Origin of the sequence: Pseudomonas pseudonitroreducens, from assembly GCF_021603645.1 — a bacterium.
Taxonomy (GTDB): domain Bacteria; phylum Pseudomonadota; class Gammaproteobacteria; order Pseudomonadales; family Pseudomonadaceae; genus Pseudomonas; species Pseudomonas pseudonitroreducens.
Window position 1 is genome coordinate 1 of sequence record NZ_BQHJ01000014.1, and the last position, 57,397, is coordinate 57,397.

46 protein-coding genes (1 of these 46 cut by a window edge) are annotated in these 57,397 nt (G+C 65.1%); 13 read left to right on the forward strand and 33 right to left on the reverse strand.

The annotated features are described in order from the left end of the window. The 9 genes from L6D89_RS27565 to L6D89_RS27605 all read right to left on the reverse strand — a co-directional run. On the reverse strand, window positions 1–7,732 hold a 7,732-nt coding region (locus tag L6D89_RS27565; protein WP_236201768.1), incomplete at its 3' end, for a two-partner secretion domain-containing protein. Between the two features lie 46 nt (window positions 7,733–7,778). After that, window positions 7,779–9,455, reverse strand: a complete 1,677-nt coding sequence (locus tag L6D89_RS27570; protein WP_373873629.1) for a ShlB/FhaC/HecB family hemolysin secretion/activation protein — start codon at window positions 9,453–9,455, stop codon at window positions 7,779–7,781. Window positions 9,456–9,646: 191 nt separating this feature from the next. Then, window positions 9,647–9,895 carry a hypothetical protein gene (locus L6D89_RS27575; RefSeq protein WP_205338297.1) on the reverse strand — a complete coding sequence of 83 codons (249 nt, stop codon included), beginning with the start codon at window positions 9,893–9,895 and terminating at the stop codon, window positions 9,647–9,649. A 384-nt stretch (window positions 9,896–10,279) separates the two neighbouring features. Continuing rightward, entirely contained in the window at window positions 10,280–11,458 is a 1,179-nt protein-coding gene (locus L6D89_RS27580) for a gamma-butyrobetaine dioxygenase (protein WP_236201769.1), read from the reverse strand. 13 nt (window positions 11,459–11,471) lie between these two features. Then, window positions 11,472–12,401, reverse strand: coding sequence for an alpha/beta hydrolase (locus L6D89_RS27585; RefSeq protein ID WP_236201770.1), 930 nt, complete (start codon window positions 12,399–12,401; stop codon window positions 11,472–11,474). Window positions 12,402–12,406: 5 nt separating this feature from the next. Beyond that, window positions 12,407–12,880 (reverse strand): thioesterase family protein, encoded by a 474-nt coding sequence (locus L6D89_RS27590; RefSeq protein ID WP_236175786.1) that lies wholly within the window; start codon window positions 12,878–12,880, stop codon window positions 12,407–12,409. Between the two features lie 82 nt (window positions 12,881–12,962). Then, on the reverse strand, window positions 12,963–13,928 hold the full coding sequence (locus tag L6D89_RS27595) for an L-carnitine dehydrogenase (protein WP_236201771.1): 966 nt from the start codon (window positions 13,926–13,928) through the stop codon (window positions 12,963–12,965). Between the two features lie 205 nt (window positions 13,929–14,133). Beyond that, window positions 14,134–15,018: a 3-dehydrocarnitine:acetyl-CoA trimethylamine transferase CdhC gene (gene cdhC / locus L6D89_RS27600; protein WP_236175784.1), complete on the reverse strand. Its 885-nt coding sequence runs from the start codon at window positions 15,016–15,018 to the stop codon at window positions 14,134–14,136. Window positions 15,019–15,091: 73 nt separating this feature from the next. Further along, complete coding sequence (locus L6D89_RS27605) at window positions 15,092–16,030, reverse strand: choline ABC transporter substrate-binding protein (RefSeq protein ID WP_236201772.1); 939 nt, start codon at window positions 16,028–16,030, stop codon at window positions 15,092–15,094. A 221-nt stretch (window positions 16,031–16,251) separates the two neighbouring features. On the opposite strand from L6D89_RS27605, the gene L6D89_RS27610 reads away from it, so the two are divergent. Beyond that, window positions 16,252–17,229: a GlxA family transcriptional regulator gene (locus tag L6D89_RS27610; RefSeq protein WP_236201773.1), complete on the forward strand. Its 978-nt coding sequence runs from the start codon at window positions 16,252–16,254 to the stop codon at window positions 17,227–17,229. A 181-nt stretch (window positions 17,230–17,410) separates the two neighbouring features. Continuing rightward, a complete protein-coding gene (locus tag L6D89_RS27615; protein WP_236175781.1) occupies window positions 17,411–17,881 on the forward strand; it encodes a nuclear transport factor 2 family protein in 471 nt (156 codons plus the stop codon). 200 nt (window positions 17,882–18,081) lie between these two features. Here the strand turns inward: L6D89_RS27615 and L6D89_RS27620 are convergent, their stop codons facing one another. The 4 genes from L6D89_RS27620 to L6D89_RS27635 all read right to left on the reverse strand — a co-directional run bounded on the left by L6D89_RS27620 (window position 18,082) and on the right by L6D89_RS27635 (window position 22,508). Continuing rightward, on the reverse strand, window positions 18,082–19,710 hold the full coding sequence (locus tag L6D89_RS27620; protein WP_236201774.1) for a GMC family oxidoreductase: 1,629 nt from the start codon (window positions 19,708–19,710) through the stop codon (window positions 18,082–18,084). A 138-nt stretch (window positions 19,711–19,848) separates the two neighbouring features. After that, entirely contained in the window at window positions 19,849–20,682 is an 834-nt protein-coding gene (locus L6D89_RS27625; RefSeq protein ID WP_236201775.1) for an ABC transporter ATP-binding protein, read from the reverse strand. Continuing rightward, window positions 20,670–21,476 carry an ABC transporter permease gene (locus L6D89_RS27630; RefSeq protein WP_024764976.1) on the reverse strand — a complete coding sequence of 269 codons (807 nt, stop codon included), beginning with the start codon at window positions 21,474–21,476 and terminating at the stop codon, window positions 20,670–20,672. The genes L6D89_RS27625 and L6D89_RS27630 overlap by 13 nt, the downstream gene beginning before the upstream one ends. A 57-nt stretch (window positions 21,477–21,533) precedes the next feature. Continuing rightward, entirely contained in the window at window positions 21,534–22,508 is a 975-nt protein-coding gene (locus L6D89_RS27635; protein ID WP_138213492.1) for an ABC transporter substrate-binding protein, read from the reverse strand. A 318-nt stretch (window positions 22,509–22,826) separates the two neighbouring features. On the opposite strand from L6D89_RS27635, the gene L6D89_RS27640 reads away from it, so the two are divergent. The 4 genes from L6D89_RS27640 (at window position 22,827) to L6D89_RS27655 (ending at window position 28,788) form a co-directional block, all read left to right on the forward strand. Next, the gene (locus tag L6D89_RS27640; protein WP_236201776.1) at window positions 22,827–25,205 is read left to right on the forward strand and encodes a carbohydrate-binding family V/XII; all 2,379 of its coding nucleotides are present in this window, start codon (window positions 22,827–22,829) and stop codon (window positions 25,203–25,205) included. A 79-nt stretch (window positions 25,206–25,284) separates the two neighbouring features. Beyond that, window positions 25,285–26,259, forward strand: coding sequence for an AEC family transporter (locus tag L6D89_RS27645; RefSeq protein ID WP_236201777.1), 975 nt, complete (start codon window positions 25,285–25,287; stop codon window positions 26,257–26,259). A 430-nt stretch (window positions 26,260–26,689) separates the two neighbouring features. Further along, window positions 26,690–27,994 (forward strand): CitMHS family transporter, encoded by a 1,305-nt coding sequence (locus L6D89_RS27650; RefSeq protein ID WP_236201778.1) that lies wholly within the window; start codon window positions 26,690–26,692, stop codon window positions 27,992–27,994. 32 nt (window positions 27,995–28,026) lie between these two features. Beyond that, entirely contained in the window at window positions 28,027–28,788 is a 762-nt protein-coding gene (locus L6D89_RS27655; RefSeq protein WP_236201779.1) for a TerC family protein, read from the forward strand. Window positions 28,789–28,888: 100 nt separating this feature from the next. Here the strand turns inward: L6D89_RS27655 and L6D89_RS27660 are convergent, their stop codons facing one another. Both L6D89_RS27660 and L6D89_RS27665 read right to left on the reverse strand, forming a co-directional pair. Next, entirely contained in the window at window positions 28,889–29,362 is a 474-nt protein-coding gene (locus tag L6D89_RS27660; RefSeq protein ID WP_236201780.1) for an LEA/WHy family protein, read from the reverse strand. Window positions 29,363–29,379: 17 nt separating this feature from the next. Further along, entirely contained in the window at window positions 29,380–30,687 is a 1,308-nt protein-coding gene (locus L6D89_RS27665; protein WP_236201781.1) for a PQQ-dependent sugar dehydrogenase, read from the reverse strand. A gap of 354 nt (window positions 30,688–31,041) precedes the next feature. Here L6D89_RS27665 and L6D89_RS27670 point away from each other — a divergent pair, with 354 nt between their 5' ends. Together L6D89_RS27670 and L6D89_RS27675 are read left to right on the forward strand one after the other, a co-directional pair. Beyond that, window positions 31,042–32,766: a Na/Pi cotransporter family protein gene (locus L6D89_RS27670; RefSeq protein WP_236175772.1), complete on the forward strand. Its 1,725-nt coding sequence runs from the start codon at window positions 31,042–31,044 to the stop codon at window positions 32,764–32,766. Window positions 32,767–32,864: 98 nt separating this feature from the next. Then, window positions 32,865–33,899: an AraC family transcriptional regulator gene (locus L6D89_RS27675; RefSeq protein WP_236201782.1), complete on the forward strand. Its 1,035-nt coding sequence runs from the start codon at window positions 32,865–32,867 to the stop codon at window positions 33,897–33,899. 84 nt (window positions 33,900–33,983) lie between these two features. On the opposite strand, the gene L6D89_RS27680 is transcribed toward L6D89_RS27675, so the two are convergent. Further along, window positions 33,984–34,940, reverse strand: a complete 957-nt coding sequence (locus tag L6D89_RS27680; RefSeq protein WP_236175796.1) for an NAD-dependent epimerase/dehydratase family protein — start codon at window positions 34,938–34,940, stop codon at window positions 33,984–33,986. A gap of 207 nt (window positions 34,941–35,147) precedes the next feature. Here L6D89_RS27680 and L6D89_RS27685 point away from each other — a divergent pair, with 207 nt between their 5' ends. After that, a complete protein-coding gene (locus L6D89_RS27685) occupies window positions 35,148–36,521 on the forward strand; it encodes a M16 family metallopeptidase (RefSeq protein WP_236201783.1) in 1,374 nt (457 codons plus the stop codon). Between the two features lie 25 nt (window positions 36,522–36,546). On the opposite strand, the gene L6D89_RS27690 is transcribed toward L6D89_RS27685, so the two are convergent. Next, window positions 36,547–37,098 (reverse strand): GNAT family N-acetyltransferase, encoded by a 552-nt coding sequence (locus L6D89_RS27690; RefSeq protein ID WP_236175769.1) that lies wholly within the window; start codon window positions 37,096–37,098, stop codon window positions 36,547–36,549. Between the two features lie 124 nt (window positions 37,099–37,222). After that, window positions 37,223–38,512 carry an MFS transporter gene (gene tcuC / locus L6D89_RS27695; RefSeq protein ID WP_236201784.1) on the reverse strand — a complete coding sequence of 430 codons (1,290 nt, stop codon included), beginning with the start codon at window positions 38,510–38,512 and terminating at the stop codon, window positions 37,223–37,225. Between the two features lie 428 nt (window positions 38,513–38,940). Here tcuC and L6D89_RS27700 point away from each other — a divergent pair, with 428 nt between their 5' ends. Continuing rightward, on the forward strand, window positions 38,941–39,612 hold the full coding sequence (locus L6D89_RS27700; protein ID WP_236172354.1) for a S1C family serine protease: 672 nt from the start codon (window positions 38,941–38,943) through the stop codon (window positions 39,610–39,612). Here L6D89_RS27700 and L6D89_RS27705 read toward each other — a convergent pair. Then, complete coding sequence (locus L6D89_RS27705; RefSeq protein ID WP_236201785.1) at window positions 39,594–40,823, reverse strand: nucleoside recognition domain-containing protein; 1,230 nt, start codon at window positions 40,821–40,823, stop codon at window positions 39,594–39,596. The two genes, L6D89_RS27700 and L6D89_RS27705, sit on opposite strands and share 19 nt — an antisense overlap. 108 nt (window positions 40,824–40,931) lie before the next feature. After that, window positions 40,932–42,281, reverse strand: a complete 1,350-nt coding sequence (gene gltP / locus L6D89_RS27710) for a glutamate/aspartate:proton symporter GltP (protein ID WP_236201786.1) — start codon at window positions 42,279–42,281, stop codon at window positions 40,932–40,934. A gap of 673 nt (window positions 42,282–42,954) precedes the next feature. Here gltP and L6D89_RS27715 point away from each other — a divergent pair. After that, window positions 42,955–43,614 (forward strand): DUF3313 domain-containing protein, encoded by a 660-nt coding sequence (locus tag L6D89_RS27715; protein ID WP_236172351.1) that lies wholly within the window; start codon window positions 42,955–42,957, stop codon window positions 43,612–43,614. Window positions 43,615–43,803: 189 nt separating this feature from the next. Here the strand turns inward: L6D89_RS27715 and L6D89_RS27720 are convergent, their stop codons facing one another. From L6D89_RS27720 to L6D89_RS27740, 5 genes are all read right to left on the reverse strand, one after another. Continuing rightward, window positions 43,804–44,274 carry an inhibitor of vertebrate lysozyme family protein gene (locus tag L6D89_RS27720; RefSeq protein WP_236172350.1) on the reverse strand — a complete coding sequence of 157 codons (471 nt, stop codon included), beginning with the start codon at window positions 44,272–44,274 and terminating at the stop codon, window positions 43,804–43,806. A gap of 39 nt (window positions 44,275–44,313) precedes the next feature. Next, window positions 44,314–44,475: a DUF1328 domain-containing protein gene (locus L6D89_RS27725; RefSeq protein WP_081519001.1), complete on the reverse strand. Its 162-nt coding sequence runs from the start codon at window positions 44,473–44,475 to the stop codon at window positions 44,314–44,316. A gap of 160 nt (window positions 44,476–44,635) precedes the next feature. Next, window positions 44,636–44,953 (reverse strand): hypothetical protein, encoded by a 318-nt coding sequence (locus tag L6D89_RS27730; RefSeq protein WP_236172349.1) that lies wholly within the window; start codon window positions 44,951–44,953, stop codon window positions 44,636–44,638. A 278-nt stretch (window positions 44,954–45,231) separates the two neighbouring features. Further along, on the reverse strand, window positions 45,232–45,666 hold the full coding sequence (locus L6D89_RS27735) for a ferritin-like domain-containing protein (protein WP_236172348.1): 435 nt from the start codon (window positions 45,664–45,666) through the stop codon (window positions 45,232–45,234). A gap of 33 nt (window positions 45,667–45,699) precedes the next feature. Next, a complete protein-coding gene (locus tag L6D89_RS27740; RefSeq protein WP_236201787.1) occupies window positions 45,700–46,554 on the reverse strand; it encodes a BON domain-containing protein in 855 nt (284 codons plus the stop codon). Between the two features lie 230 nt (window positions 46,555–46,784). Between L6D89_RS27740 and algB the strand changes: the two genes are divergently transcribed. Further along, window positions 46,785–48,131 carry a sigma-54-dependent response regulator transcription factor AlgB gene (algB, locus tag L6D89_RS27745; protein WP_236172346.1) on the forward strand — a complete coding sequence of 449 codons (1,347 nt, stop codon included), beginning with the start codon at window positions 46,785–46,787 and terminating at the stop codon, window positions 48,129–48,131. Between the two features lie 2 nt (window positions 48,132–48,133). Further along, complete coding sequence (locus L6D89_RS27750) at window positions 48,134–49,921, forward strand: KinB sensor domain-containing domain (RefSeq protein WP_236201841.1); 1,788 nt, start codon at window positions 48,134–48,136, stop codon at window positions 49,919–49,921. Here L6D89_RS27750 and L6D89_RS27755 read toward each other — a convergent pair. The 8 genes from L6D89_RS27755 to L6D89_RS27790 form a co-directional block, all read right to left on the reverse strand. Further along, window positions 49,918–50,700, reverse strand: coding sequence for an N-acetylmuramoyl-L-alanine amidase (locus L6D89_RS27755; protein WP_236201788.1), 783 nt, complete (start codon window positions 50,698–50,700; stop codon window positions 49,918–49,920). The two genes, L6D89_RS27750 and L6D89_RS27755, sit on opposite strands and share 4 nt — an antisense overlap. 22 nt (window positions 50,701–50,722) lie before the next feature. Then, on the reverse strand, window positions 50,723–51,310 hold the full coding sequence (locus tag L6D89_RS27760) for a MarC family protein (protein WP_017518835.1): 588 nt from the start codon (window positions 51,308–51,310) through the stop codon (window positions 50,723–50,725). A 119-nt stretch (window positions 51,311–51,429) separates the two neighbouring features. Beyond that, entirely contained in the window at window positions 51,430–52,797 is a 1,368-nt protein-coding gene (gene glmU, locus L6D89_RS27765) for a bifunctional UDP-N-acetylglucosamine diphosphorylase/glucosamine-1-phosphate N-acetyltransferase GlmU (RefSeq protein WP_236172342.1), read from the reverse strand. 111 nt (window positions 52,798–52,908) lie between these two features. Beyond that, window positions 52,909–53,334 carry a F0F1 ATP synthase subunit epsilon gene (locus tag L6D89_RS27770; RefSeq protein WP_017518837.1) on the reverse strand — a complete coding sequence of 142 codons (426 nt, stop codon included), beginning with the start codon at window positions 53,332–53,334 and terminating at the stop codon, window positions 52,909–52,911. Window positions 53,335–53,374: 40 nt separating this feature from the next. Beyond that, the gene (atpD, locus tag L6D89_RS27775; RefSeq protein WP_045213787.1) at window positions 53,375–54,751 is read right to left on the reverse strand and encodes a F0F1 ATP synthase subunit beta; all 1,377 of its coding nucleotides are present in this window, start codon (window positions 54,749–54,751) and stop codon (window positions 53,375–53,377) included. A gap of 30 nt (window positions 54,752–54,781) precedes the next feature. After that, the gene (atpG, locus tag L6D89_RS27780; RefSeq protein ID WP_017518839.1) at window positions 54,782–55,642 is read right to left on the reverse strand and encodes a F0F1 ATP synthase subunit gamma; all 861 of its coding nucleotides are present in this window, start codon (window positions 55,640–55,642) and stop codon (window positions 54,782–54,784) included. A gap of 52 nt (window positions 55,643–55,694) precedes the next feature. Beyond that, window positions 55,695–57,239 (reverse strand): F0F1 ATP synthase subunit alpha, encoded by a 1,545-nt coding sequence (atpA, locus tag L6D89_RS27785; protein ID WP_045213785.1) that lies wholly within the window; start codon window positions 57,237–57,239, stop codon window positions 55,695–55,697. 18 nt (window positions 57,240–57,257) lie between these two features. Next, on the reverse strand, window positions 57,258–57,397 hold the end of the coding sequence (locus tag L6D89_RS27790) for a F0F1 ATP synthase subunit delta (protein WP_024765001.1). The gene runs 397 nt beyond the window's last position; 140 of the gene's 537 nt are visible here — the last part of the coding sequence; its start codon lies off the right edge, out of view; the stop codon is at window positions 57,258–57,260.

The following is a 57,397-nucleotide window of genomic DNA, read 5'->3' on the forward strand; positions in this document are numbered from 1 at the left end:
ACTTGGCGTCGCTGTGTTCTTCGTTGGCGGCGGAGGCGAGGACGACGTCGCGCCCGGCGCTCATGGCGATGTCGCGCGCGGCGTCGATGCGGCTGGCGACGGCGCTGAGGTCGCGGCCGGCGTTCAGCTCCAGATTGCCGCCCACCTGCACATCGCTGCCGTGCTGGGTGACGCTGGTGACGTTGCCGGTGACGCGGCGGCTCTGGAAGTCGAAGCTGTCGACCTCCTGCGCGGCTTCCAGGCGCAGGTCGCGCCCGGCGGTGAGGCTGGCATTGCCGCCGGCCTGGAGGACGCTGCCGGCACTGATCAGGTCGCGCCCGGCGGTGATCTCCAGGTCGCCGCGGGCTTCGATGCGGGCGGCGTTGTTGGCGATTTCCTTGTGGATGCGGTGGGCGTCGTTGCTGGCGTCGACCGAGGTGATGCTGCGCTCGTTGATGACGTCGCCGGTCAGCGCGGTGAGGCTGACGTCGCGGCCGCTGATGATGCCGCCAGCCGCGTTGCGGATGCTGTCGACGGCGAGCAGGTCGAGGCGATTGCCGGCTTCGATCAGGCCGCTGTTGTTGATGTTGGTGGCGCTGGCGGCGAGGTCGCCGCTGGCGCGCAGGGTGCCCTGGTTGGTCAGGTTGCCGCCGCTGATCAGGGACAGGTCGTTGCCCATGATCAGGGCGCCGTTGGCCGCCAGGCGGCCGTCGGTCTGGGCGAGGTAGAGCACCGGCACCAGGACCTTTTCACCGTTGATGGTGGCTTCTTCAAGCCAGACGATGTCGTGGGTCAGCGCGGCGACCTGTTCGGCGCTCAGGCCGACGCCCAGTTGCAGTTGGAGGCTGTCCTTGTAGGCGATGGCGTTGTCCATCAGGTACTTGAACAGCGCTTCGTCGCTGGCCATGCCGTCGATGTAGCGCTGGCCGGTGCGGGCGACCACCGCTTGCTGGATCAGGCGCTGTTCGTAGAGGCCGTCGCCCAGGCGCTTCTGTGCCTTGTCCGGATCGTAGCCAAGCAGGCCGAGCAGGTAGTCGGAGCCGAGGAAGCTCTTCAGGCTGGTCAGCTCGGGGTTGGTTTCGACCAGGTACTTGTGGCTGTTGTCCGGCGTGGTGCTGCTGGGCAGGCCCTGCACACGCGGGACGTTGAGGGCGGCGCCTGACTGTGCGTCCGTGCTGGCGGCGTTATTGCCCAGGGCGACGTTGCCAGCGCCGGCGGTGCCGCCGCCCAGGCTCTGCTCGCGTTGCGCCGCGCTGATGGTCTGGCCGTTGAAGCTGAGATCGCCGGCGCCCTGTACGGTGCCGGTGCTGCCACCGCTGCCACCCTGGCCGCTGAGACGGAACAGGCCGTTCTCCCCCTGCGGCAGGCTGAAGCCCGGCAGGGTGACGGGGTTGACCTGCTTCTGGGCGAGGTCCGGCGGCAGTTGCGAGGTGATCGCCAGTTGCACGGTGGTGGCGCCGTTGGTGACCCCGACATCGCGCGGGCTGATGGTCTGCGCGCCGGCATCGCGCTTCACCACGCTGTTATCGAAACTCTGGCTGGCGTTGATCACCACGTTGCCGGTGGCCTGGATCACCGCGGAAGCGGCAGGCGTGCCGGAGACTGCCACGTCGGAGGTGGTGATGTTGAAGAAGCCACCCGGATAGCCGGCGGATTCGAAGACCTGCTGGCGGGTCAGGCGGCCGGGGTCGTAGTCCGGCGAGTTCGGGTCGTTGTAGCGGTTATACAGGTCCTTGTTGGCGCGGAAGGCCCAGTATTCGCTGTCGTTACGGGTGTAGAACTCGGCGTTGTAGTGGCGCTCGACGCCGCCGGCGGCACCCTGGTTGCGGAAGGTGGCCGTCTGGATGTCGATGTTTCCACCCGAGCCGATGCTGCTGTACAGGTTGTCGAAGGAGCCGCCACGGAAGCGGAAGTCGCCGCCAGCGGTGATCGACGCCTGGGGCGCGTCCTTGAGGATGACGTCCTCGGAGCGCTCCTGGGAAAGGAAGTGGACTTCGCAGCCCTTGCCGTCGCAGACGTCGTCGTACTTGAACTGGATGCTGCCGGAGACGATGCGCTCGCCGATCTGGAAATCGTCGGCGCGGCGGTTGTCGAAATCCTGCACCAGCAGGGTCATGGCGCCGGCGCTTTCGAAGCTGCCGGAGATGTTCTGCACGCTGCTCGCCCAACCGTCCTGGTCGTTGGCGGCGATATGCAGGGTGCCCAGGCTGTAGAGATCGGCGTTGCGGTTGGTGAAGTTCTGCGTGCGCAACTGCAGGTTGCCGCTGCTGAAGATCAGGCCGTTTTCGTTAAGCAGGTTGCTCGCGCCCAGGTACAGGTTGCCGGCACTGCCGAGGGTGCCACGGTTGTTGAGGCTGGCAGCGCTGACGCGCAGGTCCTGGGTGGCGGTCAGGCGGCCACCGTTGTCGAGGGTGCCGCCCGCACTGACGGTGGTGATGGCGCCACCGCCGGCGATGCTCCCGGCCTGGGCGACGCCGATGTAGCCGGCAGCCAGGTCGAGCCTGCCCAGGCTGCTCAGGCGGCCGTTGGCGGTGTAGTTGCCGTTCAGGTTGAGGTCCAGGGTGCCGTCGCTGGCGATCAGGCCATCGTTCGACCAGTTGCCGCCGCGGCCGATGAGGCTCTGCGCGGCCAGCAACTGGCCGTAGCTGCCCTGAGCGAGCTGCCCGATGTCGAGGTTGAGCACGCGCGCCTGGATGATGGCGTTGTTGGTCCAGCTGGCGGCCTGGTAGGTGAGGCTGCCATTGGTGGTGAAGTTGCCGCCAGCCAGGCCGGCCTTGGCCAGGTCGATGCCGAAGTTGCCACTGCCCACATGCAGCACGGTGCCGGCGCCGTTCTGCAGGGTGCCAGCTTGCAGGTTGAGGTTCTGTGCCGCGGTCTCGATGCGGCCGAGGTTGTTGTTGAGCAGACCTGAGGTGCTGACCTGGGTGGTGTCGTTCTGCCCCAGCGCACGAATGGCGCCTACCACGTTATTGATGCTGGCCGCGCCCAGGGTCAGGTTGCCGCTGCTTTCGATCAGGCCGAACTGGTTGTTCAGCGCGCCAGTGAGGTTGGCGTCGAGGTTGCCGGCGCCGATCCTGCCACCCTGGCCGAGGGCCGCGCCGTCGTTGAACAACTGGTTGCCACGCAGGTAGAGCAGGCCGCCGGCGTACAGGCCGCCGTCCTGGTTGTTCAGGTCGCTGGTGCTGATGCGGTTGTCGCCGCTGACCGCCGAGAGATGGCCGGCGCGGTTGTCGATGCCGCCAGCGGCGGTGATGTCGAGGCCCTTCGCCTGGGTAGTGCCGGCGTTGTTGCTGAAGGTGCCGGTGACCAGCTTGAGGTCGCCGCTGGCGGCGTTGAGGACACCGCCATTGGCGTTGTCGAGGCTGGCGCTGCCCAGGTCGAGCAGGCCGTTCTGGCTGATGATGTGGCCGCCCTGGTTGCCGATCGCACCAGTGGCCTTGAGGGTGGTGTCGCCCTGGCCCTGCAGGGTGCCCGCGCTGTTGTCGATGCGGCTGGCGCTGGCGCTGAGCTGGCCGGTCTTGGCGAAGATCAGGCCGTCCTGGCCGTTGAGCAGTTCGCCGGTGAGGGTCAGGGTCAGGTCGGTCTGCGCGGCCACGGTGCCGCCGGCGCTGTTGTCGAAGCTGCCGGCGAGGACCTTGAGCAGGCCCTGGCTGGCAAGCTGGCCGCCACGGTTCTGCAGGCTGCCGACATTCAGGTTGAGCGGGCCGCCGCTGGCGATTTTCGAGCCGGCGCCGTTGTTGAGCAGCGTGCCGAGCAAGCCGAGCCGCAGGGCGCCCTGGCTGATCAGGCTGCCGCCGCTGTTGTCGAGGCTGCTGGCGTCATAGTCGACGCTGGCGGCGCTGATCTGCCCGCCACGGTTAGCCACAGCCTTGGCGCTGCCGGTCAGGCTACCCTGGGTGCTGAGCAGGCCGGCGCCGCTGTTGTCGAGGTCGCCGCCGAGGGTCAGGCCGAGGTCGCCCTGGGTGGAGACGATGCCGTTGGCGTTGTTCAGGCTGCCCGCGCCGAGGCTGAGCCTGCCCTTGCTGACCAGCGCACCCTGGTCATGGTTGTCGAGGGCACCACTGAGGGTCAGGGTCAGCGCGCCATCGCGGCTGGAGAGGGTACCGCCGCCGCTGTTGTCCAGGCTGGCGGCATTCACCACCAGGCCTTGCCAACCGGAGAGCAGGCCCTGGTTGGCGTTGCGCAGGGTGTTGGCGTTCAGGTCGAGTTGGCCGGCGCTGATCAGGCGGCCCTGGTCGCGGTTGTCGAGGGTGCCGCTGACGGTCAGGGTGAAGCCCTGGCTGGCGGAGATTTCCCCGCCGCGGTTGTCGAGGTTGCCCAGGCCGTTGATCTGCAGGGCACCGGTGGCGCTGAGCAGGCCGCCCTGGTTGTCGAAGTCGCCACGCTGGGCGCCGTTACCCAGGTCGAGGGTCAGCTTGCCTTCACCGATCAGCGCTGCCTGACGCTGGATCAGTTGGGCAACGATCAGGTGCAGGTCGCCCTTGGCAGAGATTTCCCCGCCGCCAGTGGCTTCGAGCTTGCCACCGCGCAGGGTCAGTGCGCCCTGGCTGGTGATCAGGCCACCGGGTTTGCCGGCGGCGCTGGCGCCGTTGAGAACGTTGCCGGCGCCGAGGTCGAGGCCCTGGGCGCCGCTGATGACGCCGTCGCGGTTGTCCAGGTCGGCGGTGCTGCCGTCGAGGCGGCCCTGGGCAAGCAGGCGACCGTCGCGGTTGTCGGTGCTGCCGGTCGCCAGCAGCAGGTTGCCACTGGCAGAAAGCAGGCCGCCCTGGTTGTTCAGGCTGGCGCTGCCGACGTCGAGTTGGCCGCCGGCGACCAGTGCGCCGTCGCCGTGGTTATCCAGCGCACCCTGGCTGCGCACGAACAGGTCGCCGCGGCTGGCGAGGGTACCGCCCTGGCTGTTGTCGAGGCTGGCGGCGGTGACGCTGAGACCATTGTTGCCCGACAGCACGCCGGCGCTGCTGTTGTTCAGCGCGGCCGTGGTGAGGGTCAGGCGATCGCTGGAAATCAGCTTGCCGCCCTGGTTGAGCAGCGTACCGGTATTGAGGGTGAACGCGCGGTCGCTGGAGATTTCCCCGCCCCGGTTGTCGAGGCTGGCGACATTGCGCAGCACCAGCTGAGCCGGGCTGCCGAGCAGGCCGCCAGCGTTGTTCAGGGCACCGCCTTGCAGGTCGAGATCCACTCCTGCCTGGCCGATCAGTTGGCCGCCGCCGTGCTGGTCGAGGCCCGTCACACGACCGTCGATGACGCCACGGGCGGACAGGCTGCCGCCCTGGCTGTTGTCCAGCTGGGCAGCGGCGAGGTGGATGGCGGCGTCGGTGACGATACGGCCTTTCTGGCTGTTATCCAGTTTGGCGCCTTGCAGGCTGATGTCACCGGCGGCGCTGAGGATACCGCCGGCGTTGTTCAGGTCGGCACCAGCGAGGTCGATGGCCGCGTCGCTGAGCAGCTTGCCGCCCTGGTTGTTCAGCGCGCCGGTGAGGCGCGAGAACAGCAGGCCGGCGCTGGAAACGCTACCGGCGCGGTTGTCGAGGCTGCCGGCGTTGAGGGTCAGGGCCCCCTGGCTGAGCAATGCGCCGTTGCCGCTGTTGTCCAGCGCGCCAGACAGTTGCAGCCAGACATTTTTCTGGCTGCTGAGCAGGCCGCCCTGGCTGTTGTCCAGGCTCTGCCCGGTGAGCGTCAGGCCGTCGCGACCGGCCAGGGTGCCGGCGCGGTTGGCGAGGCGCTGCACCTGCAGGTTGAGGCCAGCGTCGCCAATCACCTTGCCGGCGCCGTTGTCGAGGCTCGCTGCCTGCACATCGACCTTGGCGCGGCTGGAGATTTCACCGCCCTGGTTGAGCAGGTCGCTGCCCTTGAGAGTCACGCCGTTATTGGCGGCGATCAGGCCGCCACTGCGATTGTCCAGCTGCCCGGCGTCGAGGTTCAGCGCGCCCTGGGCCAGCAGCTCACCGCCCTGCTGGCTGAAGTTGTCGGCCTTGGCGAGCAGGTCACCCTTGGCATTCATGCTGCCCTTGGCGTTGCTCACCTGGCCGGCAGTCAGGTGCAGGGCCGCGCCGCTATCCAGGCTGCCGCCCTGGCTGTTGTCCAGTTGGCCGATGTCGAGTGTCAGGTCACCCAGGCTGCTGATCACGCCCAGCGCGCTGTTGTTCAGGCTGGCGCCGGAGACGGTCACGCCGGCATCGCCGACCACCAGTCCGCCGCGGTTATCCAGATTGCCGGCGTGCACGCCGAGCGCACCCTTGGCCGAGAGCAGGCCGTCGGCCTGGTTGTCGAGCGTCTGCTGGACGCGAGCCTGCAACGTGCCGTTGCTGACCAGATTGCCCTTGGCGCTGTTGTCGAGGCTGTCGAGAGTGAAGTCCAACGCCTGCTCGGCGGAGAACAGACCGAAGCGGTTGTCCAGCGCGCCGCCGCTGACCTGCAGGCGGTTGGCGACCGCCTTGCCGTTGCGGTTGTCCAGGCGCGCCGCGCTGAGCGTCAGTTGATTGCCGGCGAGCAGGCGGCCCTGGCGGTTGTCCAGGGTGGCAGCGGTGATGCGGGTGTCCGCGCCCTTGAGCGCACCGCCCTGGTTGTCCAGGGTGCCGCTGGCGTTGGCATCGAGGTTACGGCTGGCGATCACGCTACCGCTGTTGCGCAGGTTCTGCGCGGTGATCGCCACGTCACCCTGCGCGTTGCGACTGTCATCCGGGTTGACCCCGGCTTCGACGATGCCGCTGTTGCTGACCTGCGCAGCGCTCAATGCCACACGCTGGCCGGCGGCCAGGCTCTGGCTGTTGCTCAGCTGACCACTGGCGTTCAGCTCGACTGTGTTGCCGGCATAGGTCGGCCCGCTCAGTGCGATGTCCGCGGCCTTGGCGCGGAAACTGCCGGCGGCGCTGGTCTGCGCCAGGCTCAGTCGGCCGTTGGCGTCGATCTGGATGTCGCCGGCGCTGGCGGCCATATTGCCAGCCAGCTTCACGCCCACGCCCTGCTCGGTGCCCACCAGGCGGATGGCGCCAGCGTACATGCCACCCAGCGCGGAGCTGTCGATGGCCAGTTGTGGCTTGGCGCTGCCGTCGTCGGCCTTGGCAGTGGCGGCCAGGGTCTCGGCGTCCACCTGGTTGCGCCCCGTCACCATCGCGAGCTGCTTGGCATAGAGGTCAGCGTTGAGCTTGGCGCTGCGGGTGATCAGCTCGAACTGGTCGAGGTTGCTGGCGTTCAGGCCGGCGCCTTCGACGCTGATCTCGCCACCGTCGACGTCATAGCCACGCAGGCGCTCGCCATCCATCAGCGGCTTGCCGGTGGTCAGCGTGGCACGCGGGGTGTTGATAAACCCGCAGCCGTTGCAGGTGATCCCATGGGGATTGGCGACGATGACATGGGCGGACTGGCCCGCCACTTCGGTGTAGCCACGCAGTTGCGAGGGATTGCCCCCGGTGACTTCGTTGAGAATCTTGCTGGCCGCGGCGCCCTTGAGGTTGGGGTTGCCGACGATGATCCCGCCCAGTTGGGTGGACTGGGTCTTGCCGGTGGCGTTGTTGAGGATCAGGCCGTTCTGCCCGACGTTGTAGTCGCTGAACTTGTTGTGCGAGAGCCCCGCGCCGTTGGGCGTGGCGATGTTCACCACGGGGACGCCGTTACCCGCCGCGCCCAGGTGCGTATTGCCACCGGCTGCGGCATCCACCGCCAGCTCGGCGGCCGCCGCGACGATGGGGTTGAGGATCAGGATGCCGGCCAGAACGCTGGCAATGGCCTGGTACAACGGGTGGCGTACGTCCATGTGGGAATCTCCCAGGTACTAGCTGCTAGCTGAAGAGCGAAGCGGTTCAGAAGAAGAGGTCGACGCGGAAATAAACCGGGTGCTCGCGTCGTTCGATGAGGTCGGGGCGCTCCAGCGAGCGCGCCAGGGTCACGGAGGCGGCGGCGTACTGCCCGCGCGCGCTGAACTCCAGGCCATGGCCGCTCATGCGCCCGGAGAGGCCCGGGTTGTAGCGGCCGTGCTCGATGGCGCCGACGTCGTAGGCGTAAGCCACGCCGTATTCCTGCACCCAGGGCAGCAGCGGCTCCCAGGTCACGGCGCGGCGCCAGCGCAGTTGGTTGCGCCAGTAGTAGCCGGAGTCGCCGGAGAGGGTCTGGTCCTTGAAGCCGCGGATCGAGCTCAAGCCGCCCAGGCTGATGCGCTGCGGGCTGTAGAGCACGTCTTCGCTGTGCTGGCCGGTGGCGAGGCTTTCGAAGCTGAAGGCCTCGTCCCACAGCTTGAACGGCTGCAGGTAGCTCAGGGTCAGGCTGTACTTGTTGTAGCGGGCGGTGGGGCTGCCGTGGGGCGCGGCATGATCGTCGTCCTGCGCGCCGAAGGCACCGACACCCCGCTGCCAGCCGATGTCGGCGTTGACGAAGGCGCTGCCGATGCGCCGGCCATGGTTGAAGCCGAGGCGAAATTCGCTGAGGTGGGTGCTGGAAACGTCGAGCAGGGTGTCGTCGATGTAGTTGCGCGTGCGCTGGTGACTGAGGCCGAAGTTCACTCCGGTCTTGCTCACGTCGTCACGGTGCAGCACGCGCTCGGCGCCCAGTTGGTGGGTCTCGTTGTCGCCGTCGTACTTGAAGGCGAAGCCGGCGTCTTCGTTGCGGGTGCGGTAGTAGTTGCGGCTGTAGCTGTAGTTGAAGGTCCACCAGCCGTAGGGAACGCTGTACCAGAGGCTCTGGTTGTCGGAGTGCTTCCAGTGGTCGCTGACCACGTCCTGGCCATAACGCAGGCCGAACTGGTCCGCCAGGCCCAGGGGGCTGTCCCAATCCAGGCCGACGCCGGCCTGCTGTTCGCCGGAGGTCGCGTCGCCGTTGTTGTCACGGCTGGCGGACACCCGCCAGGGTTTGCTGCGCTCGCCCTTGAGCTGCACGCGGCTGCCGCCGACTTCCTGCCCCGGCACCAACTCGATCTGCGCCTGGCGCGAAGGCAGGCGATTGACCTGATCGACCAGTTGCTCCAGCTCGCGCAGGTTCAGGACGTCACCAGTGGCACCGGGAAAGGTCATCGCCAGTTCGCGATCGCTGGCCAGCTCCGACTGGTCGAACCCCTCGAAGCGCCCCTCGACCACGATGACCTTCAGCTCACCGCTGGAGAGGTCCTGCTGCGGCAGGTAGGCACGGGTGGTGACGAAACCCCGGGAGAGGTAATGGTCGGTGATGCCCTTGAGCAGCTCGTTGAGCTGGTTGACCCCCAGGCATTGGTCGCGATAAGGCGCCAGCAGCTTCTCGCGCGAGCGTGCGTCGAGGTGCTCGGCGCCTTCGAGGGTAATGCTGCGGACGGTGAAGCAACGAGTATCCGGCGCGGTGGTCGAAGGCGCCTCGCTGGGCGCTTTGCCGGGGAGCTGCTGGAGCTCTTCCAGGCGCTTCTGCTGCTCGCGCAGGAGTTGTTCCTGGCGCTGGCGCTGGAGGTCGTTGTCGCCCGGAGTGGGCAGTGGCGCGGCAAAGCTTGCCGAGGCACAGCAGAATGCCAGGACGGGCATCCAGCCACGGTAGAGAACATGCATCCTTACGATCCCTGTCTTCTGGCCTGGCGGCCAGTCCATCCCAAAAAGCGGATTGGATCATATTTGATACATGATGCCCTTAGGCCATTATCCCGACGAAATGTAGGCTGTTTCCCATTTTCTGGGAGACGTTACGCACAAACAGAGGGTGCTTGTGCGCCCGATTGTCACACTTTCGGCACCAGCGCCGGCAGTAACTGGCGGGAGATGGCCTCGCGCACGGCGGGTAGCAGGGTGGCATTGCCGGCGAGCATTTCCTCCACCAGGCGCCGCAGCGCCAGCGAGCGCTCCGGCGTCAGGCCACGCACGGCGTATTCGCAGGCCTGCTCCGCGGTGACGTCCGGCGGGACGGCGAAGCCCAGGGCCTGCAGGCGTTCGCGGAAATCGTCCTGGTCGATCAGGTCGGCGTGCATCATCGCGGTTCTCCTTGGGAGCGGCAGGGGTCTGCATGGATTCTGGTAAGCCCGCAGAGACGCGGCAAGCACCTCGCCGACGGAATGTCCGCGGCGGGCAAGCACAGGTCGTTTTCGGCTAACCGGCAGTGCGCGGTGGCGCGCAGACTGGCTGCCATACCCCAGCCGTCGGCTCCGGCCCTGACGGGTGGGGCCTCGCACACTGAGAGCCCGAACCGGCTCGATTTGTCCCCTGCCGCGCGTCGGGCGCCGCAGGGGATTTTTTTGTCCAGGCGAAAGGGCTTTTGCAGGAGCGAGCCTGCTGGCGAACGAGCCTGCCGGCAAATCCGTAGCTGGGCGGTTCGCGAGCAAGCTCGCCCCCACAATGTGCGGCACAGCGCGGAGATATCAGCGCTCGCGCTGCAACACCAGGATGCGCGAGAGCAGTTCGTCGCGATCGACGTAGCAGCCTTGCAGGTGGCGCTCGCCGCTGGCCGGGTCGAAGGCGGTGCGGGCGTGCAGGGTGCGGCGGTTGTCGAAGCACCACATCTGCCCGGCGCGCAGCTTCTGTTGCAGGCGGAAGCGCGGATCGCGGGTGAGCGTGAGGAAGGCGCGCCAGGCGTGGTAAAGCGCCTCCATGCGCTCGGCCGGGGCGTCGAAGGGACCGCGCAGGAAGTTGGCGATGCGGATTTCGCTGACCTCGCCCAGGGCGTCCAGGGCAATCACTGGCGCCAGGCAGCGGTAGTCGCTGCGGCGGTCCTTGTTGCGGAACTCGATGGGCATTTCGCACAGCGTGCGGAAATCTTCCGGCAGCTCTTCGCGCAACGCCCGGGCGATGGCGAAACCGTCGACGAACACGCTGTCGCCGCCATCGGCGTCGTTCACCAGGCAATGCAGGAATTGCAGCCCGGGCTGCAGCTCGCGGGTCGGCAGGTCGGTGTGCAGCGGCAGGTTGAAGGCGGTATAGGCGTTGCTGTCGGCGGCCGCGGCCTTGGACTTCACGTCAAACAGCACGCCGAAGTTGGTCTCGCGGATGAAGGCAATGCGCTGCGCGATGCGGTGCAGGGAGCCCGGCGCGGTGGGCACTCCATCCACACGGCTGAGGCCGAGGTCACGCAGGGCGAGCATCCACTCCAGCAGTGCAGCGTCGTCGTCCATCAGCTGCTCGTGCTGGAACGCCGGTACCGCGAAGTCGCTGTGCCAGACGCGGCTGGTGCGGCGCGCCGCCAGGCGCTCGGCGCGGGAGTCGTCGTCATAGGCGTGCGCGCGCAGCCAGCCCGGGTCGTATTGGCTGCGGTGACCATCGCTCCAGTGCACGCACAGATGGCCCAGTTCGATGGCGGCCCGTTCAGGGGCAAGGTCGGCGGGCACGTCGATGATTTCCAGTACCTGTTCCCGGGTGACCGCGTAGACGCACTCACCGCACGGGCAGTTGTCGCGCAGCCACTGGTGATGGAAGGGGCTGACGCGGCCATCGTCCCAGACCAGCTCGAGGCGGTTGGCCTGCGGACGCAGCGCGGTCAACGCAGCGGTCTGTGGATAAGTACGCCAGTCGGCGATGGTGGGACGTTCCAGCGTCGTTTCCATGCTCGTCTCCTTGTCAGCTCAGGCTGCGGCGCAGGGCCGCGATCAGGGCGCCGCGCAGGGCCTCCACTTCCGCCACGCGACGGGCGCGCAGGCAGCCGTGGACCAGCCCGGCACCGGGGAAGTAATCCACCGCCACGCCGGCTTCACGCAGGCGGTCGCGGTACAGCGCGCCGTCATCGCGCAGCGGGTCGAACTGGGCAACGGCGATGAAGGCTGGCGGCAGGCCGCCGAAGTCTTCGGCGAGCAAGGGCAGCGCCAGCGGATCGCGCCAGTCCGCGGGGCGCGAGAGGTAGGCGGCGAGGTATTCGTCGACGGCGGCACTGGTCATCAGCGGCGCGTCGGAGCAGGTGCTGCGCGAGGGCGTATCGAGGTTGCCCAGCGCGGGGTAGACCAGCGCCTGGGCAAGCGGCAGCGGCTCGCCGCTGGCGCGCAGGGCCAGACAGAGTGCCGCAGCGAGGTTGCCGCCGCCGCTGTCACCGGCGACTGCGATGCGGGTGTTGTCCACAGGCTCGTCGAGGCCGCCCTGCTGCAGCCGACGCCAGGCATCGAGGCAGTCGTCAAGGGCGGCAGGATAGGGATGTTCCGGCGCCAGCCGGTAGCTGATGGCGACCACCAGGGCGCCGAATTCGGCGGCCAGGGGAATGCAGATCATGTCGTGGGTCTGGGCGCTGCCCAGCACCCAGCCGCCACCGTGGATGTAGAACACCGTGGGCCAGCCGTTCGCCGGTGGCGCGCCGTCAGGACGATAGAGGCGCAGCGCGACCAGGCCGTCCGGCTGCACGTCGCGCACCAGCAGGCCCGACGGCACCGGCGGGGCGAAGGCGGCGGCCATGCGCTCGTAGTTTTCCCGCTGGGCATTGAGCGTAGGGCCCGCCAGTGGGTGAGCCTCCGTCTCGGCGACGAAAGCCTGCATCGCATCGGACAGCGGATAGCGCCGGTTCATGCCACTCAGCCCGGCAGGCCGATGACGCGGCCGACATAGTCCGGGCGCGGCAATGGACGATGGGCTTCGGCCAGCGCCAATACGCGCTCCAGCACCACGCCTTCGAAGGGGGCGGAGCGCGCGCCACCGTCGAGGCTCACGTGCAGCAGCATCTGTTCGCTGGCGGCCAGGGCGAGGGCCTCGCCGGCACGGTGCAGGCTGTGGAATACGTGCAGGCGCTTGCGGTCGTGGGCAATCAGCTGGGTGCGCACTTCGACCTTCTCGCCCTCCTTCACCTCGTGCAGGTAGTTGAGGTGCACTTCGAGGGTGAACAGCGAATGGTGGGTCGCCGCGCGGTGTTCGGCATCGAGGCCGAGGTGGTCCATCAGGGAATCCGTGGCATAGCTGAACAGCAGCAGGTAGAAGGCGTCGCGCAGGTGGCCGTTGTAGTCGGTCCACTCGGCGAGGATGGGAGTTTCCCAGGTTTTCAGGGCGTGCATGGCTGTGCGTCCGTGAGGCCCTCACCCCAGCCCTCTCCCAGAGGGAGAGGGGGCGGTTCGGAGCAGGTGATGAACCGTGAGGTTAGTCGGCGAAGGCGAAGCCGTGTTTGGACTTGGTGTCCTTGATGGCGCCGAGCACCGCCAGCAGGCAGTCGTCGCGGTAGCGTTCCAGTTCGGCAATGCTGCGCGAGCCTTGCTGTTCACTGGTGCCCTCCACCACGCGGTCGATCAGGGTGTCGGTGAGTTCCGGTGCCGGCAGGTAGGTCCAGGGCAGTTGCAGCGCCGGGCCGAACTGGGCCATGAAGTGGCGCATCCCGGCATTGCCGCCGGCCAGGGTGTAGGTGAGGAAGGTGCCCATGAACGACCAGCGCAGGCCGGCGCCGAAACGGATCGCATCGTCGATTTCACCGGTGCTGGCGACGCCGTCGTTGACCAGGTGCAGCGCCTCGCGCCAGAGCGCTTCGAGCAGGCGGTCGGCAATGAAGCCGGGGACTTCCTTGCGCACGTGCAGCGGGCGCATGCCGAGCGATTCGTAGACCTTGATCGCGGCCTGCACGGCCTCGGGCGCGGTCTTCGCACCGCCCACCACTTCCACCAGCGGCAGCAGGTACACCGGGTTGAACGGGTGGCCGACCACACAGCGTTCGGGGTGCGTGGCGTCGGCGTAGAACTCGCTGGGCAGCAGGCCCGAGGTACTGGAGCCGATCAGGGCGTTGGGCTTGGCGGCAGCGCTGATCCTGGCGTGCAGCTCGCATTTCAGGTCGAGGCGTTCGGGGGCGCTTTCCTGGATGAAGTCGGCGTCGCGCACGCATTCCTCGATGGTGGCGACAAAGCGCAGGCGGTCCTGCGAGGCGCCGGGGGCAAGGCCGGCTTTTTCCAGCGCCGGCCAGGCATTGGCGATGCGCGCGCGCAGAGCGGCTTCGGCGCCGGGAGCCGGGTCCCAGGCGACGACGTCGAGGCCGTGGGCCAGGGCGCGGGCAACCCAGCCGCTGCCGATGACACCGCTGCCGAGGGCGGCGAAGGTTTTGATGTCGGTGATGAAGGGCATGGTAGCTCCAGCAGGAATGAGGGATTACCTGTAGGAGCGAGCTTGCTCGCGAACAAAGTCCGCAGCGGGGCTGGTTCGCGAGCAAGCTCGCTCCTACGAAAAGCAGCTGTGTAGGGCGCATAACGCGCAGCGTTATCCGCCGTTTTGGTACGGCGGCGGATAACCCATCCCGGGTTATTCGCCCTACGGTGTTGGGGCTCGTAAATCAGCGCGGCTTGAGGTTCATCTTCCTGCGCCCCTCGGCCGGGGTCAGGGCGCGGCCGCCCAGGCGCTCGATGATCTCGATGGCGCGCTCGACCAGTTGGCCGTTGCTGGCATGCACGCCGCGGTCGAGCCAGATGTTGTCTTCCAGGCCGACCCGTACGTTGCCGCCCAGCAACATGGCCTGGGCAACCATCGGCATCTGCGAGCGGCCGATGCCGAAGCCGGCCCAGGTCAGGCCGTCGGGAATGTTGTCGGCCATGGCTTTCATGGTGGTGGTATCCGCCGGGGCGCCCCATGGGATTCCGAGGCAGATCTGGATCAGCGGGTCTTCCAGCAGGCCTTCCTTGAGCATCTGTTTGGCGAACCAGAGGTGGCCGGTGTCGAAGATTTCCAGCTCGGCCTTAACGCCCAGTTCGGTGATGCGCTTGGCGCCGGCGCGCAGCTGCGCCGGGGTGGAGACGTAGATGAAGTCGCCATCGCCAAAGTTCAGGGTGCCGCAGTCCAGGGTGCAGATTTCCGGCAGCAGTTCCTCGACGTGCTTCAGGCGCTCCAGCGGCCCGACCAGGTCGGTGCCGGCGCCGAATTCCAGCGGTTGTTCACCCTGGCCGATCTGCAGGTCACCGCCCATCCCGGCGGTGAGGTTGATGATGACGTCGGTGTCGCTCTCGCGGATGCGCTCGACCACTTCGCGGTAGAGCTTCACGTCGCGGCTGGGCTTGCCGGTCTGCGGGTCGCGGACGTGGCAGTGGGCGACGGTGGCGCCGGCCTTGGCGGCCTCGATGGCGGCGGCGGCGATTTCCTTCGGGGTGACGGGAATGGCCGGGTGCTTGCCGACGGTGTCGCCGGCGCCGGTCACCGCGCAGGTGACAATGACTTCGTAGTTCACGGTGGCTGTCCTTCTTGAGGTCGAACGAACCCACCGCGCGCCGGGCGACGCGCAGGGAGTTGCTTGGAGAGGGTTACTTGAGCGAGGCCTGAACGGCGGCGAGGCCATCCTTGCCGTCGAAGGTGGTCACACCCTCGAGCCAGGTCTTGAGCGAATCGGGGTTTTCCTTCAGCCAGGCCTTGGCGGCATCCACCGGCTGGCTGCGGTCGAGGATCGGCACCATCACCTGGCTCACCTGCTGGCTGCTGAACTTGAGGTTGTGCAGCAGCTTGGCGACGTTGCCGCACTGCGCCTGGTAGCCGCCGGCGGTCATGATCGAGACGGTGGCGGAGCCTTCGTTGGGGCCGAACACGTCGTCGCTGCCGGTGAGGTATTTCATGTCGATCTGCAGGTTCATCGGGTGCGGTTTCCAGCCGAAGAACACCACCCACTGCTGGCGCTTGATGGCGCGCTTGACCGCGGTGAGCATGCCGGCCTCGCTGGATTCGACGATCTGGAAGCCCTTCAGGCCGAACTTGTCCTTGGCGATCATGTCGGCGGTGATGCGGTTCGAGCCACTGCCGGGCTCGATCAGGTAGATCTTGTTGTTCAGCTTGTCCTTGAACTTGGCGATGTCGGCGAAGGTCTTCAGACCGCCCTCGTAGACGTAGCTCGGTACGGCGTAGGTGGACTGCGCGTCGGGCAGGGTCGGCGGGGTGATGACGTCGATCTGCTGCTTGTCGAGATAGGGTTTGGCCACCGGCTGCATGGTCGGCTGCCAGTAGCCGAGGAACACGTCGAGCTGCTTGTCGGCCATGCCGGCGAGGATGATCTGCTGCGAGGCGCTGGTCTGCTTGACCTTGTAGCCCAGGCCGTCGAGCACGGCTTCGGCCACGGCGCTGCTGGCCACCACGTCGGTCCAGTTCACCGTGCCCATGCGCACGTTCTGGCACTGGGCGGGCTCGGCGGCCCAGGTGGTGCTGGCGGCGGCCATCAGTACAGCGCAGCCGAGCGCTTTGATCGATCGCTTCATGACTTCTCCCTCAAGGCCTTTGCGGCGTTGGTTATCGTTTTTGTAGGTCATGGCCCTCACGGGGGCTGGAGAACAAATTACGCAGGCGTCGCCCCGGTGGATCGCACAGCGGCGACCAGCTCTTGCACAGCAGCGACCTCCCCGATTGCCAGGGCGACGACCTTGGTCCATAAGCAGAGGCAGGCTGCCAGTATGCTGCCCCCAATTGCACGGTACCCGCCATGTCCCAAGACTTCTGGTTCCTGCTGTTGCCCGGTTTTTCCGTGATGGGCTTCGTCTCCGCCGTGGAGCCGCTGCGGGTGGCCAACCGCTTCCGCGGCGAGCTGTACCGCTGGCACCTGATGAGCCTGGACGGCGGCCCGGTGCTGGCCAGCAACGGCATGTCGATGAACGCCGACAGCGGCCTGGAGGCTTTGCGCGAAGGCGACACGCTGCTGGTGGTGGCCGGCTTCGAACCACTGCGCGCCTGCACCCCGGCGCTGCTGCACTGGCTGAAGCGGCTGGACCGCGACGGCGTGACTCTGGGCGGCATCGATACCGGCAGCTTCGTGCTGGCCGAGGCCGGGCTGCTGCAGCGCCAGCGCTGCACGGTGCACTGGGAGGCGCTGGACGCCTTCAGGGAGACTTATCCACAGGTGCAGGCGACCCAGGAGCTGTTCGAGATTGACGGCCCCCGCATCACCTCCGCTGGCGGCACGGCATCCATCGACCTGATGCTCGACCTGATCGCCCAGGACCATGGGCCGGAGCTGGCGGTACAGGTGTCGGAACAGTTCGTGGTCGGGCGCATCCGCCCCCGCCAGGATCACCAGCGCCTGCAGGTCGCCAGCCGCTATGGCGTCTCCAACCGCAAGCTGGTGCAGGTGATCGGCGAAATGGAACGCCACACCGAACCGCCGCTGAGCACGCTGGAGCTGGCCGAACGCATCCAGGTCACCCGCCGCCAGCTGGAGCGCCTGTTCCGCCTGCACCTGAACGATACGCCGTCGAACTTCTATCTCGGCCTGCGCCTGGACAAGGCGCGCCAGTTGCTGCGCCAGACCGACATGAGCGTGCTGGAGATCGGCGTCGCCTGCGGCTTCGAGACGCCTTCCTACCTGTCGCGCAGTTACCGGACGAAGTTCGGCGTGTGCCCGAGCCAGGATCGGGTGGGGTTGCGCAAGGTGGCGGCCAAGGCCGTCATCCCGCACACCCTGTAGGAGCGAGCTTGCTCGCGAACGGAGTCAATCGGCAGCGTCGGAACTGGGTGGGTTCGCGAGCAAGCTCGCTCCTACGAAAAGCAGATTGGCAATATCTGTGGGATTACCGTCATTTACCCATCCACGGCCCAGGCGGAGGATGGGCATCAGGTTCCTCACCCACTGCCTCTGGAGGCCCACCATGAGCGAAGCCCGTCCCCCTCTCCCGCCGTTCACCCGCGAAACCGCGATCCAGAAAGTCCGCCTCGCCGAGGACGGCTGGAACAGCCGCGATCCGCACCGCGTGTCGCTGGCCTATACGCCCGACAGCCGCTGGCGCAATCGCGCGACCTTCGTCCAGGGCCGTGAGCAGATCGTCCAGTTCCTCACCGCCAAGTGGGTGCGCGAGCAGCAGTACCGGCTGATCAAGGAGCTCTGGGCGTTCACCGAGAACCGCATCGCCGTGCGCTTCGCCTATGAGTGGCACGACGACTCCGGCAACTGGTTCCGTTCCTACGGCAACGAGAACTGGGCCTTCGACGAGAACGGCCTGATGTTCGAGCGCCACGCCAGCATCAACGACCTGCCGATCAGCGAGGACGAACGCCTGTTCCGCTGGCCGCAAGGACGCCGACCGGATGATCATCCGTCGCTGAGCGAGCTGGGGCTGTAGAGGGTTATCCGCAGCACCGGAGTGGTCCGTACCGCGCCGGGAGTCGATCGCGGACAGAGTCCGCTCCTACGCAAATGGAAATGCCGGAGTCAGCCCTGTAGGAGCGAGCTTGCTCGCGAACGGATTCAGCCGGTGACGCCATGAGCCGGGCTGGTTCGCGAGCAAGGGCTAGGCGCCCCTCTCGCTCCTGCAAAGAGCCGTCAGGCGGGGACGGCGCGGGTGGAAACGGTGGAGGAGATGCGGCTGTCTTCCAGGATCATCGCCGCCGCCCGCTCGCCGAGCATGATGCACGGCGCGTTGGTGTTGCCGCTGATGAGTGTCGGCATGATCGACGCATCCACCACGCGCAGGCCCTTCAGGCCGTGCACGCGCAGGCGCAGGTCGACCACCGCCATCGCGTCCTCACCCATCTTGCAGGTGCCCACCGGGTGGAACACGGTGGCGGCGTATTCGCGCAGGTGCTCGAGCAGTTGCTCGTCGGTCTGCACCTGCGGGCCGGGGAGCATCTCGGCGCCACGGATGTTGTCGAACTCCGGCTGGGCGAGGATCTTGCGCGCCAGCTTGACGCCTTCCACCAGCACCCGGCCGTCTTCCTCGTTGGCGAGGAAGTTGTAGTCGATCTCGATATCACCGCCGGGCTTCACGCGCAGCTCGCCGATGCTCTTCGGACGCAGTACGCAGGTGTGCACAGCGTAGCCATGGCCCCACTCGAACAGGCGGCCACGGTGACTGCGGTAGCCGGGGACGAAGTGGAACTGCACGTCGGCCAGCGAATCGGCCAATGGAGTGCGCGCGAAGCCACCGGCTTCGACGTAGTTGGTGGTCAGCCAGCCCTTCTTCGCCAGCAGGTACTTGAACGGCGAGAGCAGGATCTGCGCCAGCGAACCGAGGGAGAAGCCCAGGCTCAGCGGGCTTGGCGAGCGAACGGTAACCAGGCCGTCGAGGTGGTCCTGGAGGTTCTTGCCCACGCCCGGCAGGTCGTGCTTCACCGCGATCCCGGCGGCTTTCAGTTCTTCGCCCGGACCGATGCCGGAGGCCAGGAGGATCTGCGGCGAGCCAAGGGAGCCCGCGGACAGAATCACTTCGCGGCGCGCCAGCAGGCGTTCGCCGCTGCGCAGCTCGAGGCCGGTGACGCGCTCGCCCTCCAGCAGCAGACGGCCCACCTGGCGGTCGGTCAGCACGGTGAGGTTCGGCCGCTGCAGCGGCGCGACGAAGGCGCGGTAGCTGCTCAGGCGCTTGGCGTCCTTCTGGGTCACGTTGTAGATGCCGACGCCTTCGAACTCACGGCCGTTGAAGTCATCGTTGCGGCGCAGGCCAAGATGTTCGGCAGCCTTGATGAACAGGTGCGACAGCGGGTTGGGGTCGCGCGGCTTGTCCACCACCAACTCGCCCAGGGTGCCGTGCAGCGCTGGGTCCTGGCCGAGCAGGTTGCGTTCGGATTTCTTGAAGAACGGCAGCACGTCCTTCCAGCCCCAGCCGGGGCAGCCGTCCTGCTCCCAGCGGTCGTAGTCGGAGGCGTGGCCGCGGATGTAGATCATGCTGTTCATCGAGCTGGAGCCGCCCAGCGCCTTGCCGCGCGGGCAATGCAGCGAGCGATTGTTCAGGCGCTTCTGCGGCGCGGAATAGAAGTTCCAGCTGAACACCTTGCTCTTGTACAGCGTGATGGTGCCGGCGGGAGTCTGCACGCGCGGGCTGGCGTCGCTGCCGCCGGCTTCCAGCAGGCAGACGCGCACCGAGGGGTCGGCGCTCAGGCGGTTGGCCAGCACGCAGCCGGCGGAACCGGCGCCGACGATGAGGTAGTCGTAGGTGGAATCGTTGGAGGAGGACATGGGGGCTCCCTTTGGAGTCGTGCGTGAATGGCAGAACCCCTCACCCCAACCCTCTCCCGAGGGAGAGGGGGCCGAACGGTGCTGCAGCGAATCACCGCATCGGCCGGCGCCCTGCAGGAGGCGCCAGCCGGCGGCAGGTCAGTGCGCTTCTTCCAGATCGTCGTGCAGCAGCCCGAGGATCTCGCGCTTCATCTCGATGAACTGGCGGTCCATGACCATGTCCAGCGAGCGCGGGCGCTCGATGGGCACGTCGAGGATGCGTTTGATGCGCCCCGGGCGCGCGCCCATGACGTAGACGCGGTCGCCCAGCAGGATGGCCTCGTCGATGTCGTGGGTGACGAATACCACGGTCTTCTTGCTGTGGTCCCACACGCGCAGCAGCAGTTGCTGCATCTGCATGCGGGTCTGGCTGTCGAGGGCGCCGAAGGGCTCGTCCATCAGCAGGATCTGCGGATCGTTGGCCAGCGCGCGGGCGATCGCCACGCGCTGCATCATTCCGCCGGAGAGCTGCTTGGGATAGTTGTTCTCGAAGCGCCGCAGGCCGACTTCGTCGAGGTAGTAGTCGACGATCTCGCGACGCTCGGCCGCCGGCATGCCGCGACGCTTCAAGCCGAACTCGACGTTCTGCCGCACGGTGAGCCAGGGGAACAGGGTGTAGCTCTGGAACACCATGCCGCGGTCGGCGCCGGGGCCGTCCACCAGCTGGCCGCCGACATAGATGTCGCCCTCGGTGGGTTCGGCCAGGCCGGCGGTGAGGTAGAGCAGGCTCGACTTGCCGCAGCCCGATGGGCCGACGATGACGGCGAATTGCTGGTCCGGCACCTCGAAGGAGACGCTCTCCAGCGCGCTGAAGGTGCCGCCCTCGGGCGTGCGGTAGCGCAGGCTGACGTTCTCCACTCGCAGGCGCGGCGGTGTGGCGGGTTGCTGACCGGTCACGGCTGGTTCTTCCTGCTTGATCGCTACTGCGCCCATGACGCCACCTTCAGTCGAATGAATCGGAACAGTTGGTCGGTGATCAGCCCCAGCAGGCCGATGATGGCGATGGCCAGGAAGATCACGTCGACCTGGAAGCCGCGCATGGCCTTGAGGCTGATGTAGCCCAGGCCGCTGGAGGCGGCGACCAGTTCGGCCACCACCAGGTAGGTCCAGGCCCAGCCCATGGTCACGCGCAGGGTGTCGAGCACGCCCGGCAGCGACGCCGGGCCGAGCACGTGGAGGACCACGTCGCGGCGGTTGCAGCCCAGGGTGTAGGAGGCGTTGACCAGGTCCTTGGCGACGCCGCGGGAGACGTCCGCGATCATCACCAGTTGCTGGAAGAACACGCCGAAGATGATCACGGTGACGCGCTGTTCCAGGCCGATGCCGATCCACAGGATGAACAGCGGCACGAAGGAGGTCACCGGCAGGTAGCGAATGAAGTTCACCAGCGGCTCGAGGAAGGCCTGGACGATGCGGAAGCTGCCCATCAGCAGCCCCAGCGGCACCGCCACCAGCGAGGAGATGATGAAGCCGATCATCACCACCTTGACGCTGGCCATCACGTGGGTGGCGAGGGTGCCGTCACTGGCCAGGCGCACGCCAGCCGCGAGCACCGCGTCCGGGGTGGGCAGGAACATCGCCGGCACCACGCCGCCGTAGGAAAGCCCGGCCCACAGGCCGAACACGAGCAGCCAGCACAGGGTGCCGGCGGACCAGACCAGCTTCAGCGGCAGGTCGACCTTGGGCGTCAGGCAACGGCTGAGCCAGGATTGCGAACGACGAGGCATCGCGGATTCCTCCAGGCGAGCGGCACGGCGCCGCCCGCGGGGACAAGAGTGAGACGGTTACTCGGAGACGAAGCGCGGATCGACCAGGTCGTCGTAGCTGACTTCCAGGCGCTTGCCCTGCAGGCCGCTCCAGGTCTCGTTGGCGAGGCGGATCAAGCCCTTGATGTCGCCGGGCTTGCCGGGAGTGCCAATGAGTTGCTCGCTCATGGCCTTGTCGTAGAAGCGCACGCCCTTGGCGGCATCGGCCAGGGCCTTGGGATCGGAGAGGTAACCGCCGACGCCCTTGGCCATGATCGCGTAGGCCTCGTCCGGATGCTCCTTGGTGTACTGCACGGCCTTGTACAGGCCTTTCACCAGGGCCTTCACGTCCTCGGGCTGCTTCTCGATGACGTCGCAGTTGAGAGCGACCACGTCGACGATCACGCCGGGGGTGGTGGAGCTGTCCACCAGCACCTTGCCCTGCTGCTTCTCGCGCACCAGCGAAAGGTGCGGCTCCCAGGTCACGGCGGCGGGCACGCGGCCGGCAATGAAGGCGCTGGCCGCGTCATCGGCGGTCATGTTCTGCACCTTGATGTCGCTCATGTTCATGCCGGCGTGCTTGAGCAGGTAGGCCAGCCAGAACTGCGAGACCGAGCCTTCGTTGACCGCCACTTCCTGGCCCTTGAGCTGGGCCAGGCTGGTGACGTCCTTGCCCACCAGCACGCCGTCGCCGCCATGGCTGTCGTCCAGCGCGGCCACGGCCTTGAAGCAGAACTTGGGCCGGTACTTGAGGATTTCGTCGATGGTGGAGGCGGAGCCGGAGAGCTGGCCGGAAGCCTGGGCCGCCATGTACATCGAGGCTTCCTCGATGGTGGTCAGCTGCAGGTCGAGGCCCTGCTCCTTGAAGTAGCCCAGGTCACGGGCGAGGTAGAGCGTGCCGTAGCCGACCCAGGTGGTGTGGCCGATGGACAGGGTACCGGCCTGCGCGCCAGAAACGGCGGCGAGAGCCAGGGCGGAACACGCGATGGAACGCACGAGCAAGGACTTGATCATGAAGCACTCCCACAGCCGTTTGGCTTTGTTGTTGATTTACTGCGGCAGTGGCCAGGAGGCCGGTAGAACCGGGACATGGGCGGCATCGGGCTCTATGGCCCAGCGTCTGAAGGCTTTGTCTCGCGACATGTCTGACAGGCCGATGGTGGCCGAAGCGGGAGGCTCGGAAAATTATTAAATATGTCGTTGCGCCATAAGAAAAAGCTGCCTTGCCGGCGAAATTGCACCAGCATGGCGCAGGACGGAACGCAGACTCGCGCGGGGAGTTCCGCGCTGCACTATCGTTGAACGCAGCTCTCACTCCGAAAGGTTGTCACCATGGCGCTACGCCCGATCCTGTCAGCCCTGGCCCTCGCCATCGGGTTCGCTCTGCTGCCGAGTTATCCACAGGCCGCCGATGCCCAGCCTCCCGCTGCCACCGAGCTGAAATGGCCGCGGGACTTCGCCCTCGGCGAGCAGCACGTGCAGGTCTTCCAGCCACAGATCGAGGACTGGGACGGCACCCGCATGAGCGGCCGCGCGGCCATTGCCGTCGGCCCCGCCAACGGCGCGCCAACCTACGGTGTGGCGCAATTCTCCGCTGCCGCCGCGATCGACAAGGCCAGTGGGCTGGTGCAGCTCACCGACCTGCGTATCGACAAGGTGGAGGTGCCCACGGCCCCGGACAGCGCCGGCAAGGTGCGCGATGCCCTGGTGGCGCGGCTGCCCCGGGAAGGGCTGACCGTCTCCCTCGACCAGTTGCAGGCCAGCTACGCGGTGAACCAGCAGCTGGACAAGCTGCGCCACGTCGAAGTGAAGAACGACGCGCCACAGATCGTCTTTGCCGCCACGCCGACCGTGCTGGTGATGATCGATGGCCAGCCGAACTGGCAGGCGCTGCCGAGCAGCGACTTCCAGCGCGTGCTCAACAGCCGCGTGCTGATCCTGCGCGACGCCCAGGGCAATCACTATCTCAACGCCGCCGGCAACTGGTACACCGCCCAGGCGCTGGACGGCAGCTGGCTGGTGCTGAGCCAGCCGCCCAAGGCGCTGCTCAGTGCGCAGCAGGTGGCGGAGAAAGCCGGCCCGGTGGACGCGCTGCTGCCCAAGGACGGCAAGGTGCCAGGCAAGGCGCCGGCCATCCTGGTGGCGACACAACCTACCGAGCTGATCGTCAGCGACGGCACCGCGCAGATGCAGCCGGTGGACGGCGTCAGCCTGCTGACGATGCAGAATGCCGACCACGCGGTGTTCGTCGATCCGACCCGCAATACCTGGTACGTGCTGGTGTCCGGGCGCTGGTTCAGCGGACCGGGCGAGAAGGGCCCGTGGCAGTATGTCGAAGGCAAGAACCTGCCCGCCGACTTCGCGAAGATTTCACCCAGGGATCCGAAGGCCAACGTGCTGGTTTCGGTGCCCGGCACCCCGCAGGCGAAGGAAGCGGCCATCGCCGCGAACATTCCGCAGACCGCCTCCGTCTCGCGCAGCAAGGCGACCATGAAGGTCAGCTACGACGGCGCGCCCAATTTCCAGCCCATCACCGGCACCAGCCTGCAGTACGCGGTGAACACCCCGACGCCGGTGATCGAGGTCGCCGCCAACCAGTTCTTCGCCGTCACCAATGGCGTCTGGTTCGTCGCTCCGAGCCCCAGCGGCCCATGGCAGGTGGCGACCGAGGTGCCGGCGGCGATCTACGGCATCCCACCCAGCTCGCCGGTGTATTACGTGACCTATGTGCATATCTACTCGGTCACCCCGCAGGCCGTGGTGGTCGGCTATACGCCCGGCTACCTGGGCGTGGTGGTGAACAGCGACGGAACGGTGGTCTACGGCACCGGCTACACCTACCCGGCCTATGTCAGCAGCACCGTGTACTACGGCTATCCACCCACCTATGGCTATGGTGCGGGCTTCGCCGTGGGCGCGCTGACCGGCTTCGCTTTCGGCTACGCAGCCGGGGCCTGGTGGGGTGCTCCCGAGCCCTACTGGGGACCGTACTGGGGCCCCTATCCACACGGCGGCTGGAGCTACGCCAACGTCAACCAGGCGAACTTCTACGGGCGCTGGGGCCAGGGCACGGTCACCCACGCCTACGGCTACAACGGCTGGACCGGCACCCAGTGGCAAGGCAGCTCAGCCGTTGGCTACAACCCGCGCACCGGCACGCACTTCCAGGGCGCCCAGGGCGCGGCCTTCAACCCCTATACCGACGAAGGCGCAGCCGGGCGGCGCGGAGCCTACTCCAATGCCTCCACCGGCATGTCCGGCGCGGGCCGCAGCGGCGTGGCCTACGACGCCGACAGTGGCGACTTCAAGGCTGGCCAGCAGGGCATCCAGCACAACGCCCAGACCGGCCGCACCACCATCGCCGAGCGCGGCGTCTCCGGCGACGTGGACGACGGACGCGGCAGCTACGACCGGCAGAATCAGGGCGTCAGCTACAACCGCCGCACCGGCAACGCCGTGGCCTGGAAGAACGGCGACGTCTATGCCGGCCACGACGGCAACGTCTACCAGCACACCGACAGCGGCTGGCAGCAGCACACCGACAATGGCTGGCAGCCGGTACAGCCGAACCAGGCCAACGTCCGCAGCCAATTGGAGCAGCAGTACCAGTCGCGGCAGGTTGGCCAGCAACGCTTCAACCAGACCCAGCGACAATGGGGCGGTGGTGGTTTCGGCGGCGGCCACGTTGGCGGAGGCGGTTTCCGCCGCTAAGCCTGTGGGCAAGGTTTTCCACAGCGCTATGGGTTGTGGAAAACCGCTGCGGGCACGCTGAGAAATTTATCCACAGGCCTTGCCCTATCCCGCAGCGCCTCGGCAAGATGCCCGCTTCCACCACCATCGCGGGGTTGCCGTGACCGCTCTGTTCCAGGCCCTCTGGCCGTTGTTCGCGCTGATCGTCGGCGGTTTCGTGCTACGCCGCAAAGGCTTCCCCGGTGAGGCTTTCTGGCCCGCTGCCGAGCGGCTCAACTACTTCATTCTGTTCCCCGCCCTGCTGGCCAGCAGCCTGGCCAGCGCACCGCTGGACGATCCCGGCCTCGCCCGCCAGGCGCTGGCGGTGGTGCTCGGGCTGGGTATCGCCTGGGTTGCCCTGCTCATCGCCAAACGCCTGCGCGGCTGGAATGCGGCGCGCTTCGGCGCCATTGCCCAGGGCGTACTGCGCTTCAACACGTACCTGGGGCTCGCCGCGGTGGGCAGTCTGTATGGCAAACCGGGCCTGACCCTGGCCGCGCTGATGCTGGCGCTGATGGTGCCGACGGTGAACGTGATGTCGGTCTGGGCGCTGACCGCCGAACGCGGCATCAGCCTGCGCTCGCTGCTGCTGCCCATCGTGAAGAACCCGCTGATCCTCGCCTGCGTGGTGGGTGCCTTGCTAAACGTGACGGGCATCGGCCTGCCCGGCGGTACCGACCGCCTGTTCAGCCTGCTGGCGGTCGCCAGCCTGCCGCTGGGCCTACTCTGCGTGGGCGCGGCGCTGCAGCCGCAGGAACTGCGCGCGGAAGTCTCGGCGCTGGGCTGGAACTGCGCGATCCGCCTGTTGGCCATGCCATTGCTGGCCTTCGCCATCGCTCGCCTGCTGGCTCTGCCACCGCTGGAAAGCGCGCTGCTGGTGATGTTCTTCGCCTTACCCACAGCCCCCACCGCCTATGTGCTGACCCGCCAGCTGGGCGGCGAAAGCGGGCTGATGGCGGGGATCATCACCCTGCAGACACTGCTGGCCGGCGCCAGCCTGCTGCTGGTGATGGGGGCGATCCAGGCGCTGGGCTGACTCGGGTCAGGTCTTCTGCCAAGTGGTCCAGGGAGCGTGCAGGCAGGATGGGTGGAACTTGCGATACCCATCCTGCTCACGCGCCGATGCCGATGGGTATCGCTACGCTCCACGCCATCCTACGAAGTGCTCATCCTGCGAGCTGGGCCGTGAGTTATCCACACACCGGCCTCGGTTCGCGAGCAAGCTCGCTCCTACACCAGACGCATCGATCAGCGGTCATCGACTGCGAAAGCCTGCTGAAAGCTTGACCCCCTAGCATCGCCGCCTCGGTCCTCCCGGCCGGACCTGCGTTCGCGCAGCGTACAAAAACAACAATCGGTGATCGCTCATGCCCCGTTTCCTGTCCCTGTCCGCCCCGACTCCATCCGCGCTTCACGTGCTTATCCACAGCCGCCGCTGATATTCACGCCAGACCGGAGTTATCCCCATGCTGACTTTCCTCGCCTTCGCCATGGTGGCGACCTTCATGTTCCTGATCATGACCAAGCGGCTCTCGGCGCTGATCGCGCTGATCCTGGTGCCGATCGCCTTCGCCCTGCTCGGCGGCTTCGCCAAGGGCCTGGGGCCGATGATGCTGGACGGCATCCGCACCCTGGCGCCGACCGGGGTGATGCTGATGTTCGCCATCCTCTACTTCGCCATCATGATCGACTCCGGGCTGTTCGACCCGGCGGTGCGGCGCATCCTCAAGCTGGTGAAGGGCGACCCGCTGAAGGTGTCGATGGGCACCGCCGCGCTGGCGATGATCGTCTCGCTGGATGGCGACGGCTCGACCACCTACATGATCTGCGTGGCCGCCGTGCTGCCGCTGTACAGCCGCCTGGGCATGAGCCCGCTGCTGATGGCCTGCCTGATCATGCTCTCCAGCGGTGTACTGAACATGACGCCCTGGGGCGGACCCACCGCCCGCGCAGCCAGCGCGCTGCACGTGGACCCGGCGGATATCTTCGTGCCGATGATCCCGGCCATGCTCGCCGGTATCGCGGCGATCTTCGCCCTGGCCTGGTTCTACGGCAAACGCGAGCGTGCCCGCCTGGGCGAACTGCACCTGCCCACCGACCATGAAGCGATGGCGGAAGTGAGTGTGTCGCAGTACCCCGAGGCGCGGCGGCCGAAGCTGCTGTGGTTCAACGCCGTGCTGACCGTCGTACTGATGGGCACGCTGATCGCCGGCCTGCTGCCGATGCCGGTGCTGTTCATGATCGCCTTCGGCATCGCGATGATCGTCAACTATCCCTGCATCCTGGAGCAGAAGAAGCGCATCGGCGCCCACGCCGAGAACGTCCTCGCGGTGGTCTCGCTGATCTTCGCCGCTGGGGTGTTCACCGGAATTCTCTCGGGAACGGGCATGGTCGAAGCCATGTCCAAAAGCCTGCTGGCGGTGATCCCGCCGGCGCTGGGGCCGTACCTGGCGACCATCACGGCGCTGGTGAGCATGCCGTTCACCTTCTTCATGTCCAATGATGCTTTCTACTACGGCGTGCTCCCGGTACTCTCCCAGGCCGCCGCGCAGTACGGCATCACCCCGGTGGAAATGGCCCGTGCCTCCATCGTCGGCCAGCCGGTGCACCTGCTCAGCCCGCTGGTGCCCTCGACCTACCTGCTGGTCGGGCTGGCCAAGGTGGACTTCGGCGACCACCAGCGCTTCACCCTCAAGTGGGCCGTGCTGGTGTGCCTGGCGATCCTAGCCGCCGCGCTGCTGCTGGGCCTGTTCCCGCTGTTCAATGACTGACCGACCAACGACCGACTTCGAGTACTGCGACAATGGAATGGCTGACCAGCCCTGAAATCTGGATTGCGTTCTTCACCCTGACTGCCCTGGAAATCGTCCTGGGCATCGACAACATCATCATGATCTCCATCCTGGTCGGCCGCATGCCCAAGCACATGCAGCCGCGCACGCGCTTCTTCGGACTGGCGCTGGCGATGGTCACGCGCATCCTGCTGCTGCTCTCGATCACCTGGGTCATGCGACTGACCGCCGACCTGTTCCACTTGTTCGGCCAGGGCATCTCCGGGCGCGATCTGATCCTGTTCTTCGGCGGCCTGTTCCTGCTGTGGAAAAGCAGCAGCGAAATCTTCCACGGCCTGGAAGGTGAAGACGAAACCGAAGGCGAACCCAGGAGCGTGATGGGCGGCTTCATCGGCACCATCATCCAGATCGCGATCATCGACATCGTGTTCTCGCTGGACTCGGTGATCACCGCCGTGGGCATGGTTTCCAATGTGCCGGTGATGGTCGCGGCCATCGTCGTCGCGGTGATGGTGATGATGCTCTGCGCCGGCGCCATCAGCGACTTCATCGACAAGCACCCGTCGCTTAAGATGCTCGCGCTGTCGTTCCTTATCGTGGTCGGCACCGTGCTGATCGCCGAAGCCTTCGAAGTCCACGTACCCAAGGGCTACGTCTACTTCGCCATGGCCTTCTCGCTGGCGGTGGAAGCGCTGAACATCCGCATGCGCACTGCGCGTGGGAAGAAGGAAGTGGACCCGGTGAAACTGCGCAAGGACATCCCCGGCCAGTAATCCACAAGTACTATCCACAAGCGCTGTCCACAGGCACTCTGGGTGAATTGAAAAAGCCGGGCTTTCCACAGCCCGGCTTTTTATTCACAGCGGATCGGTATCAAGGGCGTGCGACCGGTTCCGGCCAGTTCAGCACGCCCTTGTCGTTGAAGCGCACCGTGCCGAACAGGCCGCCGGCCAGCTTGCCGTTGATCTCGTAGGGCATGCCCTGGCGTGGCGGCCCGCCGGACAGGCCCCAGGCCTGCCGAATGGCGGAAAAAGCGGAGATGCTCACCGGCACGCTGATCACTTGCTCGCCAAAACGCGGCACCTGCCCGCTGGCGTCACTGACTCCGCTGGCCAGGGGCTGGCCGTTTACCGACAGGTCGAGGGCGATGCCGTTGTAATCGATGGCCTGGTCATTGGGGTTCTGCACCCGCAGCTTGACCATGAAGCGTGCCTCCATGCCCTGCCCGGTCGCCGGTTCCAGGCCGACCAGATCGATGCGCAAGGGATCGCGCGTACCGAACAGGCTGCTGCATGCGCCGAGCATCAGTAGCGCGGCCATCAGGATCAGGCGATGTAGCTTGGCCATGCGGTCTCCTCGTCGATTCACTTCAGGGTAGCCGGGCGCAACCGCCACACGGTGTTACCCACATCATCGGCCACCAGCAGTCCGCCGAACTTATCCACAGCGACGCCGACAGGACGTCCCATGGCCTCGTCCTTGTCGTTGATGAAGCCGTCCAGAACAGTCATCGGCTGGCCGTTGGGTTTGCCGCCAGCAAAGGGGATGAACACCACCTGGTAGCCGCTGCGCGGCTTGCGGTTCCAGGAGCCGTGCTGGCCGATGAACACGCCGCCACGATAACGCTCCGGCAGCAGGCTGCCCTGATAGAACGCAAGGCCCAGCGAAGCCGTGTGGGAACCCAGGGCATAGTCCGGCACCAGTGCTTTCTCGACCATGTCCGGGCGCGCCGGCTCCACGCGTTTATCCACATGCTGGCCGAAGTAGCTCCACGGCCAGCCGTAGAAGCCGCCGTCCTTCACCGAGGTCATGTAGTCGGGGACCAGGTCGTTGCCCAGTTCGTCGCGCTCGTTCACGGCGGTCCACAGGGCGCCGGTGTTGGGTTCCCAGCCCATTCCGTTGGGGTTGCGCAGGCCGGAGGCGAACACCCTCACGTCGCGGTTGGACAGGTCGATCTGCAGGATCGCCGCGCGGTTCTTCTCGGCCTCCAGGCCGTTCTCGCCGACATTGCTGTTGGAGCCGACGGTGGCATAGAGGTAGCGGCCGTCGGGGCTGGCGAGGATGTTCTTGGTCCAGTGGTGGTTGATCGGCCCGCCCGGCAGGTCGACGACCTTTTCCGCCGGTGCGCTGATCGTCGTCTCGCCGGTCTGGTACGGGAAGCGCACCACGGCATCGGCGTTCGCCACGTACAACCAGTTATCCACAAGGGCCATGCCGAACGGCGAGAACAACCCTTCCAGCAGCACACTGCGCTGCTCGGGCACGCCATCGCCGTCGGCATCGCGCAACAGGGTGATGCGGTTGGCGCTTGGCACCGAGGCGCCGGCCTTGGCCATGACCTTGCCGGCAACCCAGTCCTTCAAGCCGCCGGACTCTTCCTTGGGCGGCGCCGAGCTTTCCGCCACCAGCACGTCGCCGTTGGGCAGCACGTACAGCCAGCGCGGGTGTTCGAGTTGGTCGGCGAAGCGCTGCACCTCCAGGCCCTGCGCGGCCCGCGGCATCTGCCCAGCAGGCCAGCCGGTCGCCGTGGCGATATTGACGGTGGGCAGCAGGCTGCTTTGCGGCTCAGGCAACTGCGGTTGCGGCCCGGTGCCAGCGGTGAACGGCAGGGCGGACTTATCGCCGCAACCGGTCAACGCCAGCGCGGCCAGGAAGGGGAACGACCAACGCATGCGACTTCTCCTCGGCCTGTAATGCATTTATGTCGGTGAACACTTATTTCAGCGAATGCTTAGGCAGTCTAGACATATCCGCCCGCCTTTCCGTGCGAAATAACCGACGCAAAGCCTCTCGCGTCCGCTTTCGATCGGCTTTACTGACAGACAGGAATCCCGGCAAATCAGAGATTTGGCGAACCCTCAGGGAAGAACGAGGGTCTACCATGACAGTCTTGTGACAATCGCCTGAGTGTTGCCGTGTCCTTCTCGGCCCTCCGCGCTGTCTGTACGGAGCAGCGGGCGAGGTCGTTACAGGGTCCGTAGACGGACGCACCGCCACGGGCCCGCTTGAGTGCAAGGGGGCCCGACATGCTCAAACTGCTCGATCTGCTCTCTGCCGTCGCCCTGTTGGTGTGGGGCACACATATCGTCCGCACCGGTATCCTCAGGGTCTACGGCAGTAACCTGCGAAAAATCCTCAGCCGCAGCGTGGAAAAACGTCCGCTGGCCTTCGCCGCCGGCATCGGCGTCACCGCGCTGGTGCAGAGCAGCAACGCCACGGCATTGCTGGCGACGTCCTTCGTCGCCACCGGGCTGATGGCCCTGGCGCCGGCGCTGGCGATCATGCTCGGCGCCGACGTCGGCACGGCGCTGATGGCGCGGGTGCTGACCCTGGACCTATCGTGGCTGTCGCCGCTGCTGATCTTCTTCGGAGTGATCTTCTTCCTCGGCCGGCAGAAGTCGCGCCTGGGCCAGCTCGGCCGGGTATTCATCGGCCTGGGGCTGATCATCCTGGCGCTACAGCTGATCGTCGCCGCCGCCGAGCCCATGACCCAGGCCAAGGGCGTCAAGGTACTGTTCTCCAGCCTCACTGGCGACGTGATGCTGGACGCCCTGACCGGCGCACTGTTCGCGATGATTTCCTACTCCAGCCTGGCCGCCGTGCTGCTCACCGCGACGCTGGCAGCATCCAAGGTGATCTCGCTGAAGGTGGCGCTCTGCCTGGTGATCGGCGCCAACCTGGGCAGCGGCATCCTGGCGATGATCAGCGCTTCCTCGCAGAACGCTGCCGGCCGCCGCGTGGCGCTGGGCAGCCTGCTGTTCAAGGTCGCCGGTTGCGCCCTGGTGCTGCCACTGGTGGGCCCGCTGGCCGACTGGATCGACCACTGGCAGTTCAGCACCGCCGAACTGGTGATCGCCTTCCACGTGCTCTACAACACCACTCGATGCCTCGCCTGCCTGCCATTGACCGGACAGATGGCGGCCTTCTGTACGCGCATCATGCCCGACCGCCATTCGCCCGAAGACGTCGTGCGCCCCCGCCACCTCGACCCGGCGGCACTGGACACACCGAGCCTGGCGCTGGTCAATGCGGTGCGCGAAACCCTGCGCATGGGCGATATCGTCGAGCAGATGCTGAACAACCTGATGCAGGTTATCCACAGCGGCGACCCGCTGCTGGGCAAGGAAATCCGCAAGCAGGACGATGATGTCGATGCGCTCTACACCGCGATCAAGCTCTACCTGGCGCGCATGCCCCGCGAAGACCTGAGCGAAGCCGACAGCCGCCGCTGGGCGGAGATCATCGAGCTGGCAATCAACCTGGAGCAGGCTGGCGACATCATCGAGCACATGCTCGGTGCCGTGCAGGACAAGAAAACCTCGCGCAGTCGCTCCTTCTCCGACAACGGCCTGGAAGAGATCACCGTGCTCCACGGCCAGTTGGTGGCCAACCTGCGCCTGTCCCTCTCGGTGTTCCTCAATGGCGACCTGGAAGGCGCCAAGCGCCTGCGCCGGGCCAAGCAGCGCTTCCGCCTGCAGGAACGGCGCTTCGCCCACTCCCATGTCGATCGCCTGCGCCAGCAGGTCGTACAGAGCATCGAGACCAGCTCGCTGCACCTGGACCTGATCAGCGACATGAAGCGCTTGAACTCGCTGTTCTGCGCTATCGCCTATGCTGTTCTGGACAACCCGGATGCCAGTGATTCGGCAATCGGTGAACCTGAGGAAGACGAAGACTTCGTCGAACGCGAAGTCGCAGCGGTACAGGATCACCAGCGGCCGGCTTCCCCCGGCTCCAGCGCGACGGGTTGATGGCTGGAGGGCCTGAGCGAACACTCCACCGGAATGTTCGCCAGCCCCTACAAAGTCCTGATATCACGACGCCCAGGGTTCGGGCAGAATCCGCCGCCATGGAAGCATGCAATCAATCTCAACGTCCTCCCTCGGTCAGCGCCAGCCTGACCCAGGCCATCCTGCTGGCGGCCGTGCGCCTCGGTCTGGAGCGCGGCGCGCTGCTGGCTGCCAGTGGCATTCAGGAATCCCAGCTCAGCGACCCGGACGCGCGCATCGATTTCGCGCTGCAGGAACGCATGTGGCAGGTCATCCAGACGGACCTGAAGCATGACGAGCCCGGCCTGGCCATGGGCCGCGCATTGTCACCGGCGTCCTTCAGCGCGCTGGGCTACCTGCTGCAATCGAGCACCACGATGGGCGATGCCCTCGAGTCAGCCATGCGCTATCAGCGCCTGGTCGGCGAAGGGGGACAGGTGGCCATCGAGGCTCAGGCCGAGATCATCTGGGTCAGTTACCGCCCGTTGAACCCCGAACCGCCGGCGACCCGGGTTCGCGCCCTGGCGCTGCTGGGGTTCTGGGCGCGGCAGCTGCGCGCGCTGCTTAGCGGCCTGAAACTGGCCGGTTGCCGGTTCATGCACAGCCAGCCTGAGAACCTGACGGACTACGAAAAGGCCTTCGACTGTCCTCTGCAGTTCAACGCCCCGGACTATGCGCTGGGCCTGCCCCGGGCACTGATCGACGCGCCGCTGCCGCAAGCCAACCCGCCGCTGCGCGACTTGTTGCGCCAGCACGCCGAAGGCTTGCTTGCCCGACTGCCCAGCGCCAGCATCAGTGGCCGTGTGGTTGCCCTGCTCGGCGAGCAACTGACTCGCGGCGAACCCGGACGCGCCGCCGTGGCCAGCGAACTGGGCCTGAGCGAACGCACGCTGCAGCGTCGACTGGCGGAAGAAGGCAGCAGTTATCAACAACTGCTGGCCGATACCCGCCGGCAATTGGCGGAGCGTTACCTGGGCGAAGGCAACCTGCCGGCCACGGACATCGCCGCCCTGCTCGGCTATTCCGAGCCGAGCGTGTTCTTCCGCGCCTTTCGTCACTGGACGGGGCTGACGCCGGGCGAGTACCGCCAGCGGCGGCGGCAATCAGCGACCTAGCGGGCCGCCCAAGAGCCCGCCAGACGCGTCGACTCACAGGCTTTTCAACAGACTTGTCTACAGGATTCCCACAGCTCGGCGAGCTCAGCTGTGCAGTCCCCTTGCCGCGAGATAGGCGAGGAATGCCTCGCGGCTGGAGTAGCGCGGTTCGTAGCCGAATTCTTCTTTCAGCCGGCGGTTGTCCAGCACTGGCCGGTAGCGCAGGTAATCCACCTGCTCCGGACCAAAGTGCGACAACCCGAGTGGCTTGAGCAGGCCGAGACCTACTCGCATCAGGCTTGCCGGCATCGGGTGATAGGGTTTGTTGAGCAGGCCGGCGATCTCGCGCAGGGACAGTGCGCCGTCACCGGCGAGGTTGTAGATGCCTTCGCTGCCACGCTCGAGGCCCTGGCGAATCACGTTCACCACGTCCTGGTCCCAGATGAACACGAAGCGGCTGCGGTGTCCCATCACCCCCATCAGGCTGCGCCGGGCGAAGAGCTCCGCCAGCGGGTTATGCACACGCCGGCCGAGGATGGTTCCGGGGCGCAGAATCAGTTGCTTGATCTGTGGATAGTTTTCCCTGGCTTTGGCCAGCAATTGCTCGATTTCCTGCTTGCAGCGGGCGTGCAGCAGATGCGGTTGACCCCGTAGCGGGTGGGATTCGTCGATCCACTCGGCGTTGTCGCGATGAAAGCCATAGGCGGCGCCCGAACTGGTAACTATCAATTGCCGGACATCGTTATCACGCGCCGCCTCGATCAGTGCACGGGTGCCACCCACTTCGATGGCGTGGCGTTTCTGCGCCGTCATCTCCGGCGGCGGGTTCACCACCGCGGCCAGATGCACGATCGCATCTGGCTTCCAGAGCTCCACGCAGGCCCGCGTGTTGGCCGCCACGCTCAGATCCAGCGCAACCGGCTCGATGTTGGGGCGCAGACCCTGGGACTTTATTTGCTGCATATCAGCGGCAATGAGCGTCCAGTCCAGGTGCTGGACGGCAAGCTCATTGAGCAGGCTCTGCCCGAGAAATCCCGCAGCGCCGGTGATCAGGACGCGCATGTAGCCTCCAGACCGTTCGCCATGCAGCGAACGACGGGTCCGTTGATCGGGGTGGATGAATGGAGCGTAGTTCCACTGCGCCAGCACCGACAGTGACCTCGCAAGCCAGCCCCGTGACCAAAGATGCCACCCGACGAAGGTTGAACACGGTGGGTTCGCGACGGTCAATCCGCTATCCTCACGGCTTTGCGTCCAGGCTCACCGCTCATGCGTTGGTTGTTCGTCCCCCTGCTATCTCTGCTGCTCAGCGCCTGGTCCCATGCCGACCAGCGCCAGACGGTCGAGGCGTACCAGCTGGAGAACGGCATGGGCGTGCTGTTCAAGCCAACCCGCGAGAAGGGCCATGTCTCGATTCGCCTGATCGTCGGCGTCGGCTTCAGCGACTTCAGTTGCCGCGACCGGCAGTTGCCCCACCTGATGGAACACCTGTTCTTCAGCGGCCTGGATGGCGGCGACGAGGCCGACCTGGAAGCACGCATGCAGGCTCTGGGCGGCCAATGGAATGCCTACACCAGCGAGGGAGACACCGCGTTCGTCGTCGAGTCCCCCGCCGCCACCCAGCGCCAGGTGCTGGACCTGCTGCTGGAAATCATCACCCGCACCCAACTCGACCAGCGCAAGATCGATTCCGCCAAGCAGGTACTGGTGCGCGAGGATGGCGGCCATTATTCGCACCTGCAGCGTTGGCTGGATCACCAGAACATCAGCCGCGCCGGTCAGGAACAGTTGGCTGTCGAGCTGGGCCTGTCATGCGACGAGCGCGCCCCTGTGGATAACCTCACCCAGGCGCAACTGGATCAGTTGCGCAAGGACTGGTACGTCCCGAGCAACATGACCCTGATCATCGTCGGCGACCTCGACCCGCGCCTGCCGGTGTACCTGGGGCGCACCTACGGCGCCCTGATCGACCACGACACTCCGGAACGCCGCGACCTGCCGCAGATGAAGACCACCGCCGAGCGCCAGCGCAGCCTGACCACCGGGATGTTCGGCGAAAGCGCGGTGCTGCACTGGATCTTCCCGGAGCCGGAGGATGTCGACGGCGCCACGCTGGACCTGCTGCAGGCCTACCTGAACGATACGCTCTACACCGAACTGCGCGTGCGCCGCGAGTTGTCCTACGGCCCCTGGAGCGAGCGCACTGCATGGGCGAACCAGGGCTTCCTGAGCCTCAACGCCGATGTCGAACGCGACCAGGAACAGGTGACACAGAAGGCCCTGAAAGACCTGGTGGACAAGATCCGCCGCGATGGCCTCGACCCGCAGCGCTTCGCCCGCATCCAGCGGGTGGCGCGTGCGCAGCTGGCCTGGAGCACCCCGGGGAATTCGACGCTGGCGGATTACTACTGGGGTGCATTGGCCGATTTCGACGACGGCAAATTCCCCGACGAGGACAAGCGCCTGGCAAAAGTCAGCCTGGCCCACGCCAACGATGTGGCGAAGCGGCTGTTCAAGGACGAGGGTTATCTGCGCATTGAGAAGCCGCTGCTGGACGACGACATGGTCTATCCGCTGGCGACGGTGGGTGCATTGCTGCTGGCGGTATTGCTGGGGCTTGCGCTGTGGCGCCGACGGAGCTGAAGCCCCGTCGGCGAATCTTCAGGCCTCAGAGTGCGAGGCGGCGGATGACCTGGCAGGAGTCGTCCGGGTCCACCTGGGCGCGGAAGCCCAGCTCGCGAGCCATGTCGCGCATGTCGCGGTCCATGGACGAGTCGATCGAGTACATCTGGTGGAAGCCGTTGCGCTTGGCCACATCGATCAGATGGCGCATCAGTGCGACGTCCAGGCCCAGTTGCTTGAACTCGTCGGCGATGGTCACCGCGCATTCGCACTGCTGGTTATCCACAGCCGCGTAGCGGCTGATGCCGACTTCGCGCAACTCGCCGTCCACATGGGTCAGGGCGATGAAGGCCATGGTGGTCTGGTAGTCCACATCCATCAGGCGATCGAGCAGTTTGTCGTCGATCTTCACTTCGCCATGGAAGCGGAACTTGCGGGTCATGGGGGACAGACGCTCGAGGAACAGGCGTTCGCGCTCGCGGTCTTCCGCGCGCAACGGACGAATCAGCACGTGGCTGCCATCTTCGAGGGTTTCTATCCAGTGATCGGCGCCAACAGCCCCGAGGGCTGCGAGCTCGGCGGTGGGGTGGGTGATCATGACGCGTTCTCCGCTGGAGAAGAGGGATTGGGTTGACCCTATCCTTCTCCTGCGGGTGCCGGGCAGGCCTGACGTATGTCAATGCCGCCCGGAACCGTACTGGGGCAGAACGTCGCAGCTGGGCTCAGGCGCTGGCGGCCAGGGCTCCAGCGCGTGCACGGGCGCCCTTGCGGAACAGCACCAGGGTGGCAAGCAGGCCGAGCGCCGCCGCGCCGCTGAGCCAGATACCCGGCGCAGCCTTGTTGTCCAGGGTGTGGATAAGCCAGGTGCAGACCGCCGGGGTGAAACCACCGAAGGTCGCGGTCGCCAGGCTGTAGGCCAGGGAGAATCCGGTGGTGCGCACGTCCGCCGGCATGATCTCGGTGAGCGCGACAACCATCGCGCCGTTGTAGCTGCCATAGAGGAAGGACAGCCACAGTTCCACTTCCAGCAGGCGGGCAAAGCTCGGCTCGGCCACCAGCCAGGAGAGCATCGGGTAGGCGGTGAGCAGTGCCAGGATGGTAGCCGCCAGCAGCAGCGGCTTGCGCCCGATGCGATCGGATACGGCGCCCATCACCGGCAGCCAGATGAAGTTGGACAGCCCCACGCACATGGTCACCAGCAGGCTGTCGAAGTCCGACAGGTGCAGCTCGTTCTTGCCAAAGGTCGGGGTGTAGGCGGTGATCAGGTAGAAGGACACGGTGGTCATCACCACCATGGCGGTTCCGGCCAGCACCAGGCCGAAGTTCTGGCCGATGGAACGCAGCACCTGGCCCAGGGTCGGCCGATGCTTACGCTGCTCGAACTCGGGGGTTTCCTCCAGCGAGCGGCGGATGATGAACAACGCCGGGACGATCAGGCAGCCGACGAAGAACGGTACGCGCCAGCCCCACTCGCCCATGTCCTGCGGGCTCAGCCAATGGTTGAGGATCACCCCCAGCAGGCCGGCGAAGACCACCGCGACCTGTTGGCTCGCCGACTGCCAGCTGACGAAGAAACCGCGCTTGCCCGGGGTGGCGATTTCCGCGAGGTACACCGACACGCCGCCCAGCTCCACGCCGGCAGAAAAACCCTGCAGCAGGCGGCCAAGCAGGACCAGCAACGGTGCGGCGGCACCAAGGGTGGCATACCCCGGTACGAAGGCGATCAGCAGGGTGCCCATGGCCATCAGGCCGAGGGTGATGATCAGCCCCTGGCGACGGCCATGACGGTCGATATAGGCGCCGAGGAAGATGGCTCCCAGCGGACGCATGAGGAATCCGGCGCCGAAGGTCGCCAGCGACAGCATCAGGGAAGCGAAGGGGTCGTCGCCGGGAAAGAAGGTCTTGGCAATGGCGGTGGCGTAGAAGCCATACACCATGAAGTCATACATCTCGAGAAAGTTGCCACTTACCACACGGAAGACGGCTTTGGCTTTGGAGTTGTTCGAGGCCATAAGAACATCACTCAGGGCTGATACACGGGGATTCCCCTGCCGGGGAAATCGACGGTCGTCGTCCACGGCAGGCAGGCCCTGGAGAGTCGACTTATTTGTAACCCTATGTGTAAAAGCAGCCTCTCGACAATCGAAAAATGCCTGAGTTGGCCATTTTTACTGGCTTTGAAAGCTTGGTGAAAGCTTCACTACCGTTCGTCAGAAATAGCCATTGCGCGAGATATGTCACATTTCCATTATATTGCCAGGATAAACAAAACAATTACTTTACTTATATTTAAATAAATAAACTCCAGGATATTTGTAGGAAACCTTCGTCATTCGAGATAATTAATGCGTATTTCGCCTATTCAAGAATCTTATTTTTATATAAGAATTTTCCTTAATTAATAGTTAGCTTTTCCCACAAATTTTGGGAGAGCTTTACTGTGAAGAAAAGATGGTTCCTGCCGCTTCTGTTTACCCTCTCAGGCTGCAATGGCTGGGTTTCCCCGGAAACCAATGCGGGCCTGAATGACCGTTACTTCACCGTGTTCTCTGGCCCGCCATTGCCGGGAATGATCGTCGCCTCTGCCGTACAGTGGAATGCCGACTACGCGGTGACAGCAGCCCATACCCCGTTCCTGTTGAACAAGGCTTACCGCTGCAGCACGGGCTGCGACCTGCTGTTCATCGCGCACAAGGCAAAGGGGGCGCTCCCGCAGTGGCGGGATTTCCGTTCCGGCGAGACCGTCACCGCCCTGGGCAGCAGTTCCCTGCTGATCCCGATGAGCGCGACAGGGCGTGTCTGGCCGGTACCCTTCGTCGACGACCGTTCTGCAAGTGGCGAGCGCTACGGTGTACACGACGCGGCAATCGCCAAGGGCATGTCCGGAGGGCCATTGCTGGCCAGCGACGGTGCAGTGCTGGGGATCAATATCGGCTACCAGGCGGGTTTCACGCCACCGACAGGCCGGCCAGAACTGGCCGGCATGGCACGCTTGAGCGTGTTCGTGCCCTACCGGGTGATCCAGCGTGAATGGCTACTGTTCCAGGCTCAGGGGCAACACAAGGAGGCCCAGGTGGCCGCCGGCGAGAACCTTCAGGCGAAGAACCAGTAGCAAACGCCGATGGAGGCCAGCACGCCGGCAAGGTCCGCCAGCAGCGCGCAACCCACGGCATGGCGCGCGCGCTGGATGCCAACGGCGCCGAAATACACTGCCAGTACGTAGAACGTGGTCTCGGTGCTGCCTTGCACGGTGGCGGCGACCAATGCCGGGAAGCTGTCCACACCGTGGGATTGCATGGTTTCCAGCAGCATCGCCCGTGCAGCGCTGCCGGAGAACGGCTTGACCAGTGCGGTAGGCAGCGCATCGACGAAGCGAGTGTCCCAGCCCACGCCTTCGACTACCCAGCGGATGCCATCCAGCGCCATCTCCAGGGCGCCGGAAGCGCGCAATACGCCGACCGCGCAGAGCATCGCCACCAGATACGGCAGCAGGCTCTTGGCGACGTCGAAGCCCTCTTTTGCGCCCTCGACGAAGGTTTCATACACCGGCACCTTCTTCAGCCAGCCGACGATCAGGAACAGCATGATGATGCCGAACAGCGTCAGGTTGCCCAGTAGCGAGGACAACTGCGCCAGCGCGCTGGCAGACAGGCCTGCGAGCAACGCCATGAAGGCACCCAGCGCCAGCGCGCCGGGAATCAGGTAAGCCAGGACCACCGGATCCCACAGGCGCAGACGCTGCATCAGCGCCACGCTGAGCAGGCCGACGAGCGAGGAGGCGCTGGTGGCCAGCAGGATTGGCAGGAACACCAGGGTCGGGTCCACTGCGCCCTGCTGCGCGCGATACATGAAGATGGTCACCGGCAGCAGCGTCAGCGACGAGGCGTTGAGCACCAGGAAGAGAATCTGCGCGTTGCTCGCCGTGGTGCTGCTGGGATTGAGCTCCTGCAGCGCCTTCATGGCCTTCAGGCCGATGGGCGTAGCGGCGTTGTCCAGGCCCAGGCCGTTGGCGGCGAAGTTCAGGGTGATCAGGCCAATGGCCGGGTGGCCAGCGGGGACTTCCGGCATCAGGCGGCGGAACAGCGGGCCGAGCAGCACTGCGAGTTTCTCCACCAGGCCGGCCTTCTCGGCGATGCGCAGGAAACCCAGCCAGAGGGTCAGGGTACCGAACAACAGCACCATGACCTCCACCGACAGCTTGGCCATGGCGAACAGGCTTTCCACCATGGCGGCGAACACGGTGGCCTCCCCACCGAGCAGCCAGCGGGAAAGCGCGGTGACCGCCGCGACGATGAAAAAGCTCAGCCAGAGGCCGTTGAGCATGCGATGTCCCCCTTGGAATGGCCGCGATGATAGCGGCACGGGCGCCTTCCGCGCCAGAAACGACAAGGCCCCGGACTGTGCCGGGGCCTTGTTGATAACCCGTGCGGGTCAGTGACTGGTGGTGCTTTGCTTGCCGTCCGCGCTCTCGCCTTCAAGGAAGGCTTCAACGCGACCGTTCTGCATCGCCTGCCAGTAGCGCGCGCCCTTCTCGGCGTCGTACACGCCTTCCCACTTGGAGATCACCAGCACGGCCAGGGCGTTGCCGATCACGTTCAGCGCGGTGCGCGCCATGTCCATGATGCGATCGACGCCGGCGATGAAGGCCAGGCCTTCCAGCGGAATGCCCACACTGCCCAGGGTCGCCAGCAGCACCACGAAGGAAACGCCCGGTACCCCGGCGATGCCCTTGGAGGTGACCATCAGGGTCAGCACCAGCATCAATTGCTGGCCGATGGACAGGTCGATGCCATAGAGCTGGGCGATGAAGATAGCCGCAATGCTCTGGTACAGGGTCGAGCCATCGAGGTTGAACGAGTAGCCGGTGGGCACCACGAAACTGCTCACCGCCTTGGGTGCGCCGTAGGCCTCCATCTTCTCGATGATGCGTGGCAGCACGGTCTCGGAGCTGGCAGTGGAGTACGCCAGGACCAGCTCGTCCTTGAAGATGCGCATCAGCTTGATGATGGAGAAACCGAACAGGCGCGCGGCCAGGCCCAGCACCATGAAGGCGAAGAAGGCGATGGCGAAGTACACCAGCACCACCAGCTTGGCCAGCGGCAGCAGCGAGGCGAAGCCGAAGTTGGCGACTGTCACCGCGATCAGCGCGAATACGCCGATGGGGGCGTAGCGCATGATCATGTGGGTGACGCGGAACATGGCCTCGGCCACGCCCTGGAACATCTTCACCAGCGGCTCGCGGGTCGGCGCCGGCAGCGAGGACAGGCCCAGGCCGAACATGACCGAGAAGAAGATGATCGGCAGCATTTCGCCACGGGCCATCGCCGCGAAGATGTTCGACGGGATCAGGTTGAGAATGGTCTCGATGAACGCGTGGTGGTGCTCGACTTCCTTGGCGGTCTGCGCGTACTGGGAGATATCCACAGTGCCCAGGGTGCTCATGTCGATGCCGGCGCCGGGCTGGAAGATGTTCGCCAGCAGCAGGCCGACCACGATGGCGACGGTGGTGATGATTTCGAAGTAGATGATGGTCTTCAGGCCGATGCGGCCGAGTTTCTTCGCGTCACCCATGCCGGCGATGCCGACGATGAGCGAGGAAATCACGATCGGAACGACGATCATCTTGATCAGGCGGATGAAGATGTCACCCGCTGGCTGGAGGATGTTGCTGATCCACCAGGCCTTTTCCGCGCTGAAATGGTTGAGCGCGGCGCCCAGTGCAATTCCGAGTACCAGGCCGATGAGGATCTGCCAGGCGAGGCTGAGCTTGGCTTTGCCCATAGTGAGTCACCCTTGATTCTTGTGGAAGTCGGGGTCGCCGAACCGTCGGGATGCCGACGGCCAGCGAAAAAAGGGGCGCATGATTCCGACCCCCCCCTCCTCCGTCTAATGCCGGAAACGCCTACCCCATGCACAATCGGCATGGGAAAAGGCATCTGAAACCTTGGTTCCAGGTCGTAAGACCCTTGCTTTTCTGCATGACACAGGTTCCTCAACGCCTGTCACACAGCGCTCTGCAAAGCCGTCTAGGCTTGCTGCAATTCGGCCATCAATGGCCCGGATTGATCGGATCAGAACGCCACGCGCGCTCACGGGTGGGTTCTTGTTACCGGATGTACGGTCGCCGCTAGGGGGCCGTCATGGATGGCCGAGGGCGAGGGCGAGGAGAAGGGCCCTTCGACTGCGAGGCTGGCGGGAAAGCAGACACTGTGGATAAGTGGCGGATTCCGCTCTTCATTATTGAGGCGCCGGAGGGCCGGAAACCGGCCGACAGGAATCGGCGAGGCATTGTAGGACGAATCCGCCTGAGTCCGAATTGACCGATATCAGTGAAGTTCGACCGGCTTCGAGCAAGCCTGCGGCTACCCTGCCGTCGCCGCGACAGCCGGGTAAGCAACGGGTTGTTCAATGTGGTGAAAGCACAACGCGGTGACACTCTGAATAAGGACGCTCTATGACGCGACGCTACGTAGTACCCACTCTGCTTTTCGCTGGCGCCCTGGCACTGGCCGGCTGTTCCAGCCAGAAACCGGACGCCTCGCAGTACTCGGGCTTCCTCGGCGATTACTCGCAACTCCAACCGGCCACCTCCCCCAGCGGCCAGCCCGTGCTGCGCTGGGTCGACCCGAACCTGAAGCTGCAGAACTACAGCTCGGTGCTGGTCGAGCGGCCGGTCTACTACCCGCCACCCAAGCCGAACGAGAACATCGATCAGCGAACCCTCAACGAAATTCCCGACTACCTCAAGAAGCAGGTCGAGCTGCAACTGGGCAGCCGCTACCGCATCGTCCAGCAGGCTGATCGCGACACCCTGGTGCTGCGCACTGCAATCAGCGGCGTGGATGTCTCCAACGAGGGCCTGCATGCATACGAGGTCATCCCCATCGCACTGGTGGTAGCCGCGACGTCGACCGCCATCGGTACCCGTGATCAGGACACCGAGGTATTCGTGGAGTTCGAGGCATTGGATGGCGCGACCAGCAAGCCGGTCGCCAAGGTCGTGCGCAAGGGAGCAGGCAAGACGCTGGAAAACTCCAGCACCCACCTGACCCTCGACGACCTGAAGCCGGTGCTCGATGGCTGGGCGCGCGACGCGGCCAACTTCAAGCCCTGACCTGTGATGGCGCTCCGGAACCGGTGCGAGCACGTCGCCCCGGTTCCGCACGCCTTGCCTGACCCAGCCCGCTGGCGCGGAGGTACTCCCTGTACCCCCAGGTCGCTCAGGACATGACGCATCCCGAACATCCCGGCCCCCTGGTCATGCGTCCACCGCAATGGCGACGCAGAATTCGAAATCAGTGGATCAGTACCAGTTGGGATCGCTCTTGAGCTGGTCATCGAGGATCCGCTTCACCGAATCGTCCGGCTCGCCCAACCAGCGGAAGCTGGCGTGCTTGCTCGGCGACTTGTCCGTCGGAAGGTTCTCGGGAACCTTCACGTACAGCGCATAGGCCTTGTCCTTGTCCCAGGTGAAGGCTACGTACAGCCGGTGGGCAGCGCAGTTGTGCGCCTCGCACAACTCGCCCACCAGGTATTTGTCGCCCTGCTCGTCCACCGCCTGCATCGGCGTCGCAGTGCCGCTGAGGTTCATCACCCAGTCGGGCAGGCGACTTTCGTCCTTGACCACCGATTGCCAGGTATCGCGATACTGCGGATCACTGGCTACCAGCTCGTTCAGGCGGTATTGCGCGTCCTTGTCTGCCTCGGCGGCCAGGGCCTGGGCCCCGACGCCGAGCAGAACGGTCGACAGCAGCAGATTGCGGGTAAAGCTCATCGCTACGCTCCTTGTTCAACTTCCATCGATCCGGAGGAACTACCCCCGGCGACGGCCCATGACGAAGGACACGATGAACAGCACCAGGAAGATCACGAACAGGATCTTGGCGATACTGGTCGCGGCGCCGGCGATACCACCGAAGCCCAGGACCGCGGCGATGATGGCGATGATCAGGAATGTCAGTGCCCAGCTAAGCATGGGGTCTCTCCTCTTCTCGTTGTCGGTTCGGCACCGTTTGGGTGCCAGCTCCGGAGTGGTCGCAAGGCAGTCTCCGGAAAGAGTGTCCGCCCGGGCGCTTCCGGGCACTGCGGACCTGTCGGGCAAGCCAGCGGCCTGCCGGCAATTGGGTTAACCGCGCTCAGAACACCCAGCCACCCTGGGGGCGGGCCATCGGCTGGACCTGAGCCTGAGTCTGCGCCTGCGGGGCTTGCAGCACCTGGGGCTGGTTACGCGCGGGTGCAGCCTGTGGATAACGCGACGCTTCGCGGTACAGGCCGGGAGTGCTGGAGGCGGTCGGTACATAGGCCACTGGGGTACTGGCGGCCTGAACCCGGGAAACCTGCATCTGCAGCTGCACCTGGTTGACCAGCAACAGCAGGAGGGCACCGGCAAGGAAGATCCGGCTCCACACATCGATACGCGCGACTTGCACTTGGCTGTTGGTTCCGCTGTTCATCCCGTTTCTCCTGCCCGTCGCCGACCTGTCTGTCGAACCTTCAAACCATTTCCTGAGGTCTTTCCGGTTCTTGTCGTCGCGAGTGGTTTGTTGACTGTCTTGCAGTAGGAATTGCACGCCGCATGCCAGTCTGATGAATCCTATTTTTTACTTATAAATCAAATACTTATGTTGTTAATGAAAATGCCTTTCTGCTGCATCCTGCACGATGGGCCGGGATAGGTCGTGCGTTTTGCAACCCCGGCTTCAGGCACGTCCCTGTGCCTGTGTGAACCACGTCACTTCAGCGAATGTTTGAGTTGGCTCATCTGGTCGTGGCATGCCCGTACCTTGGGCAGTTCGGCGCGCAGCAGCGCCTGGGTTTCCGGCGTGCCTTTCTCCAGGGCGTCCTCGAAGGCATGGAGGATGCGGTCTTCGGCTTCCTCGAGCTGGGCGACATAGGTCGCGCCTTCATCGCTGGCCAGGGTCGCCCGGGTGTCGGCGTAGACCTGGCGCAACTTGCCCAGCAAGGTGCCGCCGGTGGCGGGGTCCTCGTGATTGGCGGCAACCTTGCCGGCCAGTGCATTGATGACGTCCGTCTTGGCTTGTGCCATGGACTGGAACAGCCGTTGCAGCCGCGCATCCTTCACTTCCTGGATCGCGTGCTGGTAGAAACGCTGGCCGTCACGGGTGATCTCGATGAGTTCATTGAGCTGACTGGTCGTGCGAGTCATGACAGGTACTCCTGCTTGGGAAGGGTGGAAGAGTCAGGCGGCCTGGCCGGCCACCTTCAACGCAGTGGCGTCCACCTCACGCACACCGCGGGTCTTGCTGGCGGAATCGATCAATTGCTGGCGCTCGTCGGCATTGGGCACCTGGCCACTCAAGGTCACCACGCCGTCGCGAGTGGAGACACCGATGGACAACCCCTGTAGCGCATGGGCGGCCAGGATGCCGGCCTTGATCTGGCTGGTAATCCAGGCGTCGCTCACGGCGGCCTGGGCGTCACCGACGGACTTTTCGAGTTTCTCGGTGGAGGCGGCGTCGGGGTCGACCTTCAAGCGGTTATCCACAGCCGAGACGCCTTCGGTCTGGGCGGCCAGGTGAGCGGCTTGCTGGCTGGCCTCCTCGCTGACTGCGGTGCCTTCGAGGGTGACCGCGCCGGACTTGCTGGTGACCTTGATATCCAGGCCTTCGCCGCGCTTTTCCAGCAGCAGCTTGGATTTCACCCTGGCCGCCAGCGTGGCGTCGTCCCACTTCTGCACCACGCCTGAGTCCTTCGCGGTATCGGACTTCTGTGCATCAGCCAGGGACGCATCGACGCCGAGCTGGTTATCCACAGCAGTGATGCCTTCGACGCTGCCGGCGATCTGTCCGGCCAGCGCCTTCTGTTCTTCACTGGCCACGGCGCCGGTCAGGTGCGCGCGGCCGCTCTCTACATCCACCTTGATCGCATAGGGCTTGAGTTCGCGGTTGAGGTTGATGGCCGTCCAGATCGAGCCTTCCTGGCGCGCTTCGGCCAGTTGTGCGCTCAGCCCGGTTTCGGCGGCATGGCTGGCCAGTGGCTGCACGGCGAGCAGCGCGGAACTCAGGGCCAGGGCAAGGATCTTCGGACTAGGCATATCGGTCTCCAACATACGATGGTGCAGAATTGGATTCGCAACTGCCGTGCCAGTGCCTTTTTGTGGATAAAATTCTTGTAATTCAATGTGTTGGATAGCCTTTTCAGCGTCCCTGACTGTGCACCCTGCCCGAAGCCTCAGAAAGATTCTTGCAACTTGCACGAAAAACCCTGGACTAAGAAAAATCACACCCCGTACAACAACGAATCACACAACAAGGAAATCGCTGAATGGACGCAACGCCTGAACAGCAAGGCCGGATCCTGCTGGTCGATGACGAATCCGCCATCCTCCGCTCGTTCCGCTACTGCCTTGAAGACGAGGGCTACAGCGTGGCCACCGCCAGCAGCGCGCAACAGGCCGAGAACCTGCTGCAGCGCCAGGTATTCGACCTGTGCTTCCTCGACCTGCGCCTGGGCGACGACAATGGCCTGGATGTGCTCGCGCAAATGCGCGTGCAGGCGCCCTGGATGCGCGTGGTGATAGTCACTGCGCACTCGGCCGTGGACACCGCCGTCGATGCCATGCAGGCCGGCGCCGCCGATTACCTGGTGAAGCCCTGCAGCCCCGACCAACTGCGCCTGGCTGCCGCCAAGCAGTTGGAAGTGCGCCAGCTCACCGCGCGCATCGAGGCGCTGGAAGGCGAGATGCGCAAGCAGGGCGATGTACTCGAGTCTCACAGCCCGGCCATGGCCGCCGTACTGGAAACGGCGCGTCAGGTCGCCGCGACCGACGCCAACATCCTCATTCTCGGCGAATCCGGCTCCGGCAAGGGTGAGTTGGCGCGGGCCATCCACGGCTGGAGCAAGCGGGCGAAAAAATCCTGCGTGACCATCAACTGCCCGTCCCTTTCGGCCGAGCTGATGGAAAGCGAACTGTTCGGCCACAGCCGCGGCGCCTTCACCGGCGCTACCGAGAACACCCTCGGGCGCATCAGCCAGGCGGATGGTGGCACGCTGTTTCTCGACGAAATCGGCGATTTTCCACTCATTTTGCAGCCGAAACTCCTGCGTTTCATCCAGGACAAGGAATACGAGCGCATCGGCGACCCGGTCACCCGCAATGCCGACGTGCGTATCCTTGCCGCCACCAACCGTGATCTTGCCGGCATGGTTGCCCAGGGCACCTTCCGTGAGGACCTGCTCTACCGCCTGAATGTCATCGTGCTCAATCTGCCGCCCCTGCGTGAACGCGCCGAAGACATCCTCGGCCTAGCCGAACGCTTCCTTGCGCGCTTCGTGAAGGACTACGGCCGCCCCGCACGGGGCTTCACCGATGAGGCCCGCGCGCTGCTGCGCCGCTACAACTGGCCGGGTAACGTGCGGGAACTGCGCAACGTAATTGAACGCGCAAGCATCATCTGCAATCTTGATCTGATTGGCGTCGAACAACTGTCAATCGGCGAGCAGTCGAGCAACTCGGCGCCACGCATCGGCGAGGCCATGAGCCTGGAACAACTGGAGAAAGCCCACATCGCGGCCGTCATGGCCTCCAGCGCGACTCTCGACCAGGCCGCCAAGACCCTGGGTATCGACGCTTCCACCCTCTATCGCAAGCGCAAGCAGTACAGCCTGTGAACCTGCCGATCCCGATGACGCTGCGCACGAGGCTGTTCCTGAGCATCTCGGCGCTCATCACGGTAGCGCTGCTGGGTCTGCTGCTCGGGCTGTTCAGCGTGGTGCTGACCGGCCGTGAGCAAGCCCAGCTCATTCAGCGCAACTTCGACGCCATCGAGGTCAGCCAGCGCCTGCGCCAGGCATTGGGCGACGAACTGGTACAGGTACTCAGCGCACGGCCAAACCCGGAAAACCTGGAACGCGCGCGCGCGCACTTCTCCCAAGCGCTCGAGCAGGGGCGCGCGCTGGCGCAAACCAGTGGCGAACGCCAAGCCATGACGCAGATAGCCGACGCCCACCGTCGGTTTGTCGAGGCGACCGAAACTCCCGGCCCGGGACGCGCGGAACTGCTGGAAGACAGCGACCTCAGCCGTACCCTCGACGTGCTGCGCAACCACCTGCTGGCGCTGCATCAGGGAGCGATGGAAAACATCAGCGCCGACGAGCGCTCGGCCCGTGACCGCACCTTGCTGATCAGCAGCCTGCTCGGGCTTATCGGCATCGCCATCCTGGTGGTCGGCTTCATCACCGCCCACAGCATCGCCCGCCGCTTCGGCGCGCCTATCGAGACGCTGGCGAAGGCCGCGGACAAGATCGGCCAGGGCGAGTTCGACGTCACCCTGCCAGTTTCCGGCGTGTCCGAGATGTCCTCCCTGAGCCGCCGATTCGGCCTGATGGCGGAAGCCCTGCGCCTTTACCGCGCGAGCAATACCGAAGCGCTGGGTTCGGGCCGCAAGCGCCTGCTGGCGGTGCTCGACAGCATCGACGACGGCCTGGTGATCCTCGACCGCCACGGCCGTATCGAGCACGCCAACCCGGTCGCCACCCGCCAACTGTTTTCCCACGGCGATCCCCAGGGCCAGGAGCTGGGCACGATGCTGAACAATCCGCAGCTGACCCAGGCCGTCCAGCGTGTCCTTAGCGGCAACCTCCTGGAAGAAACGCCGCAGGATCTGGTGGTGGAAGTGAGCGGCGAAAGCCGGCTGCTGACCTGGAGCATGTCACCGGTCAGCCATGACGACGGGCGCAATATCGGTGCGGTGATGGTGGTCCGTGACGTCACTGAGCAGCGCGCGTTCGAGCGTGTACGCAATGATTTCGTGCTGCGCGCCTCCCACGAGCTGCGCACGCCCATGACCGGTATGCACATGGCCTTCGGCCTGCTCGCCGAGCGCCTGAAGTTCCCTGAGGAGTCCCGCGAGCGCGACCTGGTGCGCACCGTCGACGAGGAAATGCACCGCCTGGTGCGGCTGATCAACGATCTGCTGAACTTCTCCCGCTACCAGAGTGGCACCCAAAAGCTGGAGCTGCAGTTGTGCGATGTTGGCAACCTGCTGCGCCAGGCCCATCAGCGCTTCACCGGGCCGGCGGAGGAGAAGCGCATCAAGCTCGACCTGGAGATCGCCGAAGGCCTGCCACCGATCAATATCGACCGCACGCAGATCGAGCGCGTGCTGGATAACCTGATCGGCAACGCCCTGCGCCATACGCCCGAGGGCGGCACCATCCGCCTGCAGGCGCGCTGCCAGGAAGAGCGCGTGGCAATTGCCGTGGAAGACAGCGGCGATGGCATCCCGCTCAGTCAGCAGGGACGCATCTTCGAACCCTTCGTGCAGGTGGGCCGCAAGAAAGGTGGTGTCGGCCTCGGCCTGGCGCTATGCCGGGAAATCGTGCAACTGCACGGCGGGCGAATCGCCCTGCGCTCGCAACAGGGCAAGGGCTCGCGCTTCTACCTGCTGCTGCCGGTCTAGGAAGTCGGCACCGCCAGCAGCAGCGCGGCGGTTTCCAGGTCAGGCTCGCCATCGAAGCGCTCCGGGCGGAAGCGCATCTGGAACGCCGCGATCACGTTACGAGTTTCCTCGTCCATCAGCCCATTGAGCGGCACCGCGTAACCGTGCCGCGCCAGTTGCTGCTGGAACCAGCCCGGCGCCGGTAGCTGACCGTTCAGCTCGGCCAGGCGATGCGCCAGCTCACCCGGTTTCGGCCAGGGGATCAGGCCGGCTTCGGCGAGCTTCTTCCAGGGGAACAGCGGGCCCGGGTCGACCTTGCGCTGCGGAGCGATGTCGCTGTGGCCAAGGATGTGTTCCGGGGTGATGCCCTGGCGCTTGGTAATGTCCCGCAGCAGGGCGATCAGCGCGTCGATCTGCGCATCCGGATAGGGATACCAGATCTTCCCGCTCGGCGTATCACGGTAGCCGGGGTTCACCAACTCGATGCCAATGGAGGTGGAATTGAGCCAGGTGCGCCCCTGCCACTCGCTGGCGCCGGCGTGCCAGGCGCGGCGGTTCTCGTCCACCAGCTGGTAGATGGTCGCCGGGTTGTCGCCGATCAGGTAGTGCGCACTCACTTCGCCATGGGTCAGCAACGCCAGCGAGCGCGGCAGGTCAGCCGACGTGTAGTGGACGATGACATACTGGATTCGGCTGTCCTGGTTCTTCGACACATGCTCGCGGTCGATCTGCAGGTCCTTGTCGGCACAGCCGGCGAGCAGTGTGGTGAGGAGAGCGAAAGACAGGAAACGCAGAGTCATGGCGGTTCTCAGGAGAAGAGCATCAGGCTGCGATGTGCAGGAAGCTGCGCACGTTCTGCAGGAGCATGTTGACGCTGAGCATGATCAGCAGCATGCCGGCCAGACGTTCCACGGCCATCAGCCCGCGCGGGCCGAGGAAGCGCTGGAGGAACGCTGCCTGCATCAGGATGAAGGCAGTCGCGGCCCAGGCCAGGATTACCGCCAGGTAGAGCTCCCACAACGGTCCAGTGTAGGTGCTGCGCAGGGTGATCAGCATCGCCAGGGCGGAAGGCCCCGCCACCGCCGGCGTAGCCAGCGGCACGAACAGCGGTTCATTGTCCGGCATGTCGCCCAGCACGCCCTGGGGCGTGGGGAAGATCAGGCGCATGGCGACCACGAAGAGGATGATGCCGCCGGCGATGCCGGTAGCTTCCTTCGAAAGCCCGAGCCCGGTGAGGATGTGCTCGCCCAGGGTCAGGAACAGCAGCAGCAGACCTAGGGCAAACAGCAGTTCGCGCAGTGCCACCTTCAGACGGCGTTCGGCGGGGACCGACTTGAGGGCGGCAAGGAAGACCGCGATGTTGCCGAACGGGTCGGTGATCAGAAAGATCAGGATGGCGACGCCAAGCATGGCCGGGAAAACTCCAGGGATAACCAGCTACTGCGCCGAAGGCGAAGCAGGCTGTGGATAATCGAATGACGCCATCGCCCTGTGGATAACGACTTACCCACAGGACGATGCGTTGTGAATCAGGATTTCTTGATCTTTTCCGGGCGCTTCCAGCCTTCGATCACCCGCTGCTTGGCGCGGCCGACGCCCAGGGTGCCGGCCGGAACGTCGGCGGTGATGGTGGAACCTGCGCCAGTCGTGGCCCCGGTACCGATATCCACAGGCGCCACCAGCGAATTGTTGGAGCCGATGAAAACGTCCTCGCCGATGCTGGTACGCCACTTGTTGGCGCCATCGTAGTTGCAGGTGATGGTGCCGGCGCCGATGTTGGAGCGCGCACCGACCTCGCTGTCGCCCAGGTAGGTCAGGTGGCCTACCTTCACGCCGTCCTGCAGGTGGGCATTCTTCAGCTCGACAAAGTTACCCACATGTACCTTGCGCTCCAGCACACTGCCAGGGCGCAGGCGGGCGAACGGGCCGACATCGCTGTCCGGGCCGACATGGGCGCCTTCCAGGTGCGAGTTGGCCTTGATGATGGCGCCGCGGCGCAGGGTGCTGTCCTTGATGTAGCAGTTCGGGCCGATCTGCACGTCGTCCTCGATTTCCACCTGGCCTTCGAGAATCACGTTGATGTCGATGCTGACGTCGCGGCCGACGCTGACTTCGCCACGCACGTCGAAACGCGCCGGGTCGATCAGGGTCACGCCCTGGGCCATCAGGCGGCGCGCCACGCGCTGCTGGAAGAAGCGCTCCAGCTCCGAAAGCTGCAGGCGGTCGTTGGCGCCCTGGGTCTCCATGGCCACCTGCGGTTGGGCGGTGGCCACGCGCAGGCCGTCACCTACCGCCATGGCGATGACGTCGGTGAGGTAGTACTCACCCTGGGCGTTGGAGTTGGACAGGCGCGCCAGCCAGCCCAGCAGTTGCTGGCGCGGGGCGGCGAGAATACCGGTGTTGCCTTCGCGGATGGCGCGCTGCTCGGGGGTGGCGTCCTTCTGCTCGACGATCGCCCGGACCTCGCCATCGGCACCACGGATGATGCGGCCGTAGCCCGTCGGGTCGTCCAGCTCGACCGTCAGCAGCGCCAGCTGCTGCGGCGTGGCCTGGGCCATCAGGCGCTCCAGGGTCGGCTGCTCGATCAGCGGCACGTCGCCGTAGAGGATCAGCACGTTGTCTGCACTGAGGAACGGGGCTGCCTGTGCCACAGCGTGGCCGGTGCCCAGCTGCTGTTCCTGGATCACGAAATTCAGGTCATCCGCCTGCAGGCGTTCACGCACCAGGTCGGCACCATGGCCAATCACCACATGGATGCGCGACGGGCCGAGGCCGCGGGCGGTGTCGATCACGTGGGCGAGCATCGGTTTGCCAGCGACCGGATGCAGGACTTTCGGCAGGGCCGAGCGCATGCGGGTGCCCTGGCCGGCGGCGAGAATGACGATTTCGAGAGACATGAGTGGGAGACCGTCCTGGTGAGCGGGATTACCCGCGTGTGGAAAAAGAAAAAGGGTAGCCAAGGCTACCCTTTTCCTATTTGACGCTGAAGTCCCGAAGGACTTCGCGGCTTAGCCGCCGTACTTCTTGCGAACCTGCTGGACCGTGCGCAGTTGCGCTGCGGCTTCGGCCAGGCGGGCTGCGGCGGAGCTGTAGTCGAACTCTGCACCTTTACCTTGCAGAGCCTTCTCAGCTTCCTTCAGTGCGGTCTGGGCAGCCGCTTCGTCGAGGTCGCCTGCACGAATCACGGTGTCGGCGAGAACCTTGACCATGTTCGGCTGTACTTCGAGGAAGCCGCCGGAGATGTAGTACACCTCCTGCTCGCCACCCTGCTTCACCAGGCGGATCGGACCCGGCTTGAGCTCGGTGATCAGCGGCGCGTGGCCCGGAGCGATACCCAGATCGCCCAGCGAGCCGTGCGCTACGACCAGCTCTACCAGACCGGAGAAGATCTCCGCTTCGGCGCTGACGATGTCGCAGTGGACAGTAATAGCCATACCCTTGCCTCACGTAAGCGCCCGTTGCCGGGCGCACGGATTACAGCTTCTTCGCTTTCTCGATGGCTTCTTCGATGCCGCCGACCATGTAGAACGCCTGCTCGGGCAGGTGATCGTAGTCGCCGTTGAGGATGCCTTTGAAGCCAGCGATGGTGTCCTTCAGGGAGACGTATTTGCCCGGCGAGCCGGTGAATACTTCAGCCACGAAGAACGGCTGGGACAGGAAGCGCTGGATCTTACGAGCACGGGCCACCAGCAGCTTGTCGGACTCGGACAGTTCGTCCATGCCGAGGATCGCGATGATGTCCTTCAGCTCCTTGTAGCGCTGCAGAACGTACTGCACGCCACGAGCGGTGTCGTAGTGATCCTGGCCGATGACCAGCGGGTCCAGCTGACGGGAAGTCGAGTCCAGCGGATCGACAGCCGGGTAGATACCCAGCGAGGCGATGTCACGGGACAGTACGACGGTGGCGTCCAAGTGGGCGAAGGTGGTCGCCGGGCTCGGGTCGGTCAGGTCATCCGCGGGAACGTAGACGGCCTGGATCGAGGTGATCGAGCCTTTCTTGGTGGAGGTGATGCGCTCCTGCAGAACGCCCATCTCTTCGGCCAGGGTCGGCTGGTAACCTACTGCGGAAGGCATACGGCCCAGCAGTGCGGATACTTCGGTACCGGCGAGGGTGTAACGGTAGATGTTGTCGATGAACAGCAGTACGTCACGGCCTTCGTCACGGAACTTCTCGGCCATGGTCAGGCCGGTCAGTGCAACGCGCAGACGGTTGCCCGGCGGCTCGTTCATCTGGCCGTAAACCAGGGCTACCTTGTCCAGTACGCCGGAATCCTTCATCTCGTGGTAGAAGTCGTTACCCTCACGAGTACGCTCACCCACACCAGCGAACACAGAGTAACCGCTGTGCTCCATGGCGATGTTACGGATCAGTTCCATCATGTTTACGGTCTTGCCGACACCGGCGCCACCGAACAGACCGACTTTACCGCCCTTGGCGAACGGGCAGACCAGGTCGATAACCTTGATGCCGGTTTCCAGCAGGTCGTTGCCGCCAGCCTGGTCAGCGTAGGACGGAGCGTCGCGGTGAATACCCCAGCGCTCTTCTTCGCCAATCGGACCCGCTTCGTCGATCGGGTTGCCCAGCACGTCCATGATACGGCCCAGGGTCTTGGTGCCGACCGGGACGGAGATGGCTGCGCCGGTGCTTTCCACGTTCAGGCCACGCTTGAGGCCTTCGGTGGAACCCATCGCAATGGAACGAACCACGCCGTCGCCCAGCTGCTGCTGAACTTCCAGAGTGGTTTCGACGCCCTGAACTTTCAGGGCCTCGTAGATGCTCGGCACGGCATCGCGCGGGAATTCCACGTCGATCACGGCGCCGATGATTTGAACGATACGTCCGCTACTCATGTCTGGTTCCTCTGAATTTTGAACCTGTTCTTACACCGCGGCAGCGCCGCCGACGATTTCCGAGATTTCCTGGGTGATCGCCGCCTGACGTGCCTTGTTGTAGATCAGTTGCAGACCACTGATCAGATCACCGGCGTTGTCGGTAGCGTTCTTCATTGCAATCATCCGGGCCGCCTGCTCACAGGCGTTGTTCTCAACCACGGCCTGGTACACCTGGGATTCCACGTAGCGCACCAGCAGGCCGTCGAGGAGGGCCTTGGCGTCGGGTTCGTAGAGGTAGTCCCAGTGGTGCTTCAGCTCGGCATTGTCCTCGGCCACCAGCGGAATCAATTGTTCCACGGTCGGCTTCTGGGTCATGGTGTTGACGAACTTGTTGGAAACCACGTACAGGCGATCGATACGACCTTCCAGGTAGGCATCCAGCATGACCTTGACGCTGCCGATCAGATCATTGATCGACGGCTCTTCGCCCAGGTGGCTGATAGCTGCAACCACGTTGCCGCCATAGCTCTTGAAGAAGGATGCACCCTTGGAGCCGATCACGCAGAGGTCGATCTCCGCGCCACGATCGCGCTGCCCGCTCATGTCCTTGACGAGCGCCTTGAACAGGTTGATGTTCAGGCCGCCAGCCAGGCCACGGTCGGAGCTCACCACGATGTAGCCGACGCGCTTTACTTCACGCTCGACCATGAACGGGTGACGGTATTCCGGGTTGGCGTTGGCCAGATGGCCGATCACCTGGCGAATGCGCTCCGCGTAGGGACGGCCGGCCGCCATGCGCATTTGTGCCTTGCGCATCTTGCTCACCGCCACCTTTTCCATGGCATTGGTGATTTTTTGCGTGCTTTTGATGCTCGCAATCTTGCTGCGAATCTCTTTTGCGCCTGCCATTTCACACCTATCGGTTTAGCAGGCGGGGGTCGCTAGCGACCCCCGCTGCGGCTTACCAGGTTTGGGTGGCCTTGAACTTCTCGATGCCGGCCTTGATGCCTGCGTCGATTTCGTCGTTGAAGTCACCCTTCTCGTTGATCTTCGCCAGCAGAGCGGCGTTCTCACGTTGGAAGTAGGCGATCAGCGCTTGTTCGAAGGCGCCCACCTTGGCGATCTCGACGTCCTGCAGGAAGCCACGCTCGGCGGCATACAGGGACAGCGACATCTCGGCGATGGACATCGGCGCGTATTGCTTCTGCTTCATCAGCTCGGTAACGCGCTGACCATGTTCCAGCTGCTTGCGGGTCGCGTCGTCCAGGTCCGAGGCGAACTGGGCGAAGGCCGCCAGTTCACGGTACTGGGCCAGCGCGGTACGGATACCGCCGGACAGCTTCTTGATGATCTTGGTCTGGGCCGCGCCACCAACACGGGATACCGAGATACCGGCGTTGACGGCCGGACGGATACCCGAGTTGAACATGGCGGATTCCAGGAAGATCTGACCGTCGGTGATGGAGATCACGTTGGTCGGAACGAACGCAGAAACGTCGCCAGCCTGGGTTTCGATGATCGGCAGGGCGGTCAGGGAACCAGTCTTGCCTTTCACTTCGCCGTTGGTGAACTTCTCAACATACTCTTCGGAAACGCGGGAAGCGCGCTCCAGCAGACGGCTGTGGAGATAGAACACGTCGCCCGGGTAAGCTTCGCGGCCCGGCGGACGGCGCAGCAGCAGGGAGATCTGGCGGTAGGCCACGGCCTGCTTGGACAGGTCGTCGTACACGATCAGGGCATCTTCACCGCGGTCGCGGAAGAATTCGCCCATGGTGCAACCGGAGTACGGAGCCAGGTATTGCAGAGCAGCGGATTCGGAAGCACTGGCAACCACCACGATGGTGTTGGCCAGGGCGCCGTTTTCTTCCAGCTTGCGAACGACGTTGGCGATGGTCGATTGCTTCTGACCGATGGCAACGTAGACGCAGCGGATGCCGCTGTTCTTCTGGTTGATGATGGCGTCGATGGCCAGAGCGGTTTTACCGATCTGACGGTCACCGATGATCAGCTCGCGCTGGCCACGGCCAACCGGGATCATGGCGTCGACCGACTTGTAACCGGTCTGAACCGGCTGGTCTACCGACTTACGCCAGATCACGCCCGGTGCCACTTTCTCGACAGCGTCGGTCAGTTTGGCATCGATCGGGCCTTTGCCATCGATCGGGTTACCCAGGGCGTCGACAACGCGGCCCAGCAGTTCCGGACCAACCGGGACTTCCAGGATGCGGCCGGTGCACTTGGCATTCATGCCTTCTTTGAGGTCCTGGTATTCACCCAGTACCACAGCACCAACGGAGTCTTGCTCCAGGTTCAGCGCCATACCGTAGACGCCGCCCGGGAATTCGATCATCTCGCCGTACATGACGTCGGCCAGACCGAAGATGCGCACGATGCCATCGGAAACACTGACGATGGTGCCTTCGTTGCGCGCTTGCGAGGCGACGTCGAGTTTCTCGATGCGCCCCTTGATGATTTCACTAATTTCGGAAGGATTGAGTTGCTGCATGCCGCTGCCCCTTCAAACTCAAGATTTCAACGCTTCGGCCAGTTTCGCGATTTTGCCGCGCACCGAGCCATCGATTACCAAGTCACCGGCGCGAATAACCACGCCGCCGATCAGGCTCGCGTCTTCCGACGCATGAAGTCGCACTTCGCGACTGAGCC

Coding starts and splice junctions, on each gene's coding strand:
- L6D89_RS27605 (WP_236201772.1), bottom strand. CDS start 16,030: ATGAAGCGATCGATCAAAGCGCTCGGCTGCGCTGTACTGATGGCCGCC.
- L6D89_RS27760 (WP_017518835.1), bottom strand. CDS start 51,310: ATGCTTGGCGTCGCCATCCTGATCTTTCTGATCACCGACCCGTTCGGC.
- L6D89_RS27635 (WP_138213492.1), bottom strand. CDS start 22,508: ATGATCAAGTCCTTGCTCGTGCGTTCCATCGCGTGTTCCGCCCTGGCT.
- tcuC (WP_236201784.1), bottom strand. CDS start 38,512: ATGGCCTCGAACAACTCCAAAGCCAAAGCCGTCTTCCGTGTGGTAAGT.
- L6D89_RS27590 (WP_236175786.1), bottom strand. CDS start 12,880: ATGCACGCCCTGAAAACCTGGGAAACTCCCATCCTCGCCGAGTGGACC.
- L6D89_RS27640 (WP_236201776.1), top strand. CDS start 22,827: ATGGCGCTACGCCCGATCCTGTCAGCCCTGGCCCTCGCCATCGGGTTC.
- L6D89_RS27735 (WP_236172348.1), bottom strand. CDS start 45,666: ATGACTCGCACGACCAGTCAGCTCAATGAACTCATCGAGATCACCCGT.
- L6D89_RS27720 (WP_236172350.1), bottom strand. CDS start 44,274: ATGAGCTTTACCCGCAATCTGCTGCTGTCGACCGTTCTGCTCGGCGTC.
- L6D89_RS27715 (WP_236172351.1), top strand. CDS start 42,955: ATGACGCGACGCTACGTAGTACCCACTCTGCTTTTCGCTGGCGCCCTG.
- L6D89_RS27630 (WP_024764976.1), bottom strand. CDS start 21,476: ATGCCTCGTCGTTCGCAATCCTGGCTCAGCCGTTGCCTGACGCCCAAG.
- L6D89_RS27690 (WP_236175769.1), bottom strand. CDS start 37,098: ATGATCACCCACCCCACCGCCGAGCTCGCAGCCCTCGGGGCTGTTGGC.
- L6D89_RS27680 (WP_236175796.1), bottom strand. CDS start 34,940: ATGCGCGTCCTGATCACCGGCGCTGCGGGATTTCTCGGGCAGAGCCTG.
- atpG (WP_017518839.1), bottom strand. CDS start 55,642: ATGGCAGGCGCAAAAGAGATTCGCAGCAAGATTGCGAGCATCAAAAGC.
- L6D89_RS27585 (WP_236201770.1), bottom strand. CDS start 12,401: ATGAACCGGCGCTATCCGCTGTCCGATGCGATGCAGGCTTTCGTCGCC.
- L6D89_RS27610 (WP_236201773.1), top strand. CDS start 16,252: ATGTCCCAAGACTTCTGGTTCCTGCTGTTGCCCGGTTTTTCCGTGATG.
- L6D89_RS27730 (WP_236172349.1), bottom strand. CDS start 44,953: ATGAACAGCGGAACCAACAGCCAAGTGCAAGTCGCGCGTATCGATGTG.
- algB (WP_236172346.1), top strand. CDS start 46,785: ATGGACGCAACGCCTGAACAGCAAGGCCGGATCCTGCTGGTCGATGAC.
- L6D89_RS27770 (WP_017518837.1), bottom strand. CDS start 53,334: ATGGCTATTACTGTCCACTGCGACATCGTCAGCGCCGAAGCGGAGATC.
- L6D89_RS27620 (WP_236201774.1), bottom strand. CDS start 19,710: ATGTCCTCCTCCAACGATTCCACCTACGACTACCTCATCGTCGGCGCC.
- L6D89_RS27595 (WP_236201771.1), bottom strand. CDS start 13,928: ATGCCCTTCATCACCGACATCAAAACCTTCGCCGCCCTCGGCAGCGGT.
- L6D89_RS27725 (WP_081519001.1), bottom strand. CDS start 44,475: ATGCTTAGCTGGGCACTGACATTCCTGATCATCGCCATCATCGCCGCG.
- L6D89_RS27705 (WP_236201785.1), bottom strand. CDS start 40,823: ATGCTCAACGGCCTCTGGCTGAGCTTTTTCATCGTCGCGGCGGTCACC.
- L6D89_RS27580 (WP_236201769.1), bottom strand. CDS start 11,458: ATGGAAACGACGCTGGAACGTCCCACCATCGCCGACTGGCGTACTTAT.
- L6D89_RS27650 (WP_236201778.1), top strand. CDS start 26,690: ATGCTGACTTTCCTCGCCTTCGCCATGGTGGCGACCTTCATGTTCCTG.
- L6D89_RS27675 (WP_236201782.1), top strand. CDS start 32,865: ATGGAAGCATGCAATCAATCTCAACGTCCTCCCTCGGTCAGCGCCAGC.
- glmU (WP_236172342.1), bottom strand. CDS start 52,797: ATGTCTCTCGAAATCGTCATTCTCGCCGCCGGCCAGGGCACCCGCATG.
- L6D89_RS27665 (WP_236201781.1), bottom strand. CDS start 30,687: ATGCGTTGGTCGTTCCCCTTCCTGGCCGCGCTGGCGTTGACCGGTTGC.
- L6D89_RS27670 (WP_236175772.1), top strand. CDS start 31,042: ATGCTCAAACTGCTCGATCTGCTCTCTGCCGTCGCCCTGTTGGTGTGG.
- gltP (WP_236201786.1), bottom strand. CDS start 42,281: ATGGGCAAAGCCAAGCTCAGCCTCGCCTGGCAGATCCTCATCGGCCTG.
- atpD (WP_045213787.1), bottom strand. CDS start 54,751: ATGAGTAGCGGACGTATCGTTCAAATCATCGGCGCCGTGATCGACGTG.
- L6D89_RS27685 (WP_236201783.1), top strand. CDS start 35,148: ATGCGTTGGTTGTTCGTCCCCCTGCTATCTCTGCTGCTCAGCGCCTGG.
- L6D89_RS27575 (WP_205338297.1), bottom strand. CDS start 9,895: ATGATGCACGCCGACCTGATCGACCAGGACGATTTCCGCGAACGCCTG.
- L6D89_RS27660 (WP_236201780.1), bottom strand. CDS start 29,362: ATGGCCAAGCTACATCGCCTGATCCTGATGGCCGCGCTACTGATGCTC.
- atpA (WP_045213785.1), bottom strand. CDS start 57,239: ATGCAGCAACTCAATCCTTCCGAAATTAGTGAAATCATCAAGGGGCGC.
- L6D89_RS27740 (WP_236201787.1), bottom strand. CDS start 46,554: ATGCCTAGTCCGAAGATCCTTGCCCTGGCCCTGAGTTCCGCGCTGCTC.
- L6D89_RS27625 (WP_236201775.1), bottom strand. CDS start 20,682: ATGGGCGCAGTAGCGATCAAGCAGGAAGAACCAGCCGTGACCGGTCAG.
- L6D89_RS27655 (WP_236201779.1), top strand. CDS start 28,027: ATGGAATGGCTGACCAGCCCTGAAATCTGGATTGCGTTCTTCACCCTG.
- L6D89_RS27755 (WP_236201788.1), bottom strand. CDS start 50,700: ATGACTCTGCGTTTCCTGTCTTTCGCTCTCCTCACCACACTGCTCGCC.
- L6D89_RS27570 (WP_373873629.1), bottom strand. CDS start 9,455: ATGCCCGTCCTGGCATTCTGCTGTGCCTCGGCAAGCTTTGCCGCGCCA.
- L6D89_RS27615 (WP_236175781.1), top strand. CDS start 17,411: ATGAGCGAAGCCCGTCCCCCTCTCCCGCCGTTCACCCGCGAAACCGCG.